At 70.3% G+C, this 57,671-nt stretch carries 48 protein-coding genes and 1 tRNA gene (2 of these 49 only partly in view); 17 read left to right on the top strand and 32 right to left on the bottom strand.

Translation table 11 applies throughout. The features are described 5' to 3' along the window. From hflX to miaA, 6 genes are all read right to left on the bottom strand, one after another. Positions 1–225: the 5' portion of a GTPase HflX gene (hflX, locus tag ACFVXA_RS10565; protein ID WP_383906531.1), read on the bottom strand. Its footprint begins 1,278 nt before the window's first position; the window shows 225 of its 1,503 coding nt (coding positions 1–225); it begins with the start codon at positions 223–225; its stop codon lies off the left edge, out of view. Between the two features lie 225 nt (positions 226–450). Further along, complete coding sequence (locus ACFVXA_RS10570) at positions 451–1,947, bottom strand: M1 family metallopeptidase (RefSeq protein ID WP_362017021.1); 1,497 nt, start codon at positions 1,945–1,947, stop codon at positions 451–453. Between the two features lie 272 nt (positions 1,948–2,219). After that, complete coding sequence (locus ACFVXA_RS10575) at positions 2,220–4,424, bottom strand: RelA/SpoT family protein (protein WP_384024527.1); 2,205 nt, start codon at positions 4,422–4,424, stop codon at positions 2,220–2,222. A 689-nt stretch (positions 4,425–5,113) separates the two neighbouring features. Then, positions 5,114–5,983 carry a diaminopimelate epimerase gene (gene dapF / locus ACFVXA_RS10580; protein WP_390024624.1) on the bottom strand — a complete coding sequence of 290 codons (870 nt, stop codon included), beginning with the start codon at positions 5,981–5,983 and terminating at the stop codon, positions 5,114–5,116. Between the two features lie 232 nt (positions 5,984–6,215). Beyond that, a complete protein-coding gene (locus tag ACFVXA_RS10585) occupies positions 6,216–6,779 on the bottom strand; it encodes a hypothetical protein (protein ID WP_362017603.1) in 564 nt (187 codons plus the stop codon). Positions 6,780–6,887: 108 nt separating this feature from the next. Continuing rightward, the gene (gene miaA / locus ACFVXA_RS10590; protein WP_390024626.1) at positions 6,888–7,826 is read right to left on the bottom strand and encodes a tRNA (adenosine(37)-N6)-dimethylallyltransferase MiaA; all 939 of its coding nucleotides are present in this window, start codon (positions 7,824–7,826) and stop codon (positions 6,888–6,890) included. Between the two features lie 183 nt (positions 7,827–8,009). On the opposite strand from miaA, the gene ACFVXA_RS10595 reads away from it, so the two are divergent. Together ACFVXA_RS10595 and ACFVXA_RS10600 are read left to right on the top strand one after the other, a co-directional pair. After that, the gene (locus ACFVXA_RS10595; RefSeq protein WP_362017013.1) at positions 8,010–8,267 is read left to right on the top strand and encodes a hypothetical protein; all 258 of its coding nucleotides are present in this window, start codon (positions 8,010–8,012) and stop codon (positions 8,265–8,267) included. Positions 8,268–8,291: 24 nt separating this feature from the next. Further along, positions 8,292–8,552, top strand: a complete 261-nt coding sequence (locus ACFVXA_RS10600; protein WP_362017011.1) for an antitoxin — start codon at positions 8,292–8,294, stop codon at positions 8,550–8,552. Between the two features lie 276 nt (positions 8,553–8,828). Here ACFVXA_RS10600 and ACFVXA_RS10605 read toward each other — a convergent pair whose 3' ends face one another. The 4 genes from ACFVXA_RS10605 to ACFVXA_RS10620 are packed head-to-tail and all read right to left on the bottom strand — an operon-like array spanning position 8,829 to position 11,902. Continuing rightward, a complete protein-coding gene (locus ACFVXA_RS10605; protein ID WP_384401317.1) occupies positions 8,829–9,554 on the bottom strand; it encodes a class III extradiol dioxygenase subunit B-like domain-containing protein in 726 nt (241 codons plus the stop codon). Positions 9,555–9,573: 19 nt separating this feature from the next. Continuing rightward, complete coding sequence (locus tag ACFVXA_RS10610) at positions 9,574–9,861, bottom strand: hypothetical protein (protein ID WP_362017007.1); 288 nt, start codon at positions 9,859–9,861, stop codon at positions 9,574–9,576. 30 nt (positions 9,862–9,891) lie between these two features. After that, a complete protein-coding gene (gene miaB / locus ACFVXA_RS10615; protein ID WP_384024535.1) occupies positions 9,892–11,418 on the bottom strand; it encodes a tRNA (N6-isopentenyl adenosine(37)-C2)-methylthiotransferase MiaB in 1,527 nt (508 codons plus the stop codon). A gap of 40 nt (positions 11,419–11,458) precedes the next feature. Beyond that, on the bottom strand, positions 11,459–11,902 hold the full coding sequence (locus ACFVXA_RS10620; protein ID WP_390024628.1) for a MazG nucleotide pyrophosphohydrolase domain-containing protein: 444 nt from the start codon (positions 11,900–11,902) through the stop codon (positions 11,459–11,461). 262 nt (positions 11,903–12,164) lie between these two features. Between ACFVXA_RS10620 and ACFVXA_RS10625 the strand changes: the two genes are divergently transcribed. Further along, on the top strand, positions 12,165–13,163 hold the full coding sequence (locus ACFVXA_RS10625; protein WP_390024630.1) for a TAXI family TRAP transporter solute-binding subunit: 999 nt from the start codon (positions 12,165–12,167) through the stop codon (positions 13,161–13,163). Positions 13,164–13,501: 338 nt separating this feature from the next. On the opposite strand, the gene ACFVXA_RS10630 is transcribed toward ACFVXA_RS10625, so the two are convergent. Both ACFVXA_RS10630 and ACFVXA_RS10635 read right to left on the bottom strand, forming a co-directional pair. After that, positions 13,502–14,902 (bottom strand): sensor histidine kinase, encoded by a 1,401-nt coding sequence (locus ACFVXA_RS10630; protein WP_383740414.1) that lies wholly within the window; start codon positions 14,900–14,902, stop codon positions 13,502–13,504. Between the two features lie 9 nt (positions 14,903–14,911). Continuing rightward, a complete protein-coding gene (locus ACFVXA_RS10635; protein WP_362016999.1) occupies positions 14,912–15,598 on the bottom strand; it encodes a response regulator transcription factor in 687 nt (228 codons plus the stop codon). A 285-nt stretch (positions 15,599–15,883) separates the two neighbouring features. Here ACFVXA_RS10635 and ACFVXA_RS10640 point away from each other — a divergent pair, with 285 nt between their 5' ends. From ACFVXA_RS10640 to ACFVXA_RS10675, 8 genes are all read left to right on the top strand, one after another. After that, positions 15,884–16,660, top strand: a complete 777-nt coding sequence (locus tag ACFVXA_RS10640) for an amino acid ABC transporter ATP-binding protein (protein ID WP_383740417.1) — start codon at positions 15,884–15,886, stop codon at positions 16,658–16,660. An 82-nt stretch (positions 16,661–16,742) separates the two neighbouring features. After that, positions 16,743–17,579, top strand: a complete 837-nt coding sequence (locus ACFVXA_RS10645; RefSeq protein WP_362016995.1) for a glutamate ABC transporter substrate-binding protein — start codon at positions 16,743–16,745, stop codon at positions 17,577–17,579. 96 nt (positions 17,580–17,675) lie between these two features. Continuing rightward, positions 17,676–18,344: an amino acid ABC transporter permease gene (locus ACFVXA_RS10650; protein ID WP_362016993.1), complete on the top strand. Its 669-nt coding sequence runs from the start codon at positions 17,676–17,678 to the stop codon at positions 18,342–18,344. Continuing rightward, positions 18,341–19,249 (top strand): amino acid ABC transporter permease, encoded by a 909-nt coding sequence (locus tag ACFVXA_RS10655; RefSeq protein ID WP_362016991.1) that lies wholly within the window; start codon positions 18,341–18,343, stop codon positions 19,247–19,249. Before ACFVXA_RS10650 ends, ACFVXA_RS10655 begins: the two co-directional genes overlap by 4 nt. A gap of 175 nt (positions 19,250–19,424) precedes the next feature. Beyond that, on the top strand, positions 19,425–21,050 hold the full coding sequence (locus ACFVXA_RS10660) for an FAD-dependent monooxygenase (protein WP_390024632.1): 1,626 nt from the start codon (positions 19,425–19,427) through the stop codon (positions 21,048–21,050). 264 nt (positions 21,051–21,314) lie between these two features. After that, complete coding sequence (locus tag ACFVXA_RS10665) at positions 21,315–21,362, top strand: hypothetical protein (protein WP_309506048.1); 48 nt, start codon at positions 21,315–21,317, stop codon at positions 21,360–21,362. Between the two features lie 74 nt (positions 21,363–21,436). After that, a complete protein-coding gene (locus tag ACFVXA_RS10670) occupies positions 21,437–21,985 on the top strand; it encodes a cysteine dioxygenase (RefSeq protein WP_362016985.1) in 549 nt (182 codons plus the stop codon). Continuing rightward, the gene (locus tag ACFVXA_RS10675) at positions 21,982–22,380 is read left to right on the top strand and encodes a rhodanese-like domain-containing protein (RefSeq protein WP_383906500.1); all 399 of its coding nucleotides are present in this window, start codon (positions 21,982–21,984) and stop codon (positions 22,378–22,380) included. Before ACFVXA_RS10670 ends, ACFVXA_RS10675 begins: the two co-directional genes overlap by 4 nt. Before the next feature lie 463 nt (positions 22,381–22,843). On the opposite strand, the gene recX is transcribed toward ACFVXA_RS10675, so the two are convergent. Next, complete coding sequence (gene recX, locus ACFVXA_RS10680) at positions 22,844–23,797, bottom strand: recombination regulator RecX (RefSeq protein WP_383906499.1); 954 nt, start codon at positions 23,795–23,797, stop codon at positions 22,844–22,846. A 3-nt stretch (positions 23,798–23,800) separates the two neighbouring features. Further along, on the bottom strand, positions 23,801–24,925 hold the full coding sequence (gene recA / locus ACFVXA_RS10685) for a recombinase RecA (protein WP_362016979.1): 1,125 nt from the start codon (positions 24,923–24,925) through the stop codon (positions 23,801–23,803). Positions 24,926–25,282: 357 nt separating this feature from the next. On the opposite strand from recA, the gene ACFVXA_RS10690 reads away from it, so the two are divergent. After that, positions 25,283–26,083 carry a hypothetical protein gene (locus ACFVXA_RS10690; RefSeq protein ID WP_390024635.1) on the top strand — a complete coding sequence of 267 codons (801 nt, stop codon included), beginning with the start codon at positions 25,283–25,285 and terminating at the stop codon, positions 26,081–26,083. 73 nt (positions 26,084–26,156) lie between these two features. Here ACFVXA_RS10690 and ACFVXA_RS10695 read toward each other — a convergent pair whose 3' ends face one another. Together ACFVXA_RS10695 and ACFVXA_RS10700 are read right to left on the bottom strand one after the other, a co-directional pair. After that, positions 26,157–27,371 carry an AI-2E family transporter gene (locus ACFVXA_RS10695; protein WP_362016977.1) on the bottom strand — a complete coding sequence of 405 codons (1,215 nt, stop codon included), beginning with the start codon at positions 27,369–27,371 and terminating at the stop codon, positions 26,157–26,159. 60 nt (positions 27,372–27,431) lie between these two features. Further along, positions 27,432–27,626 (bottom strand): DUF3046 domain-containing protein, encoded by a 195-nt coding sequence (locus ACFVXA_RS10700; protein ID WP_189188176.1) that lies wholly within the window; start codon positions 27,624–27,626, stop codon positions 27,432–27,434. Positions 27,627–27,706: 80 nt separating this feature from the next. On the opposite strand from ACFVXA_RS10700, the gene ACFVXA_RS10705 reads away from it, so the two are divergent. After that, on the top strand, positions 27,707–28,651 hold the full coding sequence (locus ACFVXA_RS10705; protein ID WP_390024637.1) for a hypothetical protein: 945 nt from the start codon (positions 27,707–27,709) through the stop codon (positions 28,649–28,651). Between the two features lie 17 nt (positions 28,652–28,668). On the opposite strand, the gene ACFVXA_RS10710 is transcribed toward ACFVXA_RS10705, so the two are convergent. The 4 genes from ACFVXA_RS10710 to ACFVXA_RS10725 all read right to left on the bottom strand — a co-directional run bounded on the left by ACFVXA_RS10710 (position 28,669) and on the right by ACFVXA_RS10725 (position 31,276). Then, positions 28,669–29,232 carry a helix-turn-helix domain-containing protein gene (locus ACFVXA_RS10710; protein ID WP_390024639.1) on the bottom strand — a complete coding sequence of 188 codons (564 nt, stop codon included), beginning with the start codon at positions 29,230–29,232 and terminating at the stop codon, positions 28,669–28,671. An 81-nt stretch (positions 29,233–29,313) separates the two neighbouring features. Continuing rightward, positions 29,314–29,622, bottom strand: a complete 309-nt coding sequence (locus tag ACFVXA_RS10715; RefSeq protein ID WP_362016968.1) for an AzlD domain-containing protein — start codon at positions 29,620–29,622, stop codon at positions 29,314–29,316. After that, on the bottom strand, positions 29,619–30,287 hold the full coding sequence (locus tag ACFVXA_RS10720; protein WP_384025306.1) for an AzlC family ABC transporter permease: 669 nt from the start codon (positions 30,285–30,287) through the stop codon (positions 29,619–29,621). The genes ACFVXA_RS10715 and ACFVXA_RS10720 overlap by 4 nt, the downstream gene beginning before the upstream one ends. After that, positions 30,239–31,276: an AraC family transcriptional regulator gene (locus ACFVXA_RS10725; RefSeq protein ID WP_383740444.1), complete on the bottom strand. Its 1,038-nt coding sequence runs from the start codon at positions 31,274–31,276 to the stop codon at positions 30,239–30,241. Before ACFVXA_RS10725 ends, ACFVXA_RS10720 begins: the two co-directional genes overlap by 49 nt. A 336-nt stretch (positions 31,277–31,612) precedes the next feature. Between ACFVXA_RS10725 and ACFVXA_RS10730 the strand changes: the two genes are divergently transcribed. From ACFVXA_RS10730 to ACFVXA_RS10740, 3 genes are all read left to right on the top strand, one after another. Next, on the top strand, positions 31,613–36,715 hold the full coding sequence (locus ACFVXA_RS10730; protein ID WP_390024641.1) for an ATP-dependent helicase: 5,103 nt from the start codon (positions 31,613–31,615) through the stop codon (positions 36,713–36,715). A 177-nt stretch (positions 36,716–36,892) separates the two neighbouring features. Next, positions 36,893–37,735, top strand: a complete 843-nt coding sequence (locus ACFVXA_RS10735) for an Fpg/Nei family DNA glycosylase (protein WP_383740450.1) — start codon at positions 36,893–36,895, stop codon at positions 37,733–37,735. 32 nt (positions 37,736–37,767) lie between these two features. Beyond that, positions 37,768–38,529, top strand: coding sequence for an SDR family NAD(P)-dependent oxidoreductase (locus ACFVXA_RS10740; protein ID WP_362016960.1), 762 nt, complete (start codon positions 37,768–37,770; stop codon positions 38,527–38,529). Positions 38,530–38,983: 454 nt separating this feature from the next. Here the strand turns inward: ACFVXA_RS10740 and ACFVXA_RS10745 are convergent, their stop codons facing one another. The 10 genes from ACFVXA_RS10745 to ACFVXA_RS10790 all read right to left on the bottom strand — a co-directional run bounded on the left by ACFVXA_RS10745 (position 38,984) and on the right by ACFVXA_RS10790 (position 54,136). Further along, complete coding sequence (locus ACFVXA_RS10745) at positions 38,984–39,253, bottom strand: hypothetical protein (protein ID WP_362016958.1); 270 nt, start codon at positions 39,251–39,253, stop codon at positions 38,984–38,986. A gap of 97 nt (positions 39,254–39,350) precedes the next feature. Next, positions 39,351–39,821, bottom strand: a complete 471-nt coding sequence (locus ACFVXA_RS10750) for a DNA starvation/stationary phase protection protein (protein ID WP_362017600.1) — start codon at positions 39,819–39,821, stop codon at positions 39,351–39,353. A 349-nt stretch (positions 39,822–40,170) separates the two neighbouring features. Beyond that, positions 40,171–40,548 carry a helix-turn-helix domain-containing protein gene (locus ACFVXA_RS10755; RefSeq protein WP_037620346.1) on the bottom strand — a complete coding sequence of 126 codons (378 nt, stop codon included), beginning with the start codon at positions 40,546–40,548 and terminating at the stop codon, positions 40,171–40,173. Positions 40,549–40,657: 109 nt separating this feature from the next. After that, positions 40,658–41,203 (bottom strand): CinA family protein, encoded by a 546-nt coding sequence (locus ACFVXA_RS10760; RefSeq protein ID WP_362016955.1) that lies wholly within the window; start codon positions 41,201–41,203, stop codon positions 40,658–40,660. Then, a complete protein-coding gene (gene pgsA / locus ACFVXA_RS10765) occupies positions 41,200–41,922 on the bottom strand; it encodes a CDP-diacylglycerol--glycerol-3-phosphate 3-phosphatidyltransferase (RefSeq protein ID WP_383906485.1) in 723 nt (240 codons plus the stop codon). The genes ACFVXA_RS10760 and pgsA overlap by 4 nt, the downstream gene beginning before the upstream one ends. Continuing rightward, positions 41,919–43,394 carry a 30S ribosomal protein S12 methylthiotransferase RimO gene (rimO, locus tag ACFVXA_RS10770; RefSeq protein WP_383740457.1) on the bottom strand — a complete coding sequence of 492 codons (1,476 nt, stop codon included), beginning with the start codon at positions 43,392–43,394 and terminating at the stop codon, positions 41,919–41,921. Before rimO ends, pgsA begins: the two co-directional genes overlap by 4 nt. Before the next feature lie 92 nt (positions 43,395–43,486). After that, on the bottom strand, positions 43,487–44,338 hold the full coding sequence (locus ACFVXA_RS10775) for a RodZ domain-containing protein (RefSeq protein ID WP_362016949.1): 852 nt from the start codon (positions 44,336–44,338) through the stop codon (positions 43,487–43,489). Positions 44,339–44,603: 265 nt separating this feature from the next. Then, positions 44,604–47,342, bottom strand: coding sequence for a DNA translocase FtsK (locus ACFVXA_RS10780; RefSeq protein WP_383740459.1), 2,739 nt, complete (start codon positions 47,340–47,342; stop codon positions 44,604–44,606). 295 nt (positions 47,343–47,637) lie between these two features. Next, on the bottom strand, positions 47,638–48,321 hold the full coding sequence (locus ACFVXA_RS10785; RefSeq protein WP_362016945.1) for a response regulator: 684 nt from the start codon (positions 48,319–48,321) through the stop codon (positions 47,638–47,640). A gap of 313 nt (positions 48,322–48,634) precedes the next feature. Next, the gene (locus ACFVXA_RS10790) at positions 48,635–54,136 is read right to left on the bottom strand and encodes a HAMP domain-containing protein (RefSeq protein ID WP_383906483.1); all 5,502 of its coding nucleotides are present in this window, start codon (positions 54,134–54,136) and stop codon (positions 48,635–48,637) included. 350 nt (positions 54,137–54,486) lie between these two features. On the opposite strand from ACFVXA_RS10790, the gene ACFVXA_RS10795 reads away from it, so the two are divergent. Beyond that, positions 54,487–57,234, top strand: coding sequence for a SpoIIE family protein phosphatase (locus ACFVXA_RS10795; protein WP_362016941.1), 2,748 nt, complete (start codon positions 54,487–54,489; stop codon positions 57,232–57,234). 82 nt (positions 57,235–57,316) lie between these two features. On the opposite strand, the gene ACFVXA_RS10800 is transcribed toward ACFVXA_RS10795, so the two are convergent. Then, positions 57,317–57,389: transfer RNA gene (locus ACFVXA_RS10800), tRNA-Thr, on the bottom strand. Between the two features lie 85 nt (positions 57,390–57,474). Then, a protein-coding gene (locus tag ACFVXA_RS10805; protein WP_383906620.1) for a DegT/DnrJ/EryC1/StrS family aminotransferase crosses the window boundary here: on the bottom strand, positions 57,475–57,671 show its end. Its footprint extends 466 nt past the window's final position; 197 of the gene's 663 nt are visible here — the last part of the coding sequence; its start codon lies beyond the right edge, outside the window; the stop codon is at positions 57,475–57,477.

The following is a 57,671-nucleotide window of genomic DNA, read 5'->3' on the forward strand; positions in this document are numbered from 1 at the left end:
CTGTCGGTACTCGACCTCGGTGACGTCCTCGAGCTCGGTGGAGAGGCCGACCACACGGCGCAGGGCCGCGCGCTCGGAGCGGTCGAACTGATCGCCGTCCCGCTCTCCGTCGATCCCGTGGCTCCAGGCGACGTCCTCTTCCATCAGGGCATCGGCCCGAAGACCTTCGGGGTAGTTCTGCGCGAAGCTCTGCGCGTCCTGGGAAGGGGAAGAAGAGGAGGTCATTGGATCCTTACGTCGATGGGGAACAGCTGTGCGGCGACGGATGTCGCCTGTCACACGGAACAACGTCCGAGGCTTCCGGGAGATTCCCGGTTTCCGCCGGGCCAACCCCCAGAGGGGCCGTGCCGCCGACTCGAAGATGGTCGCACGGCACGGCCCGTCTCGTCACGTGACTTATGGAGCGCCTCTACGCGCTGGTCAGACGTCGATGAACGAGGCGGCGCGTCCTCAGACGCCCTTGCGCGCCTTCGGGGGATCGCTCTTCCAGTCCGAGTGTCCGGGCATGGGCGGTGTCTTCTCGCCGTACAGCCACGCCTTGAAGAACCCGCTCAGATCGCGACCCGCGACGGCGGACGCGAGTTCCTCGAAGTCGGCCGTCGAGGCGACGCCGTCGCGGTGGGCGCTCACCCAGGTCCGCTCCAGGCGCTCGAAAGCGGGGCGCCCGATCTCCTCGCGCAGCGCGTACAGGACGAGCGCCGCGCCGTCGTAGACGTTCGGCCGGAAGATGCTGATCTTCTGGCCGGCCTTGGGTGCCTTGGGCGCCGCGGGCGGCCCTCCGGCGGCCCGCCAGGAGTCGGACGCCCGATAGGCCGCTTTCATGCGCGCCTCCATGGGCTTGTTCGCCTTCTCCTCGGCGTACAGGGCCTCGTACCAGGTGGCGTGCCCCTCGTTGAGCCACAGGTCGGACCAGGTGCGCGGGGTGACGCTGTCGCCGAACCACTGGTGCGACAGCTCGTGCACCATGATCGACTCGACGTACCACTTCGGGTACGCGGGCTCGAGGAAGAGCTCTCTCTCGAAGAGAGAGAGCGTCTGGGTCTCCAGCTCGAAGCCCGTCTGCGCCTCGGCCATGAGCAGCCCGTAGGTCTCGAAGGGGTACGGGCCGACCTTCCCCTCCATCCAGGCGATCTGGTCGGGCGTCTTCTTGAGCCACGGTTCCAGCGTCTTGCGGTCCTTGGTGGGCACGACATCCCGTACGGGCAGCCCGTGCGGCCCGCTCCTGTGCAGCACGCTGGAGCGTCCGATGGACACCTGGGCCAGCTCGGTGGCCATGGGGTGCCTGGTGCGGTACGTCCAGGTGGTGGACCGACGGGCACGGTCCGCGCCGGCCGGCAGACCGTTGGCCACGGCCGTGTACCCGTTGGGCGCGGTGACATGGATGGTGAACATGGCCTTGTCGGAAGGGTGGTCGTTGCACGGGAAGACCAGGTGCCCGGCGTCGGCCTGGTTGGCCATCGCGAGGCCGTCCTTGGTCTGCACCCAGCCGCCTTCCTGGTCCTTGGCTGCGATCGGGTCGCTGGTGTGGTGCACGGTGATGCGCATCCAGCTGCCCGCCGGCAGCGGCGCCGCCGGCGTCACGACCAGGTCCTCCCCGGCGGTCGAGAACGTCGCGGGCGCCCCGTTGACCTCGACCGATCCCACTTTCCCGTGCGCGTAGTCGAGATTGACGCGGTCGAGCCGGGCGGACGTCACGGCGTTGATCGTGGTGACGGCCGCGAGCGGTTTGCTGTTGGTGCCGGGATAGGTGAAGGCGAGGTCGTACGACTGGACGTCGTATCCGGGGTTGCCCAGGTGCGGGAAGAGGCGGTCGCCGACCCCGAGGGGCGCGGCCGGGTTGGGGGCGCTCGCGGCGATCAGACAGACGGAGACGGCCGAGGCGAGCAGGGCGGCCCTGACGCTGCGGGTTCGGGGGCGGGGGGTCCTGGAGCGGGGGATGAGCGGCATGGACCACCGCTACCAGCGCGCACCCGTCCCGCGGCGACGACTCGCGCCCGGCCCACCCGAACGGGTCGGTGGGAAGACCATCGGGTCGACAAGGGGCTGGGGGCCTGCTCAGGGGCTTGGGGGCTTGCTCAGGGCCTGGCGACTGCTCAGGGGCTGGGGGGCCTGCTCAGAGGCTGGGGGCCTGCTCAGAGGCTGGGGGCCTGCTCAGAGGCTGGGGGCTTGTTCAGGGGCTGGGGGGCCTGCGGCGCGGTCGCCGGTGTTCCGGGGTCCGCCTAGGGAGCCGCGGTCGCCTGGTGCTGCGCCCGGGTCACGTCGTAGACCCCCGGCACGTTGCGCATCGCGCGCATCAGTCCGGGAAGGTGCGCCGCGTCCGGGAGTTGGAGCGTGTAGGTGTGGCGCACCCGCTGCTGGCTGGGGGGCTCGACGGTCGCCGAGACGATGGCGACGCCCTCCATGGCGATGGCTTCGGTGAGGTCGGCGAGCAGGTGCGGGCGCCCGAAGGACTCGGCGATCAGCGTGACCCGGCACTCGGTGGAGTCGCCCCAGCGCACGCCGACCTCCGCGCGCCCCCCGTTCTTCATGCGCGCCACTCCGGCGCACTCCACGCGGTGCACGGTCACCACTCCCCCGCGCACGACGAAGCCGGTCACTTCGTCGGGCGGTACGGGCGTACAGCAGCCCGCGAGCCGTACGGACGCGCCGGGCTGGTCGACGACGGCGTTCGCGGCGGGCCGTGCGGCGCGCGCGTCGACAGGCGGCCGGCGGGTCGCGGCGGGCTCCTCGGGGGGCTCCGAGGGCTCGGTGCCACCGGGTGAGGGGTGGGCGGCGATCCAGCGTTGGATGGCGATCCGCGCGGCGGCTGTGTGCGCATGCTCCAGCCACTCTCTGGAGGGCTCGGAGGCGGGGTCCTGCCCCATGAGGAGCTGGACGGTGTCGCCGTCCCGCAGAACCGTGCTCAGCGTCGCCAGGCGGCCGTTCACCCGTGCGCCGATGCAGGCGTGCGCGTCTTCGCCGTACTGCGCGTACGCCGCGTCCACGCAGCTGGCGCCCTCGGGGAGGCCCAACGAGCCGCCGTCGGCGCGGAAGACGGTGATCTCGCGGTCCTGGGCGAGGTCCTCGCGCAGCGTGGACCAGAACGTGTCCGGATCCGGCGCGCCCTCCTGCCAGTCGAGAAGCCGGGAGAGCCAGCCGGGGCGGGTGGGGTCGGCGCGCTCGCCATCGAAGGGGCGCGCACCGTCGAGAGCGCGCCCCCCGTCGCCGTCCGTCTGCTCCTCCGAGGGAGCAGCGTAGGGATTGCCGAGTGCGATGACCCCGGCCTCGGCGACCTTGTGCATCTGGTGGGTGCGGATGAGGACTTCGGCGACCTCACCGTCGCCGCGTGCGACGGCCGTGTGCAGCGACTGGTACAGGTTGAACTTGGGGACGGCGATGAAGTCCTTGAACTCCGAGACCACCGGTGTGAGACAGGTGTGCAGTTCGCCGAGGACTCCGTAGCAGTCGGCGTCCTCGTTCACCAGCACCAGGAGCCGTCCGAAGTCGGCGCCGCGCAGGGGGCCACGCTTGCGTGACACGCGGTGCACGGAGACGAAGTGCCGTGGCCTTATGAGGACTTCGGCCTGGATCCCGGAGTCGCGCAGGACCGTGCGCACGTCCTCGGCGATCTCCGCGAGCGGGTCGTCGGCGCGCGCCGCGTTGTCGGCGATCAGCTCCCTGGTGTGCTCGTACTCCTCCGGGTGCAGGATCGCGAAGACGAGGTCTTCCAGTTCGGTCTTGAGTGCCTGGACGCCGAGCCGCTCGGCGAGCGGGATCAGTACGTCCCGGGTCACCTTGGCGATACGCGCCTGTTTCTCGGGGCGCATGACGCCGAGGGTCCGCATATTGTGCAGCCGGTCCGCGAGTTTGATCGACATCACGCGGACGTCGTTGCCGGTCGCCACCAGCATCTTGCGGAACGTTTCGGGCTCGGCGGCGGCCCCGTAGTCGACCTTCTCCAGCTTGGTGACGCCGTCGACCAGGTAGCAGACCTCGTCGCCGAACTCCTTTCGCACCTGATCGAGCGTCACTTCCGTGTCCTCGACGGTGTCGTGAAGCAAGGAGGCGGTCAATGTCGTGGTCTCCGCACCGAGTTCGGCGAGGATCAGCGTCACCGCGAGCGGGTGCGTGATGTACGGCTCGCCGCTCTTGCGCATCTGGCCGCGGTGCGAGGACTCGGCCAGGACGTACGCCCGGCGCAGTGGCTCGAGGTCCGCGTCGGGGTGGTGGGCGCGGTGGGCCTCGGCCACGTGGCCGATCGCGTCGGGCAGCCGGTCGCGTGCCGCGGGGCCGAGCAGCGCGGCCCGGCCCAGCCGGCGCAGATCGATCCGGGGGCGGCTCTTCCTGCGGTGCGATGGGGGTACCCCCTGCTCGAGCGAAGCCGAGAGCTTGGGGGAGGGCGTTGCGGGGCCTGGCGTCGCGGGATTCGTCGCCTCCGCACTCATGGGCACCTCCGGCTGCGTAGACCGGCGGACGGGTGCCCCATGGCGTACACGGCTCAGGGGATGGCGTCGATCCCCCGTCCGGACCGGTGCTTGATGCTACCGAGCCCACCACGCCCGGTTGACCGCCTCTCGCCGAGCGTGAAACGGATCACCCATTCGAGCGAAGGTTCAGGGGTTTACGGTTTCGAACTTTTGGAAGAGGCGGGAGGCGTGGTGCCGGTCCGCATGGGCTGGGCGATGCAGGGCATCGGCCTCCCGCGGCGCCACGTCGGCCACTTGGGGGCCTGTTCGCGGCGTCGCGCCCGTGAAGGTGGGCGCGCCGGACCTGACGGAGTCTCAGCGGTGTACGACTGTCGGGCCTCGGGGGCCTCAGTGGCGTACGACTGTCTGCTGTTGAGCGTGCGTCAGTTCTTGCTGCGGTGTGGCTGAGCCCTTCCCCAGGCTGCCGACAGGCGTGACCCCCGAAGGCTCAGCACCGAACGACGGCCGAAACCCGCACGGGCTCAGCACCAGACGACAGCCGAAACCCGCACAGGCTCAGCACCGAACGTCAGCCGAAACCCGCACAGGCTCCGCACCACGCGACAGTCGAGCCCAACGAGCACCAGCGGCCAACGAGCACCAGCGGCCAACGGCGGTTCAACTCCACGGATGCTTCAGCAGTCCCCGGCTGTCGAGCCCGCCGGGGTTCAGCGCTGTGCCGCTTCGAGCCAGTCCGCGTCGATCTCGCCCTCGGCGACGATCACCGCGGGGCCCGTCATCTCGATCTCGCCGTCCGGGTGCTCGGTGATCAGCAGGCGTCCGCCGGGTACGTCGACGGTGTACGTCACCGGGGTCCCGGTGACGGCCGGGTCGGCGCCGTCGCGGCGGGCCGCGGCGACGGCCACGGCGCACGCGCCCGTGCCGCACGAGCGGGTCTCCCCGGCGCCGCGCTCGTGGACGCGCAGGGCGACGTGGCGCGGGCCGCGGTCGACCACGAACTCGACGTTGACCCCGTCCGGGTAGGCCGACGCCGGGGTGAACGGGGGCGGCGCGAGCAGGTCGCCCGCCTGCGCGAGGTCGTCGACGAAGGCGACGGCGTGCGGGTTGCCCATGTTCACGTTGCGTGCGGGCCAGCTGTGCTCGCCGACGCTCACCGTGACGTCCCCTTCGGGGAAGAGCGCCTTGCCCATGGCGCCGGTGACGTCTCCGTCCTTGGCAATGTGCATGGACTTCACGCCCCCGCGCGTGGCGACCGCGATGTCCCCTTCGGCCACATAACCGGCACGCTGGAGGTAGCGCGCGAACACACGCACTCCGTTGCCGCACATCTCCGCGATCGAGCCGTCGCCGTTGCGGTAGTCCATGAACCACTCCGCCTCGGCCGCCATCTCCTGGGCCTCGGGGTGCGCGGCGGACCGTACGACATGCAGCAGTCCGTCACCGCCGATGCCCGCGCGGCGGTCGCACAGGGCGGCGACGGCGGCCGGGGGCAGGTCGACGGCGTTCTCCGGGTCGGGGATGATCACGAAGTCGTTCTCGGTCCCGTGGCCCTTGAGGAAGGCGATTCGCGTGCTCATTCCTCGATCGTACGGGGTCGGTACGACACTCCCGCCGACGCGGCGGCGTCAGAGAGCACGGGACGCAGAGGGCACACAGCGACGTCAGAACACCGGGCCGTCCATGCCCTGAGTCACCGCCTCCGGGCCACTTCGTGGGGCTGACCCACGGAGAGGGACCGTCGCGCCGGCTTACGGCGAGGCTCTGGCGCTGCCCCCACAGCAAGGAGGGCAGCCGCCCGGCGCCGCGTCGTCAGCGCAGCCGCGCCACGCGCCACACCGCGAGCACCGTCACCGCCGCGACGACCACGACGTACGCGATCACCACCCGCCAGTCAGGGCGACGGCCCGAGCCACGCTGCGGGAAGCCCGGCCAGGTGTAGCCGACCCGGCGGGCGGCCATCATGCCCCAGCCCGCGGCGCACGAGCAGATCAGCAGGCCGAGCATGGCGACGACCGCGCCGCCGTCGCCGAACTCGAAGGCCAGCGGGAAGGCGAACATCAGGGAGCCGATCGCGGCCAGCGTCACGATGGGCGCGAGCTGCCAGATGCGCAGCCGACGCTGCGGGCGCAGCTCGACCTCGACCTCGGGCCCCGGGGACATCTCTCCGGGCTCGGGACCGTCGGCGGTCACCCCGCCCGGGGTGTCCTCGGGCCCGTCGGAGCTCAGCCGGGCGCCGTCCGGGTCCATGCCCAGGGGCTCGCCGTCCGGGTCGACGCCCAGGCGGTCGCCATCCGGGGCGATGCCCGGACGATCTCCGTCCGGATCGGCATCGTGCTCGGTGTCTCGTGCGGTGTCGCGAGGGCCGGCCTCCATCGCCACGCGCCCTCCCAACTCGGACTTCATCTGGTCGATCGAAGCTCGATGATGGCACGGCGTCAGAGGCCCGGATGACGGCCGGAGCGTCCCGATGCCATGACGTGATCAGGCTGTGACCGGTCGTTCGACCAACGCCAGTGCGAGCTCGGGGAGTTCTGTGAGATCCGCCGCAGCCCCACTGAGCCAATGCACCCGCGGGTCGCGCCGGAACCACGAATCCTGACGGCGCGCGAAGCGCTTGGTGGCGCGCACGGTCTCCGCGCGCGCCTCTTCCTCGGTGGACTCCCCCGCGAGCGCCGCGAGCACCTGCTGGTACCCGAGCGCGCGCGACGCCGTGCGCCCCTCCCGCAAGCCCCGCGCCTCCAGCGCGCGCACTTCGTCGACGAGTCCCACCTCCCACATCCGGTCGACCCTGCGTGCGATGCGCTCGTCGAGCTCGGGCCGCGCCACGTCGACACCGATCTGCAGGGTGTCGTAGACCGAGTCGTGGCCCGGGAGGTTGGCGGTGAAGGGCTGGCCGGTGATCTCGATGACCTCGAGGGCGCGGACGATGCGGCGGCCGTTGCTGGGCAGGATCGCGAGGGCGGCCTCGGGGTCCGCCGCGGCCAGACGGGCGTGCAGCGCGCCGGGGCCGCGCAGGGTGAGTTCCTCCTCCAGGCGGGCCCGTACCTCGGGGTCGGTGCCGGGGAACTCCAGGTGGTCGACGGCCCCGCGGATGTACAGCCCGGAGCCGCCCACCAGGATCGGCCAGCGGCCCTCGGCGAGCAGCGCGTCGATACGGGCGCGGGCGAGCCGCTGGTACTCGGCGACGCTGGCCGCGACCGTGACGTCCCAGATGTCCAGGAGGTGGTGCGGGATCCCGCCCCGCTCCTCGGGCGTCAGCTTGGCGGTACCGATGTCCATCCCTCGGTACAACTGCATCGAGTCGGCGTTGACGACCTCGCCTCCGAGACGTTGGGCGAGGAAAACGCCCAGATCGGACTTTCCTGCCGCGGTCGGTCCGACGACGGCGATGACCCGGGGGGCGGGGGGTGCGCTACTCACCGTCCCAGTCTCGCAAACGTCACGACCTCTCCTCGAACGAGCTACGTGACGCCACGGATCCGGGGTCGTTGCCTGTTGCGAGGTTCCAGCCGCCGGTTTTCGAGGACCGGTGACCCGGGCGACGCAATGGGACGCACCGGGCGACGCGGGATTTCGCCCTCACGAGTAACGTATGGAGTGGATATGGGCGTTTTTGCACGACTTCTCCGGAGGTCGAAGGCTACGGAGGAGGCGTCAACCGCCGAGGCACAGGCCGAGACACTGACGGCCGAGCCCGAGGCGGAGGTGGCGGAAGAGGCGAAGGGCGCGTCCGAGACCGGGGGCGAGGCGACGGCGGAGGAGACCGCCGAGGCCACCCCCGCGGAGGACGTCGAGATCCCCCAGCAGCAGACCGCCGAGCAGGCCGCCGACAGCGACGCCGGCGAGGGCGCCCGCAAGTAACTGTCCCGTGAGGGAGGGCGAACCATGCGTCTCATGGACAATTTGAAAGCCAAGCTGGCGCCTGCCAAGGACAAGGTCTCGGACCTCGCGCAGCAGCACGGGGACAAGGTGAGTCACGGTCTCGACAAGGCCGCGAAGGTGGTCGACGAGAAGACCAAGCACAAGTACAGCGACAAGATCCAGACGGGCACGGGCAAGGCGAAGGACGCCATGGACCGCCTCGCGCACAAGGATGACGGCGCCTCCCCTCCGCCGGACATGCCCACCCCGCCTCCGGCATCCTGAGCACAGCGCACGGCGGACGGCCGCGGAGCACCCAGGGCTCCCGGCCGTCCGCCGTGTTCCGGCCCGGCCGTCGCGACCTCAGGGGCCCGGTCCGCGCTCGTGGAGCGCGTTCACGACCGTGCAACCCCGGCGCGCAACCTCTGAAAGGGCAAGGGCCACCACTGCCGCTGAGTACGGCAAGCCGCCACGGCCCCTGAAAGGGCGAGGTCCGCCCAGCAGGGGCCGCGGTCACACGGTCGTACGGCCCGCAGCGCGGCAGGCCTCTCAGGAGAGCGCCTAGGACCAGGCCGCCACCAGATACCCCACCCCGTACGGCGCATCGTCGTAGAGCAGCGCGCCGCCCAGCCCCGCGTCCTCGGCCGCGCCCGCGAGAACCTGCCAGGGAGCTCGCCCGGAGACCTTCAGCTCATACGCCAACTCGGCGTCCAGCGCCTTGAGGGCCGGCACGTCCGCCGCGCCCAGCGCACGCGCGACCTCCGCGTCGAAATCCACCGCGCGCTCGTCGAGATACCCGGGCGCCTTGAGCGTCCGGCACGCGCTGGCGTCGCCCATCACCAGCAGTGCCACCCTCGCGGCCCGCCCGCCGATGTCCCTTCCGACTTGGATACACCGCTCGGCCTCAAGAGGTTCCCCCACGCCGAGCCCCTCGACAGGGGCGTCGGACCAGCCCGTACGTTCCAGGAGCCATGCCGCGACGGCGAGCGAGGGCGGAAGCTCACGATCCGCAACCCCGTGGCCCGGGACGCCCGCCCCGAGACCGAGGGCTACGGCGAGATCGACCCCGAACCCGCGGAACGAGCCCCGCGTGCCCTCCGGGTGAGGCCCGCGCCCGGACTGCTCCGCGGGGCCCACGACCACCAGCAGGTCGGGGCGGGAGGCCGCGAGCACACCCAGCGCGTCCGTGCACGCCGCCCGCGCGGCATCCAGTTCGGGCGCCGCGCCGGCGGCGACGTCCGGCACGAGCAGCGGCGGACAGGGGCAGACTGCGGCGGCTACAAGCATGATCGGCAGCGTAACGCGCTCAGTAGGTGATCTGCCCCGAATCCCACTCCAGCTCGGTGAGCATGAAGTGGTACGTGAACACGCCGCCGGACGAGCCGTCGCCGACAAGCATCCAGCCGTCGCCGGTGCGGTAGCGCCGCATCCGTACCGGATACATCGGGTGCTTCGGCCGGTACAGCCGCACGAACTCCCCGAACCGTGCCATGGCCTCCTCGTGCGTGCCGTCGACCGTCGCCATCAGTTCGTACTGTCTGCGGTACGGCCCCTCACCAGGTGGCTTGTCCAGCAGCAGTGCCCATCGAGCCATCCGCCCCTCCCCCGTCGTCACCGCTCGCGGTCAGTCGAGGCCGCAGCCGCTCCCCGTGGCGACCGGCAGCGGCTCCGGAACCCCGATCTTCGGCAGTCCCAGCAGGACGCCCGCCGGCTTCGCCGCCTCGGCGGCGTTGCGCTTCTCCCAGGCGTCTCCCGCGCGCGTGCGGCGCACGTTCAGGACGGCGCCCTCGGCGAGCAGGTGGTGCGGGGCGGCGTACGTGATCTCGACGGTGACCACGTCACCGGGGCGGACCTCTTCGTCGGGCTTGGTGAAGTGGACCAGGCGGTTGTCGGGGGCGCGGCCGGAGAGGCGGTGCGTGGCGCCGTCCTTGCGGCCCTCGCCCTCGGCGACCATCAGCTCCAGGGTGCGGCCGACCTGCTTCTTGTTCTCGTCCCAGGAGATCTCCTCCTGGAGGGCGACGAGACGCTCGTAGCGTGCCTGGACGACCTCCTTGGGGATCTGCCCCTCCATGGTGGCCGCCGGGGTCCCGGGGCGCTTGGAGTACTGGAACGTGAACGCTTGTGCGAAGCGCGCCTCGCGGACCGCGTGCAGGGTCTGCTCGAAGTCCTCCTCGGTCTCGCCGGGGAAGCCCACGATGATGTCGGTGGTGATCGCCGCGTGCGGGATGGCGGCCCGCACCTTCTCGATGATCCCCAGGTAGCGGTCCTGGCGGTACGAGCGGCGCATCGCCTTCAGGACCGTGTCCGAGCCGGACTGCATCGGCATGTGCAGCTGCGGCATCACGTTCGGCGTCTCGGCCATGGCGGCGATCACGTCGTCGGTGAAGTCGCGCGGGTGCGGCGAGGTGAAGCGCACGCGCTCCAGGCCCTCGATCTGCCCGCAGGCCCGCAGCAGCTTGCTGAAGGCCTCGCGGTCGCCGATGTCGCTCCCGTAGGCGTTGACGTTCTGCCCGAGCAGCGTGATCTCGGAGACGCCCTCGCCGACCAGGGCCTCGATCTCGGCCAGGATGTCGCCGGTCCTGCGGTCCTTCTCCTTGCCGCGCAACGCCGGGACGATGCAGAAGGTGCAGGTGTTGTTGCAGCCGACCGAGATGGAGACCCAGGCGGCGTACGCGCTCTCGCGGCGGGTCGGCAGCGTGGAGGGGAACGCCTCGAGCGACTCGGCGATCTCGACCTGCGCCTCTTCCTGGACGCGGGCGCGCTCCAGGAGGACAGGCAGCTTGCCGATGTTGTGCGTCCCGAAGACGACGTCCACCCAGGGCGCCTTCTTCACGATCGTGTCGCGGTCCTTCTGCGCGAGACAGCCGCCGACGGCGATCTGCATCCCGGGGCGCTTCGTCTTCATCGGGGCGAGGCGGCCGAGGTTGCCGTACAGCCGGTTGTCGGCGTTCTCCCTTACGGCGCAGGTGTTGAAGACGACGACGTCCGCGTCGCCGTCCGAGCCTTCGGGCGCGCGCACATAGCCGGCGTCCTCCAGGAGGCCGGAGAGCCGTTCGGAGTCATGGACGTTCATCTGGCACCCGTAAGTGCGTACTTCGTAGGTCTTGGGTTCCTGAACGTCCACTGCCTGGCTCCGGTCGCTGCTGCTCATGTGACAAGGGTAGGCGGTGCCCGGAGTACCTCCGGTCGCCCTATGCCTCAGTCGCCGTCCAGCCCTGGCGGCGGAGGATCTCCGCTACGTCCGGTGCCCGGTAGTGCTCTCCCTTCAGGACCTTGCCGTCGGCCCTGCGAGCGACCCGCCCGTCGGGGCCCAGTTTCGTCATGTTGGACCGGTGGACCTCGGCGATCACCGCGTCGAGGTCGATCCCGTGGACCAAGGCCGTGCCGTACGCCACGTACACGACGTCGGCCAGCTCGTGCGCCAGCCGGTCGAGCGGGCCGGTGACCGAGACCTCGGCGACTTCGGCTGCCTCCTCGGCGAGCAGTTCGCCGCGGTGGGCGGCGAGCTTCGGGGAGACCTCCGTCGGGGTGCTGCGGGCGTCGAGGCCGAAGGCGAGGTGGAACTCGCGGACGAGGGAGGCGGGAGAAGGGACCGGCTGGGCGGAAGCAGGGACAGGCCGGGCCGGAGAGGGCACAGGCTGGGCAGGAGCAGGGACCTGAGAAGCCGAAGAGGGGACAGGCTGGGCGGAAGCAGGAACCTGAGAAGCGGGAGAGGGCTGCATCCGGCGAGCCTATCGACCGGATTCCGGTGACCCCGTCGACCGAGTTCCGCCGGGTCTGCGGACCGGTTTGTGGCAACCCCGTCGACCGGGTGCCTTCGACGCTCCCAGCCCCGATGGCGTCCCCTGGCGAGCCCGGCCCTGGTCAGGACTGCGCCCGGCTGGCAGGATCGCGCGCATGTTCCTGGCACTCCCCCGTATCGGCCGGCGTCGCGCGCTGCTCGGCTCGGCGGCCGCCTTCGCGGTCTTCGGGCTGCTGCTGTGGTGGCTGCTGCCGCTGGGCGAGGAGTCCCCGAGCGGAACGATCACGTTCAGCACGGGCACGCCGACCGGGGTCTATCAGAAGTACGGCATGCTCCTTAAGGGCGTGGTCGCCAAGGACATCCCGCGCCTGGACGTACGGCTGCTCAACAGTGACGGATCGCAGGAGAACGTCCGGCGCGTGGCCACGGGGAAGGCCGACTACACCATCGCCGCGGCCGACGCGGTGGAGACGTACATCCTGGAGAACAAGCCGGGAGCGGGCCGGCTGCGCGGCTGTTCCCGGCTCTACGACGACTATGTGCACCTGGTCGTCCCGCGCTCGTCGTCCGTGCGGTCCGTCGCGGATCTGAAGGGCAAGAAGGTCGCGGTGGGACCGAGCGGTTCCGGGGTGCGGTTGATAGCGAACCATGTCCTCCAGGCGGCCGGACTGGACCCCGCCGACGACATCGAGCCGCGGGCCGACGGCATCGCGACCATGCCCGAGCTGCTCGAACAGCACAAGATCGACGCGTTCTTCTGGTCGGGCGGCCTGCCGACGAGCGCGGTGCTGGAGCTTTCGAAGAGCTACGACATCAGGCTGGTGCCGATCGGCAGCGACCTCATCAAGAAGCTGCACGAGCAGGGTGGCGCCTCCCGCTACTACCGGGCCGCGGTGATGCCCGCCGACGCCTATCCCAGGGCACAGCGCGGCTCGTCCGTGCAGACCCTGGCTGTGGCCAACTACCTGATCACGCGCGAGGACGCGGACGCGAAGCTCACCGAGCAGCTCACCCGCACGGTGATCGCCAGCCGCGACCACATCGGCGCCCAGGTGCACGCCGCACAGCTGGTGGACCTGCGCACGGCCATCTACACGGATCCGCTGCCGCTGCACGAGGGCGCGCGACGCTACTACCGGTCGATCAAGCCGTAACGGCACACGGGTCCCGGGAGGCACGCACCCGCTGCCCAGCCAGAGCGGCGCACCCGTCCCGGACCGCCCCTCGTCATCAAGCTCAAGGGGCACGCCCTGTCCAGCCAAAACGGCATACCCGTCCCGGACGGCCCCTCGTCATCAAGCTCAAGGGGCACCCCGCTGCCCGGACAGCGGCATCCCTGTCCCCCGCAAGGGCCCTCGTCAGCAAGCCCTGCAGCAGCGCTCCCACCCAAAGGGTCCCTCGTCAGCAAGCCCCGCAGCGGCGCTCCCGCCCCAAGAGGTCCCTCATCGGCAAGCGAGCCATGGCGACGCCCCTCCCCGAGAGACCTCTCGCCTCACGAGCCCGTCCTCGGCACCGTCACCGTCACCCTCAAGCCGTGCGGCTCGTGGTGGTCGTACGAGATCGAGCCGCCGCCCGCCGCGAGGAGTGCCCGTGAGATGGAGAGGCCGAGACCCGAGCCCTTGATGTTCTGGTGTCCCGCGCTGCGCCAGAAGCGGTCGCCGATGCGGGCCAGGTCCTCGTCGCTGAGGCCGGGGCCGCCGTCGGTAACGACGACGGTCGAGACCTCGCCGTTCGAGGCGACCACAACCTCGACGCTCTCTCCCTCGGGCGTGAACTTCAGCGCGTTGTCGATGACCGCGTCCAGGGCGCTGGACAGCGTGATCGGATCGGCCCAGGCGGTGGTGGCCGGCCAGGTCCCCGCCAGCCGTACGCCCTTGTTCTCGGCGACGGGCTGCCAGGACGACACGCGCTCGGCCGTCAGCGCACCGATGTCGGTGAGGCCCAGATCCGCCTCGGCGTGCTCGGCGAGCGCCAGGTCGAGCAGGTCGTCGAGGACTTGGGCGAGGCGCTTGCCCTCGGTGCGGACTGAGGCGATCTCCTCATTGCCCTCCGGCAGTTCGAGGGCGAGCAGCTCGATGCGCAGCAGCAGCGCCGAGAGCGGGTTGCGCAGCTGGTGCGAGGCGTCGGCGACGAAGGCGCGCTGCTGCTCCAGCACGTCCTCGACGTTGTCCGCCATCTCGTTGAACGACCGGGCCAGGCGTCTCAGTTCCGGCGGCCCGCCGGCAGCCGCGACCCGGGACTTCAGGCGCCCGGTCGCGATGTCGTGGGTGGTGGCGTCGAGGACGCGTACAGGCCTGAGCACCCAGCCGGTGAGGCGCAGCGCGGCGCCGAGGGCGATGAGCATCGCCGCGACCTCGCCCGCGGCGATGAGCAGCCAGCCGTGCAGGGTCTTCGAACGCATCTGCCCTGTGGGCGAGTCGGTGACGATGACGGCGATGACATCGCCGTCCCTGATGACCGGGGAGGCGACGACGAGGCGGTGGCGCTGCCATGGCCAGACCTGCTCGGGGTCGTGGCTGCGGCGGCTGAAGAGCGCCTCGTTGAACGCGTCGCGCCCCTCGCCCGTCTTGGGCAGGAACCAGTCGGTCGGCGCGTTGGCCATGGGTTTGTCGTTGCGGTAGAAGACGCCCGCGCGGATGCCGTACACGCTGTGGTAGCGGGCGAGTTCCTTGCTCAGGGTCTCGCCTCGTTCGTCCGGGATGCCCTGCCCGGCGCCGGTCGGCGAGTCGGTGACGAACTGGGCGAGGGCCGCGAAGCGCGCCGTGTCGTCGATGCGGTCGACGACCACCCGTTGCTGCTGAGCCGCCGCGACGCTCACGGCGAGCGGAATCCCGAGTGCGAGCAGCACGGCGGCCATCAGGACGATGAGCAACGGGAGAAGACGTGTGCGCACCCGTGCTCGCTACGCCGACGGGGCGACGAGTCGGTATCCGACGCCGCGCACGGTCTCGATCAGTGCCGGCATGCGCAGTTTGGAGCGCAGGGACGCGACGTGCACCTCCAGGGTGCGTCCGGTCCCCTCCCAACTGGTCCGCCACACCTCGCTGATGATCTGTTCCCGACGGAACACGACTCCGGGACGCTGGGCCAACAACGCGAGAAGGTCGAACTCCTTGCGGGTCAGTTGGATGACCAAACCGTCCACGGTGACCTGACGGTTGGGGAGTTCGATGTGCACGGAGCCGAGCCGCAGCGCGGCGTCGCCGGAGGCTGAGTCGTCGTCGGGAACGCTGCGCCGGCTGACGGCGTGGATCCGGGCGAGCAGTTCCCCCGTGTCGTACGGCTTCACTACGTAGTCGTCGGCGCCGAGGTTGAGCCCGTGGATCCGGGAGCGTACGTCCGCGCGCGCGGTGACCATGATCACCGGAGTGCTGGTCCGCTTGCGGATCTTGCCGCAGACCTCGTAGCCGTCCTGGTCGGGCAGGCCCAGGTCGAGCAGGACGACCCCGAAACCGGCTCCCTCGGGAACCAGCGCCTGGAGTGCCTCCTCGCCGCTGCGGGCGTGGGTGACCTCGAAGCCGTGGCGGGCCAGGACCGCGGACAGGGCGGCCGCGACATGGTTGTCGTCCTCGACGAGGAGCAGTCTCATGCCGGCCCCCTCCGGTTCATCGTTCATACGGTCTCGGCTTGTAAGCGTGTGCACGCGCGCGTGCACCATGGAAGTCACGCCGATCGATAAGGACGGCGTCAAGAGCCTTCGGGTTGCGAACCGCTTCCGTTACCCAGCCGGTACGCGGCCCCCCGCCCCAACTGCTACGACACGTGTCCGATTGCTACCGGATCGTGATGCTCAAGTTCCCCTCAGATGTAATGACGCTGGTAGTACGGGGTTACTACTGTCCTCCGAAACCGAGGAGGACGGAGCCCAAAAGCGATGACCGAAGTATCGGTGGCCAAGGACGCCATGGCCGCGACCGACGAACTGGTCGTCCTGAAGAGCGTCAACAAGCACTTCGGCGCGTTGCACGTGCTCCAGGACATCGACCTGACGATCGCCCGTGGCGAGGTCGTCGTGGTCATCGGGCCCTCCGGGTCCGGGAAGTCCACCCTGTGCCGCACCATCAACCGCCTGGAGACGATCGATTCGGGCGACATCTCGATCGACGGCAAGCCGCTGCCCGCGGAGGGCAAGGCACTCGCCCGGCTGCGGGCCGACGTGGGCATGGTCTTCCAGTCCTTCAACCTCTTCGCGCACAAGACGGTGCTCGAGAACGTGATGCTGGGCCAGATCAAGGTCCGCAAGGCCGACAAGAAGGCCGCCGAGGAGAAGGCCCGCGCGCTGCTCGACCGCGTCGGCCTCGCCACACAGGCGGAGAAGTACCCCGCGCAGTTGTCGGGCGGCCAGCAGCAGCGCGTCGCGATCGCGCGGGCGCTGGCGATGGACCCCAAGGTCATGCTCTTCGACGAGCCGACCTCGGCCCTCGACCCGGAGATGATCAACGAGGTCCTGGAAGTCATGCAACAGCTCGCCCGCGACGGCATGACCATGATCGTCGTCACCCATGAAATGGGCTTCGCTCGTTCGGCTGCCAACCGGGTGGTCTTCATGGCCGACGGTCGGATCGTCGAAGAGGCTGTGCCGGACCAGTTCTTCAGCAATCCCCGCAGCGACCGGGCCAAGGACTTCCTGTCGAAGATCCTCCACCACTGACGGCCCCCGTCGCGTCTCTGACGACCTGCGACACCCGCCCTCGACGGGCCTGCATCTCTTCACCACTCAAAGGATGTTCACCATGAAGCTCCGCAAGGTCACCGCCGCCGCGTCCGTCGCGCTCGCGCTCGCCGTCACCGCCACGGCGTGCGGCTCCGACAACAAGAACGACAGCGGCTCCTCGGGCGGCAACAAGATCAAGGTCGGCATCAAGTTCGACCAGCCCGGCCTCGGCCTGAAGGAGCCGAGCGGTTCCTTCTCCGGCTTCGACGTGGACGTGGCGACCTACGTGGCCAAGCAACTCGGCTACAAGCCGGACCAGATCGAGTTCGTCGAGACCAAGAGCGCCGACCGCGAGAACGCGCTCGCCCGTGGCGACGTCAAGTTCATCGCGGCCACCTACTCGATCACCGACGAGCGCAAGCAGAAGGTCGACTTCGCCGGTCCCTACCTGCTGGCCCATCAGGACCTGCTGGTCAAGTCCAACTCGGACATCTCCAAGGCCACGGACCTCAACGGCAAGAAGCTCTGTTCCGTGACCGGCTCCACCTCGGCGCAGAACATCCACGACACGATCGCCCCGAAGGCCAACCTGCGTGAGTACAGCGGCTATTCGGAGTGCATCGCCGGCCTGCAGAGCGGCGCCGTGGACGCGGTGACCACCGACGACTCGATCCTCGCGGGCTTCGCCGCCCAGGACAAGTACAAGAACCAGTTCAAGCTCGCCGGGCTCAAGCTCAGCAACGAGAACTACGGCATCGGTGTCAAGAAGGGCGACGCCACGACCGTCAAGAAGATCAACGACGCCCTCGCGAAGATGGTCAGCGACGGCTCCTGGCAGAAGGCCGTCGACAAGAACTTCGGACCGGCCAACTACAAGAACGAGCCTGCCCCGAAGACCGGCGTCATCGTCAAGTAGCCCAGGGTTTCACAGGCGCGCCGCCGCCCGCCGCGATCAGGGCGGCGGCGCGCCGCGCCCTCCACGTACGCCACACACCCGGAAGCGCGGGAGATCGTGTTCGACTTTCTTCAAGGTTATGACGTCCTAGGGGCGTTCTGGATGACGGTGAAACTCGCCGCCCTCTCCGCTGTCGGCTCCCTTGTCTGGGGCACCGTGCTCGCCGCGATGCGGGTCAGCCCGGTCCCGCTCATGCGCGGGTTCGGCACCGCCTATGTGAACATCGTCCGGAACATCCCCCTGACGGTCATCATCGTCTTCTCCTCGCTCGGCCTCGCCGACATCTTCGGTGTGACGATGGGCGCGTCCGACGACTTCAAACTCCAGGGCTTCCGGCTGGCGGTGCTCGGTCTCGCGGCCTACCACGCGGCCTTCGTCTGCGAGGCCGTTCGCTCGGGCATCAACACCGTGCCCGTCGGGCAGGCCGAGGCGGCACGCGCCATCGGGCTGAACTTCAGCCAGGTGCTGAGGCTCGTCGTCCTCCCGCAGGCCTTCCGTTCGGTGATCGGGCCACTGGCCAACGTACTGATCGCGCTGACCAAGAACACGACCGTGGCGGCCGCCATCGGCGTGGCCGAGGCGGCCAGCCTGATGAAGAAGATGATCGAGAACGAGGCCCAGACAGTGGCCATCGGCGCGGTGTTCGCCTTCGGCTTCGTGGTACTGACCCTGCCCACCGGCCTCGCCCTCGGCTGGCTGGGCAAGCGACTGGCGGTGAAGCGATGACCTCCGTTCTCTACGACGCCCCCGGCCCCCGCGCCAAGCGGCGCAATGTGCTTGTCTCGGTGGTCTTCTTCGTCCTGCTCGCCCTGTTCCTGTGGTGGGTCTGGCGGACCATGGACGACAAGGGACAGTTGAAGTGGTCCCTGTGGGAGCCGTTCACCACTTCGGAGGCCTGGACGACGTATCTGCTGCCGGGCCTCCGCGACACGCTGAAGGCCGCGGCGCTCGCCATGGTCATCGCCCTCCCGCTGGGCGCGTTCTTCGGGATCGCGCGCATGTCCGACCACCGGTGGGTCCGGGTCCCGGCGGGTGTGGTGGTCGAGTTCTTCCGGTCGATCCCCGTACTGCTGCTGATGCTGTTCGCCAACGAGTTCTACGTCCGCTCCACGAACGTCGGCAGCGAGGAACGGCCCCTGTACGCCGTCGTCACCGGCCTGGTGCTCTACAACGCCTCGGTCCTCGCCGAGATCGTCCGGGCCGGCATCCTCGCCCTGCCCAAGGGGCAGACGGAGGCCGCGTACGCGATCGGTCTGCGCAAGGGCCAGACGATGACCAGCATCCTGCTCCCGCAGGCGGTCACCGCCATGCTGCCGGCCATCGTCAGCCAGCTCGTCGTCATCGTGAAGGACACCGCACTGGGCGGCGTGATGCTGGCGTTCCCCGAGCTGCTCAACGCACGCAGCACGCTGGCGGCCAACTACGCCAATGTCATCCCCAGCTTCATCGTGGTGGCGGTCATCTACATCGCGCTGAACTTCCTGCTGACCACCTTCGCGAGCTGGTTGGAGGGCAGGCTGCGGCGCAGCAAGAAGAGCACGGGCGCGGTCCTCGGCGCCGACGACGCGGTGGAGCTCAATCCCGCCGAGGTGCGCGGTGCCTTCGGGACCGCTGAGGGCGGCACCATCTGATGAGCAGTCACGTGGCATGAGTGGTACGGAGGCAGTGGCGTGATCGCCGCTGCCTCCGTCACTTGACGCAAGCACCGGCAATAGGTTGCATACGTTCTGTGATCGTGCACCCCGCTCCAACTGCCTGTTCCCGTACGTCCCCGATGACACCGCTCCGGGCAGGGGGCACCGCGCCGTGGACCCGGTGATCATCGTAGGAGCGGGGCCCGTCGGACTTACGCTCGCCCTTGCGCTGGCCCGCCAGGAGGTCCCCTCCGTGGTCCTCGACGAGGGACCCGGCAAGGACGAGCAGCGGCTCGCGCGGACGGTGGTGCTGCGCGAGGACACGGCCGCGCTCGTCGAGCGGCTGACGGGATTCCCTCTCGCCGAGGCCGGTTTCCGTTGGGCCGGATGGCGGTCGATGCGGCGCAAGCAGGTGACACGCGAGATCACGTTCGGCAAGGACGTCACCGGTGCCCCGGACAACGCCGAAGAGCTCGCCGCCCCGCTGCACATCGCCCAGCACACGTTGACCGCCGCCCTGCGCGAGTCCATCGCCCATGAACGGTTGATCAAGGTCGCCGTGGACAGCCGCCTCGACTCCATCGAGCAGGAGATGTCGGGCGTCACCGCGCACACCCGCGGGCCCAAGGGCACCTGGTGGCGGGGCAGTTATCTGGTCGGCTGCGACGGACCGCGTTCGACGGTGCGCAAGCTCCAGGACATCCGCTTCCCCGGACGTACGGCCGTCGAGCGACACGCCGTAGCGGCGCTGCGTACGGAACTTCCCTGGCCCGGCGAGGCGTTGTTGCATCGGACGCCGCCGTGGCGGACGTCGGGCCCTTCGGCCGGGGAGGTGACCGCGCGCCCCCTCGCCGACGACACATGGCGCCTCGACTGGCTGCTGCCCCCAGGCAAGGACCTGGTCACGCCCGACCTGCTGGTGGCGCGCATCCGGGAGACCCTCGCGGGCTGGTGCGGCGGCTCCACACCCCCGTACGAACTGCTCGACACCGGAGTCCACACCGTCCACCATCGCCTCGCCCGCCGGTGGCGGGTCGGCCGTGTCTTCCTCGCGGGGGACGCCGCGCATCTGCTGGGCGCGCTCGGCACCCAGGGCCTCGACGAGAGCCTGCGGGACGCCGACAACCTCGCCTGGAAGCTGGCGCTGGCCTGGCACCACGGACCCCACGAGGCGCTGCTGGACAGCTACCAGGTGGAGCGGCGCGCCATCGTCGCTGGTCGGCTGCGCGCCGCCGACCAGGCGCTGCCGCTGCTGCGCGGCGGCGGAGGTCTGCGCGCGTACGTCCCGGGGTCGGCCCGCGGCCACGACGCGCTGCTCACGGACGGCCACCTGGGGCGCGGCCCGCTGGGCGCGCCGGGGGCGTACGCCGATTCCCCGCTCGCACCACCACACGCCGAGTCGGAGTCTCCCGTGGCCACCGCCCCAGGCACCCCGATCGTCGATGTACGGGTGACAGCGGAGGACGGCTCCTTCGTACAGCTGCGGGAGCGGCTCGGGCGCGGGGTCCTGCTCGTGGTGCTCATCGCTCCGGGTACGGGTGTCTGGGAGCGCAAGCACTGGGTGACGGCGGGGATCATGCCCCGGCTCGCGGCGGCCGTCACCGCGCTGCCGCACGCCGCGGAACTGCTGGTCGCCGAGAGCTATCCGGGCGCCGCCGCGCACACCGTGCTCCTCGTCCGCCCCGACGGGCACCTGGTCACCGCGCTCAGCGGGGTCCGCCCCGCCGATTTGTACGCGGCGGCCGAGGCGACGCTCGGCGGACCGACGAAGACCGAGGCCACGGCGGGGAGGGGCTGAGTCGGCGGGGGCGGGGGTACGGGGTACGGCTTGAGCCGACCGTGACGGGTACGAGCCGGGGTACGGCCTGAGCCGACCGTGACGCGAGCCCCCTTGCCGACCGTGACCCGGCGCGCGCGGCCGGCCCGCCCCGAGGCCCTCGGCCGCCGCCCCGCCACGGTCACCCTGCGTCCATATAGTGACAATGAGTTGACCGGCCCACACCCTCATGGTGTACTCCGGATCGTGACCGACACCTGTGTGCGCCTGTGGCGGAGGGTCCATATGGACCTCGTCCGCTATGCGGGCTGCGTGTGTCGCCCGTCCTGCTGAATTCGCATCCTTCTTCCTTTCGCGCGCCGCCCTGTGCCGTCGCGCGCTCCACGCGAACCCTCAGGACGGTCCGAGTGTCTGTGTCTCCTTCCGCACCCTCTGTATCCCCTTCTGCCTCCGCACCCCCACAAACTCCCACCCAGGCCGACCTGCTCGACTTCGTACGCCGTACGGCCGCCGACGCCGAGCTGATCGCCTCGCTCCCACTCGACCCCGAGGGCCGTACCTGGGTGCGCCTCGAAGGCCCGGGGGGCAGTGAGGCCTGGCTCATCGGCTGGCCCCCCGGGACGGGAACCGGCTGGCACGACCACGCCGAGTCGGTCGGTGCCTTCCTCACCGCGTCGGGCGAGCTCAAGGAGAACTCCCTCGCCGCCCGGCTGCCCGCCGACGGCTGGAAGACCCTGGAACTCGCCGAGGAGATCGACCGGCAGCGCGCGCTACCGGCGGGCAAGGGCCGTTCCTTCGGCCGGCACCACGTGCACGAGGTGCTCAACGAGTCCACCGAAGTGCACGCGGTCTCGGTCCACGCCTACTACCCGCCCCTCCCGCAGATCCGCCGCTACAGCCGTACGGGCCAGGTACTGCGTCTGGAGCACGTCGAGCGCCCGGAGGACTGGCAGTGAGCACCCCACACCGCGTCGGCATCGACGAGTTGCTGGAGCAGGTCCGCGAGAACCTGGAACGCGTGGCGGCCGAGGAAGCCCACGAAGCCGCGCAGGCGGGCGAGGCCCTCCTGGTCGACACCCGCTACGCCGCCCTGCGCGAGCGCGACGGCCTCATCCCCGGCGCCCTCGTCGTCGAGCGCAACGAACTGGAGTGGCGGCTCGACCCCCAGGGCAGCCACCGCGCCCCGGAGGCCACGAGCCATGATCTGCGGGTCGTGGTGTTCTGCAACGAGGGGTACGCGTCGAGCCTCGCCGCCGCGTCCCTGCGCCAGCTGGGACTGCACCGGGCCACCGATCTGGTCGGCGGATTCCAGGCCTGGAAGGCTGCCGGGCTCCCGGTGACCGCCGCCTAGGCCTCCACCCAGAGAATTCCTCACGTCGTACGTAGCAGTGGGCGCCCCTGAGGTAAGGGGCGCCCACCCTTGGGTGCAGCCCCTTACTCCGCGTACTGCCCTTGACCATCACGTACACCAGCGGTGGGACCGCCGGGGCCGCGCTGCCGGTCATGCCGACGCTGAAGGCGGTCAGCACGACGAGCGCGATCGGCGCCCCCGCGCATCCACCGTGTTCAGGGCCCGCGATCGGGCGGTGCCCCGGCCGGGCCCGGAGTCCGGGTCCGGTCCGGGTCCGCGGGTCGACTCAGCGGCTCCCGGCCTACGCTCTGCGGGCCTTCATGGAGGCAATGTCCGGTGTCCCCGCGGGAGTCCGGTGTCCTCGCGGGAGTCCAGTGTCCCCGCGGGGAGTCCGGGCCCTCCCAGGAAGTCGGACTCCCCAGTCACCTGCGGAGTCAGAACCCCTCGTCGGTCACCAGCAGGGTCAGAACCCTTCATCCCCCAACCCGTCCGTGTCCTCGCCCTCTTCCTCCAGCGCCTGACGGACCACGCGCAGGGCCATGCCCTCCGAGTAGCCCTTGCGGGCGAGCATGCCCGCGAGGCGTCGCAGCCGCTTGTCGCGGTCGAGGCCTCGCGTGGAGCGCAGCTTGCGGGCGACCAGTTCGCGCGCGGTCGCCTCCTCCTGCTCGGAGTCGAGCTGTCCGACGGCCTCGTCGATCAGCGTCGAGTCCACGCCCTTGGTCCGCAGCTCCCGCGCGAGCGCCCGCCTGGCCAGACCCCGGCCGTGGTGCCGGGACTCCACCCAGGCGTCCGCGAAGGCACCGTCGTTGATCAGCCCGACCTCCTCGAACCGTGACAGCACCTCGTCCGCCACGTCGTCAGGGATCTCGCGCTTGCGCAGGGCGTCCGCGAGTTGCTTTCGCGTGCGCGGGGTCCCGGTGAGCAGGCGCAGACAGATCGCCCGTGCCCGCTCAGCCGGGTCCCCTGGGGGCTCCCCCTTCTCGGCCCTCGACGAGGCAGGGGCGCCTCCGTCCTGTGGGTCGCCGGACGGCTCACCGAAACCGCCACGTCTCCGACGACCTCGTCCACCACGCGGCCCACCGTCACCGCGAGACCCGCTGTCGCCACGCCGACCACCGCCACGGCGTGCGGCCTCGCCAGGAGAACCGTGACCGCCGGTCAGGCCGCCACCGCGCCGCGAGCCACCGTCCGGCGAACCCTCGCCGTCCGAAGCGACGTCCGGATCGCCGCCGTAGAACCCCTCGGCGCCATAGAGCCCGTCATCGGCGCCGTGCGTCCCCCCGTCGTCCACCCCCGTGCCGACGTACGTCCTGGCGCTCTCTCCGGCCGAGCCGCCGTCGCCCCCGTCGGACCCCTGAGCCGGCCCCTTCGGGGCGACGGGGTAGGCGTACTCGGCCCAGTCGGTTCGTCGCGTCATGGACTAGCTCTTGGCCGCCGTGGCCTTGGACTTGGCGGCCTTGGCCGCCGGAGCGGGCACCGTCTTCGCGGCATCGCCCGGGGCGGCCGAGACCGCCGCGTCCGCACCCGGCTCCGCGGTGGGCTCCTCGGGCTTCACACCGACGCCCAGCTTCTCCTTGATCTTCTTCTCGATCTCGTTGGCCAGGTCGGGGTTGTCCTTCAGGAAGTTGCGCGCGTTCTCCTTGCCCTGGCCGAGCTGGTCACCCTCGTACGTGTACCAAGCGCCGGCCTTGCGGACGAAGCCGTTCTCCACGCCCATGTCGATCAGGCCGCCCTCACGGCTGATGCCCTGCCCGTAGAGGATGTCGAACTCGGCCTGCTTGAAGGGCGGCGCGACCTTGTTCTTGACGACCTTGACGCGGGTGCGGTTGCCGACGGCGTCGGTGCCGTCCTTCAGCGTCTCGATCCGACGGATGTCGAGCCGCACCGAGGCGTAGAACTTCAGCGCCCGGCCACCGGTCGTGGTCTCCGGGGAGCCGAACATCACGCCGATCTTCTCGCGCAGCTGGTTGATGAAGATCGCGGTGGTCTTCGACTGGTTGAGCGCGCTGGTGATCTTCCGCAGGGCCTGGCTCATCAGACGGGCCTGCAGACCCACGTGCGAGTCGCCCATCTCGCCCTCGATCTCCGCGCGCGGCACCAGGGCGGCGACGGAGTCGATGACGATGAGGTCGAGCGCGCCGGAGCGGACCAGCATGTCCACGATTTCCAGCGCCTGCTCGCCGTTGTCCGGCTGCGACAGGATCAGGTTGTCGATGTCGACGCCGAGCTTCTTCGCGTACTCGGGGTCGAGGGCGTGCTCGGCGTCCACGAAGGCCACCTGGCCGCCGGCCTTCTGCGCGTTCGCCACCGCGTGCAGCGTCAGCGTTGTCTTACCGGAGGACTCCGGGCCGTACACCTCCACCACTCGGCCGCGCGGCAGGCCGCCGACACCGAGCGCCACGTCGAGCGCGGTCGAGCCGGTGGGGATGACCTCGATGGGCTCATTCGGCCGCTCGCCCAGGCGCATCACAGCGCCCTTGCCGAATTGCCGTTCAATCTGTGCGAGCGCGGCGTCGAGCGCCTTCTCGCGGTCGGTTCCTGCCATGGGTTCCACCCGGTTTGCTTGAGTCGATCGCTTCACGTCAAAGACGCTAACGCCTGCCACTGACAATGCGCCCCGACGCCCTTCCGGCCTGTGGATAACTCGGGCACATCTCCATGAAAACCCTGTCGAAATCCCCGTCGAGAGCTCCGCCGGAACTTCCATAAGAATGGATGTTCGATTTTCGTGTCAAGCGCACCACGCGGCACCTCCGAGAGTACGTTCGCGGTCTGACAACGCCCCCGTTTTCGTCCGTTTTCCCCTCGGCACGGGCCCGGTACCGGGCTACTCCCCCGGGCGTACGGCGGGTGCCTTCGGCCGTACGACGACGCGGTGGGTCCGGCTCGCGAGGCTTGGGCCATGGAAACCACGAGGTCCCGGTCCCTGACCCCGTTCACGCACGCGCCGGCACTCGCGAAGCTCGTGCTCCGGCCGGTCGAGCGACTCTGCTACGCGACGGGCGCCCTGCTCGTCCTCTCGGGACTCGCGCATCTGGTGGTCTTCGCCGTCGACGGCGGTCCCTGGGACGGCCCGGTCTCCTGGCGCAAGCCGATCACCTTCGGGCTCTCCTTCGGACTGACGCTGATCGCGATCACGTGGGTGACGTCGTATCTGCGCGTCGGGCCCCGGCTGCGTACGACGCTGCTCGTCGTGTTCGCCGCCGACTGTGTGGTGGAGGTGGGCGGGATCACCCTGCAGGCGTGGCGCCGGGTGCCCTCGCATCTCAACATGGAGACCGGCTTCGACACGGCGGTGTCCATGACGCTGGCGGTGGGCGGCGGGGTGCTCGTGGCACTGCTCTCGGTCTTCGCGGTCGCCTCCTTCCGGAACCGGCCCGCCGGCCCCCTGGGCATGGCGCTCGCGCTGCGCTCCGGGTTCGCGATCCTCCTCGTCGCCCTGCTGTCGGGCGCCGCGATGATCGCGCGCGGCGTCGTCCTCACCCGGACCGGCCACCAGGAAGCGGCGTATCACTCGACGGCCCCGCTCAAGCCGCTGCACGGAGTGAGCCTGCACGCCGTACTGATGCTGCCGGTGCTGGCCTGGCTGCTGTCGCGTACGTCCTGGAGCGACCGCGCCAAGCAGCGAATCATGTACGGGGCGGTCGGCTGTTACGCGGCGGCCGTCGCCGGCGCGGGAGTGTGGGCGGCCCTCTCCTGGTGACCATCGCGTGGTTCCCGGCAAGTGGTGAGGGCCTGGTGACCATCGTCTGGACCCCGGCAAGTGGTGGGTGCCGTCACCTGGTGAACACCCGTCGCACGCGCGTGAGGAACGTGCCCGAGCCTCGCGTCCGGTGGCCGTGCACGCGTGGGTCGTCCGTGACGTCGTACCGCTTCACATACGCTCCCAGGAAGGCCTGCAGTGTGGCGACTGCGGGGATGGCGATCAGCGCGCCGACGGCTCCGAGGAGCGCGGTGCCCGCGATGACCGACCCGAAGGCGACGGCGGGGTGGATGTCGACGGTCTTGGAGGTCAGCTTGGGTTGCAGCACATAGTTCTCGAACTGCTGGTAGATCACGACGAAGATGAGCACCCACAGCGCGTACCAGGGGTCGATCGTGAAGGCGATCAGCATCGGCAGGGCGCCCGCCAGGTAGGTGCCGATGGTGGGGATGAACTGCGAGACCAGGCCCACCCACACGCCGAGCACAGGCGCGTAGGGCACGCCCAGGGCCTGCAACAGGATGTAGTGCGCGATGCCGGAGATCAGCGCCATCAGACCGCGTGAGTACAGGTAACCGCCGGTCTTGTCGACCGCGATCTCCCATGCGCGCAGCACCTCGGCCTGCCGCGCCGGCGGCAGCACCGAGCACAGCGCGCGCCGCAGCCGCGGTCCGTCGGCGGCGAAGTAGAACGAGAACAACGCGATCGTCAGCAGTTGGAAGAGGCCGCCCAGCACTTGCGCGGACACGTCCAGGACACCGGTGGCGCTGTTCTGCACGTACTTCCGCAGCCAGTCGGAGTGGACCAGGCTGTCCTGGATGTCCACCCGTCTCAGGTCGGTGTGGAAGTGCGTGTTGATCCAGTTGATGACCGAGTCGAGGTAGTCCGGGAAGCCCTCGACCATCTTGATGATCTGGCCCGCGAGCATCGAGCCGAGCAGCGTGATGAATCCGGCGATCGCGATCATCGCGCCGAGGAAGACGAGGAAGGTGGCCAGCCCTCTGCGCATGCCGTGCGAGGCCATCCAGCTCACCGCGGGCTCGACGGCGAGCGCCAGGAAGAACGCGATGAGGATGTTGATCAACAGTCCGGTGAGCTGGTGGAACGCCCAACTGCCCAACTGGAAGACGGCGATCAGCGCGAGGGCGAGCACCATGGCACGCGGCAGCCAGCGCGGCATGCGCCCGCCGGGCGCGGCGGCGTCCCCGCCCGGGGGCGGGGTGGGCGGCGTCGTGCCGAACGGTGAAGCCTGCGGGGCGACCTGCGCGGTCTCGTCTGTCGGGGACACGGAGCAAGTCTCGCCCACTCCACTGACAATCGGACCCCGGCCCCGGAGCTTCGTGGTCCGTCAGCGGTTTTCGTACGGAACGTTCATGGCCGTGCACACCACGCGCCACACGTCCTTGGCCTCCCAGCCCGCGTTCAGCGCCTCGTGCACGGTGCGCCCGCCGAGCTCCGTCATCACGTGATCGCGGGCGAAGGTGTCGGCGTACCCCGCGCCGAAGTGATCCGCCATTCGCTGCCAGAAGACCGTCAACCGCATGACTCCAGTATCCCGCCCCTGAGAGTGGGCCCGAGCCGGGACCACTTGTCGAGACCGCTTTCCGTCCTACGGTCTGACGCATGGCCGAATCTGGAGCATCCCCACTCCCCCCGACGCCCCCGGCGCACTCCCCGCTCTCCCGCGCCGAGCGCTTCATCTGGCTCACCGCGCGCGTGCTGGAACAGCGCCGCTTCGAACATCACTTCCTCGGTGGCGACGCCGACGCGGTGGAGACCGCGCTGGCCGCCTACCGCAATGAGGACGAAGGGTACGGTCACGCGCTCGAACCCGATCTGCGCGGCCCGGTCAGCCAGCCGCTGCACACCGGGCTCGCGCTGCGCGTGCTGGACTCGATCGGGCGCTGCGGCGGACAGCGGGTGGAGCGCGTGTGCCGCTATCTGACCTCCGTGTCGACGGCGGACGGCGCGCTGCCGGCGATCCATCCCAGCCAACGGGGCTATCCGGCGGCTCCCTTCGTGCCGATCATCGACGATCCGCCGAGCGAACTGCTCGCCACCGGGCCGGTGGTGGGCTTGTTGCACCGCAACGAGGTGTGGCATGCCTGGCTGTTCCGGGCCACCGATTTCTGCTGGCAGGCCGTCGAGTCCCTGGAGAAGTCCCACCCGTACGAGATCGAGGCCGCCGTCGCCTTCCTGGACTCCGCGCCCGACCGCCCGCGCGCGGAGGCGGCGGCCGACCGTCTGGGCCGCCTGGTGCGCGAGCACCGGCTCGCGGCGCTGGACCCCCAGCACCTCGCGGGATTTCCGGTCGCGCCCGGTTACGCGCCGGGCGAGCACCACTTCCCGCACGACTACGCGAAGACTCCGGGTTCACTCGCGCGCGCGTGGTTCACCGAGGAGGAGATGACGCGCTCACTCGACCACCTCGCGGACGAGCAGCAGGAGGACGGTGGCTGGCCGGTCCGGTGGCGTCAGTGGGCGCCGGGCACCGCCCTGGAGTGCCGTCCCATGGTGACGATCGAGGCGCTGCGCACGCTACGGGCGTACGGACGGGCCATCGGCTGAGATCAGGGGCGCGTGGGTCAGGGGCGCGTGGACGGACCGCCGGCCCTCGTCTCCTGGGTGTCCCTGAGGAGCAGTGCCGCGATCGCCAGGGCCGCTCCTCGGGGTGACGCGAGGTCGATGCCGGTCTGATCCCCGATCTTGGCGAGACGGTTGTCGACGGTGTTCTGGTGCAGTCCCAGCGCGGTGGCGGTGGCCCTGCGGTCCTGCTGGTGCGCGAGATGGGTACGCAGGGTCTCCAGGTGCTGTGCCGTCTCGCGCAGCGCCCGCCAGAGCACATACGCGCCCACGGAGTGCGTGCGCAGCAGCAGGTGCAGCGGCATGCCCTCCTCGGCGCGCTGAGCGGCCCGCTCGCGGAACAGGCGCAGGTTGGCGGGCCCGGGATTCGGGTCGCCGGTCCGGCTCAGGAACAGGCGGATGCCGTGCCGGGCCGTTCCGGCGATCTCCAGATCCTTCACGTCGTCCGGGAGCTCCGCGTAGCCGGGGAGCGCCTCGAAGGACTCGCGGGCCATCCGCCGGGTCAGTTCGTTGACCCGGGGCTCACAGCGCCGCCCGAGCGCCCTGGCGGCTGCGGAGCGGGGCACGGCGGGCTCCTGCGGGCGGTGCGGGCGGCTCGTGACCCGTCACAGTACCCAGGTGACCTGTGTCGCTTCGAGGGTCCCTCGTCAGCCCGTCATCGCCCTCACCCCCGCCGTGACCACCACGGCCGCGGCGATCACGAGCAGGAACGGGGCCCGCAGGATCAGTGCGACGGCGGCCGCCGCCAGACCCGCGGCCTTCGCGTCAACGACCAGGACGCGCCCGTCGGCGAAGGTCTGCTGGGCCGTAAGGGCGGCGAGGAGGGCGACGGGGAGCAGGGCGGCGAGGCGCTGCACGAGCGGACGCTCCAGCACACCCGCGGGGATCAGCAGCCCGATGAGTTTGACGGCGTAGCAGCCTACGGCGGTGGCGCCGATGGCGATCCAGATGCTCAACGGTCCTCCCTCGGCGCGTCGTTGCCGCTCTTCGCAGCGCGGCGACCTTCTACGTAGAGAACGGCGGGGGCGGCCAGCGCGGCGACCAGTACGGGAACTCCGGCGGGCAGCACGGGCAGCAGTCCGAGTCCCAGAAGGACCGCGATACCGGCGACCGTGCGCTCCACGGTGGTCTTCAGCATCGGCGCGAGCAACGCCAGGAACACAGCGGGCCCGGCGGCGTCCAGCCCCCACGCGTCGGTGTCGCCGATGGCCTCGGCCCCGACGGCGCCGAGCAGGGTGGTGAGGTTCCACAGCACATAGAGGGAGAGCCCGGTGACGGTGAAGCCGATGCGGGCACTGCGGCGGGTGGGCTGGGCGAGCGCGACCGCAGTGGTCTCGTCGATGACCCACTGCGCGGCGATCGGACGCACCGCGCGCGGGAGGGCCAGCAGTTGCGACAGGCGCAGTCCGTAGAAGGCGTTGCGCACCCCTAGGAAGAAGGCACCGGCGGCCGCCGTGAGCGGGTTGCCCCCGGCCGCGAGCGCGCCCACGAGCGCGAACTGCGAGGCACCGGTGAACACCAGGAGGCTGAGCGCGCAGGTCTGCAACAGGGAGAGCCCGCTGCCGGCGGAGGTCACCCCGAAGGCGAAGCCGGACAGTCCGACGGCGACCCCGACTCCCAGGGCGTCTCGGACGACGACGGCGTCGGGTTTTCCGCCTTCTTCAGTGCGGTCGGGTTTTCCGCCTTCTTCAGTGCGTATGCCTGCGGGTGCTGTCTGTTCTGCCACGCCCTGGACGGTAGGAGCGGTCGACCGTCACCGTCTTGTACGTTCTTGCGCTCGCGCTCCACGTCCTTGCGTTCGCGCTGGTAGGCGCCCGGGGGCACGCCCACGATCCGGGTGAAGTGCCGATTCAGGTGCGGCTGGTCGGTGAAGCCCACGGCGACGGCCGCCGCCGCGGGCGCGAAGCCGTCGTCCAGGAGGTGGCGTGCCCGGCGTACGCGGGCGTCGGTCAGCCAGGTGTGGGGCGGCATGCCGTAGGCGTCCCGGAACGCGCGCAGCAGCGCGAACGGGCTGACGCCGAGGTCTGCGGCAAGCCGCTCCAGAGTCGGAGGCTCGGCCATCCGCTCCTCCAGCACGGCACGCGCGCGTGCGGCGACCCGAGCGCCGGCGGTATGCACGGCCCGCTGCGGCAGCGGGCCTCCGTTCAGACGCAGCAGCCGCGTCACGGCGACGCGCAACAGGGTGTCGGCGGCGAGCGCGTTGCCCTCCTCCGCGGCCCGCAGTACCTGGTGCACCAGGCCCGCCGCGTACGGGTCGTCGAGCACCGGACTGATGAATCCGGGGGTGCCGCGGAGGGTGGTGGTCTCGGCGGCGATTTCGGCCACCAGCTCAGGCGACGGGTACACGGCCCCGTACCGCCAGCCTTCGGGAACGCCTGCGCGCCCCGTGTGGGGAGTGTCCGGGTTGACGAGCGCGAGGGTGCCCGCACCCGCGTACTGGTCGGCGCCGCCGTGATGGAAGACCTCGACGCCGTCGGCGATGGCGGCGATGACGAAGTTCTCGTGCGTGTGCCGCACGAAGATCTTTTCGACGTAGCTGGCGCGCAGCAGATCGACCCCGGGCAGTTCCGCGTACTGCCAGTGCCGTGCTCGCTCCACCGAACCCGCCATGCTCCCCATTCTGCGCCGATGGCATCCCGGGCCAGGGATCGAGGAGCCCTCGCCGGCGCTGGTCGGCGGCCGATACCGCATCCCGGTCACCGGTCCCGGTCACGGGCTTCTCCGACCTCCGGCCTCCGGGCACCAGGCACCAGGCACCAGGCACCAGCCACGGATCACAGGCGGCCAGCCACCCGCCCCGGAGCACAGGCCACCGGCCCCCATCCCCACCGTTCTCCTCCCCCGGCCGAAGCCGCCCACTCCCCGTCGATTCGGGGGCATGCCCCACCCTCCCTGACATATGTGCAGGTCAGAGCCGTTGTCAGTGGGCGGGTGCAGGATGGACGCATGGTCAGCTCCGCACACCGAGCCCTGGACGGCTTCTCCCCCGCGACCCGCGGCTGGTTCACGGGGGCCTTCTCCGCGCCCACCGCGGCCCAGGCCGGGGCGTGGGCGGCGATCGGCGAGGGCTCGGACGTGCTGGTGGTCGCCCCTACCGGCTCAGGCAAGACGCTGGCCGCGTTCCTCGCCGCGCTCGACCAGCTGGCCTCGACTCCACCGCCGGCGGACCCCAAGAAGCGCTGCCGGGTGCTGTACGTCTCGCCGCTCAAGGCCCTCGCGGTGGACGTGGAGCGCAATCTGCGCAGCCCGCTGACCGGCATCCGGCAGGAAGCGGTGCGGCTCGGGCAGCCCGAGCCCGAGGTGAAGGTGGGCATCCGCTCCGGCGACACCCCGCCCGCCGAGCGCCGCGCGCTGGCCACGCGCCCGCCGGACATCCTGATCACGACCCCCGAGTCACTGTTCCTGATGCTGACGTCGGCCACGCGCGACGCGTTGACGGGCATCGAGACCGTGATCCTGGACGAGGTGCACGCGGTGGCGGGCACCAAGCGCGGCGCCCATCTCGCGCTCACCCTGGAGCGCCTCGACGAGTTGCTGCCGAGGCCCGCGCGCCGCATCGGCCTCTCCGCGACGGTGCGTCCGGTGGACGAGGTGGCCCGCTATCTCTCGCCCCGCCGCAAGGTGGAGATCGTCCAGCCGCGGTCCGGCAAGGAATTCGACCTCTCCGTGGTCGTCCCGGTGGAGGACTTGGGCGAGTTGGGCGGCTCCCCGGCCGCCGACGGCAAGGAGGGAGCGGAAAAGCCCTCCATCTGGCCGCACGTCGAGGAGCGGATCACCGACCTCGTCCAGTCCCACCGCTCGACCATCGTGTTCGCCAACTCCCGCCGTCTGGCCGAACGCCTGTGCAACCGGCTCAACGAGATCGCGTACGAGAGGGCGACAGGCGAGCCCTTGGAGGAGGCCCACGCGCCGGCCCAGCTGATGGGCGGCTCGGGGGCGGCCCAGGGGGCTCCGCCGGTCATCGCCCGCGCCCACCACGGCTCCGTCTCCAAGGAGCAGCGCGCCCTGGTCGAGGAGGACCTGAAGGCCGGCCGCCTGCCCGCAGTGGTCGCCACCTCCAGCCTCGAACTGGGCATCGACATGGGCGCGGTGGACCTCGTCATCCAGGTGGAATCCCCGCCGTCCGTGGCTTCCGGACTCCAGCGCGTGGGGCGCGCCGGTCACCAGGTGGGCGCGGTCTCCACCGGCGTCGTCTTCCCCAAGTACCGCGGCGATCTGGTCCAGGCGGCGGTGGTCACCGAGCGGATGCGCACCGGCTCCATCGAATCCCTCCGGGTCCCCGCCAACCCCTTGGACGTGCTGGCCCAGCAGCTCGTCGCCATGACCGCGCTGGACACCTGGCAGGTCGACGACCTGCTCACCACAGTCCGTCGGGCGGCCCCCTTCGCCTCGCTCCCGGAGTCGGCGTTCACCGCCGTGCTCGACATGCTCGCGGGCCGCTATCCGTCCGACGCCTTCGCGGAGCTCAGGCCCCGCGTGGTGTGGGACCGGGTCGCGGGCACGGTCACCGGCCGCCCGGGCGCACAACGCCTCGCCGTCACCTCCGGGGGCACCATCCCGGACCGTGGGCTCTTCGGAGTTTTCCTCGCGGGGGCCGACCCCAAGAAGGGCGGCGGCCGGGTAGGCGAGCTCGACGAGGAGATGGTCTACGAATCCCGTGTGGGCGACGTGTTCACGCTGGGCACCAGCTCCTGGCGGATCGAGGACATCACCCGCGACCGCGTCCTGGTCTCCCCCGCACCCGGCGTCCCGGGCAGGCTCCCCTTCTGGAAAGGCGACCAGCTCGGCCGCCCGCTCGAACTGGGGCGCGCGGTCGGCGCGTTCCTCCGCGAGGTCGGCTCCCTTCCGAAGGAGGACGCCCGGCTCCGGATGCTCGCCGCGGGCCTGGACGCCTGGGCTGCCGACAATGTGCTCTCCTACCTCGCCGAACAGCGCGAGGCGTGCGGGCACATCCCGGACGACCGCACCATCGTCGTCGAACGCTTCCGCGACGAGCTGGGCGACTGGCGAGTCGTCGTGCACTCCCCCTTCGGCGCCCAGGTCCACGCCCCCTGGGCCCTCGCGCTGGGCGCCAAGCTCTCCGAGCGCTACGGCATGGACGCCCAGGTCATGCACGCCGACGACGGCATCGTGCTGCGGCTGCCCGACGCCGACCTGATGGGCCTGGACCTGCTCGACCAGGCCCCCATGAAGGCGGGTACGGAGTACGACGCGGATCAGGCGCCCGTCGGCGCGGCGGACGTCGCCTTCGACAAGGGCGACATCAACCAGATCGTCACCGAGCAGGTGGGCAGCTCGGCCCTCTTCGCGTCCCGCTTCCGCGAGTGCGCCGCCCGCGCGCTGCTGCTGCCGCGCCGCAACCCCGGCAAGCGCACCCCGCTGTGGCAGCAGCGGCAGCGCGCAGCCCAACTGCTCGAGGTGGCCAGCGAGTTCGGCTCGTTCCCCATCGTCCTGGAGGCGGTCCGCGAATGCCTCCAGGATGTCTTCGACGTCCCGGGCCTCACCGAGCTGATGGGCGACATCGAGTCCCGCAAGGTGCGTCTGGTCGAGGTCACCACGCCCGAGCCGTCACCGTTCGCCCGCTCCCTGCTCTTCGGATACGTCGCCCAGTTCCTGTACGAGGGCGACTCACCGCTCGCCGAGCGGCGCGCCGCCGCCCTGTCGCTGGACTCGCGGCTACTGGCCGAGCTCCTCGGCCAGGCCGAGCTCCGCGAGCTCCTCGACGCCGACGTGCTTGCCGAGTTGGAGCGGGAACTCCAGTGGCTCACGGAGGACCGTCGCGTCAAGGACCTCGAAGGTGTCGCTGACCTGCTGCGCATGCTGGGCCCACTCACCGACGCCGAGCTGGCCGAGCGGGGCGCCGACCCGCAGTGGGCTCAGGAGCTTGCCTCGGCCCGCCGCGCCATCCGCGTCCGCATCGCCGGTGCCGCCCACTGGGCGGCGATCGAGGACGCCGGCCGACTGCGCGACGCACTCGGTACGGCGCTGCCCGTCGGCGTCCCGGAAGCCTTCACCGAGCCGGTCAAGGATCCGCTGGGCGACCTCCTCGCCCGGTATGCGCGCACCCACGGCCCGTTCACCTCGACAACGGCCGCCGCCCGCTTCGGTCTCGGTACGGCCGTCACGGACGGAGCGCTGCACCGGCTCGCCGCGAGCGGCCGCGTCGTACAAGGCGAGTTCCATCCGGCGGGCATCGGCCAGGAGTGGTGCGACGCGGCGGTACTGCGCAGACTGCGCCGCCGTTCGCTCGCCGCGCTGCGCCACGAGCTGGAGCCGGTGCCGCCCGCCGCGCTCGCGCAGTTCCTGCCGCAGTGGCAGCACGTGGGCAGCGGGCACGGGCTGCGCGGCGTCGACGGACTGGTGCGCGCCATCGAGCAGTTGCAAGGTGCGTCCGTGCCCGCGTCCGCGCTGGAGAGGCTCGTCCTGCCCTCCCGGGTCGGCGGGTACGCCCCCGCCATGCTCGACGAGCTCACGGCCGCCGGGGAGGTGGTCTGGGCCGGGGCGGGATCGCTGCCGGGCAAGGACGGCTGGGTCTCGCTGTATCTGGCGGACGCGGCTCCGCTGCTCCTGCCGGCCCCGCATCCCCTGGAGCTGACCGCGCTCCACCAGTCGATCCTGGACACTCTGTCCGGGGGCTACGGCCTCTTCTTCCGCCAGATCGCCGACCAGGTGCGCGCCACCACGCATCCCGAAGCCACCGATCCCCAACTGGCCGACGCCGTCTGGGACCTGGCCTGGTCCGGACGGCTGACGAACGACACGCTCGCCCCGATGCGCTCGCTCCTGGGCTCGGGTCGCACCGCCGGTTCGACGGCCCACCGCGCCAAGCGCACCGTCCCCCGCGGGCGTTACGGCTCCCTGACCGGCGCCGCGCGTCCCCAGTCCCGTACCGGCCCGCCGACCGTCGCCGGCCGCTGGTCACTGCTGCCCGGGCGCGAGGCCGATCCCACCGTGCGCGCCCACGCCTTGGCCCGCACCCTCCTCGACCGGCACGGCGTGGTGACCCGGGGCGCGGTCGCAGCGGAGGGCGTCGAGGGCGGCTTCTCGGCGGTGTACCGCATCCTGGCCGCCTTCGAGGACAGTGGCCAGGCGCGCCGCGGCTATGTGGTCGAAGGGCTCGGCGCCGCCCAGTTCGCGATGGACGGGGCGGTGGACCGCCTGCGCGCGGCGGCGAATGCCCGGGACCGGGGCGAAGCCCTGCCCGATCCGAGCCTCTCGGACGGCTTCCCGGGCTCGCAGGGATTCCCCGCCAACAGCAGCCGCACGTACGGCGACCAGGGCGACCAGGGCGACCAGGGCGACCAGGGCGACCAGGGCGACCAGGGCGACCAGCTCACGAACGACCACGGCTTCCCGGACAGTTCCGGATTCGGCAACGCCCACGGCTTCCCCAAGGGCTCCGGCGTTCCTGGAGGTTCCGGCATCTCCGGGACTTCCGGATCTCCCCATGGTTCCGACGTCCACGAAAGCCCCGGCTTCACCGACGACGGCTTCGCGAGCGGCACCGGTTTCGACGGCGACCACGCCTTCGCCGCCGACTCCGCCTTCTCGGCCGAACCCGCCTTCTCGGCCGACTCCGCCTTCTCGGCCTCGCCCGCTGGGCCGGCGTTCCCCGGCAGGCACGGCTTCTCGAACAACCGCTCCCGCACCCGCGCGACCACCCAAGCCGTAGTCCTCGCCGCGGCCGACCCCGCCAACGCCTACGGCGCGGCCCTGCCCTGGCCCGAGCCCCCCACCGGCGCGGGTCACAAGCCGGGCCGCAAGGCGGGCTCCCTGGTCGTGCTGGTCGACGGTGAACTCACCCTGTACATGGAGCGTGGCGGCAAGACGCTGCTGGCCTGGCCCACCGACCCCGAGGGCACGGTCACGGAGGACGCACGCCTGCGCACCGCGGCGGAGGCCCTGGCGGCAGCGGCCCGCGCCGGCTCGCTCGGTACGGTGACGGTGGAGCGCGTCAACGGCGCCTCAGCGCTCACCTCCCCCATCGGCACTCTGCTGGAAGGAGCAGGCTTCATCGCGACCCCCCGAGGACTGCGCCTCCGCGCCTGAGCCCCGCGCAGATACGCCCACCACCCCCGGACCGAAGCCCTGCTCCCGCCCCGCCAGTGCTCCGCTCCCGCACTGCCAGTGTTCCGGTCCCGCGCTGCCGGCGCGTTCCGGTTCCGCCCCATCCACGCCCCGCCAGTGCCCCGGCCCACCACCCCCGACCCGTGCCACCCTGGACCCATGCCCGAAGGAGACACTGTCTGGCAGGTCGCGAGGCGGCTGCACCTCGCCCTCGCGGGCAAGGTGCTGACCCGTTCCGATCTGAGGGTGCCCAAGTACGCCACCGCCGACCTCACCGGTCGCACCGTCCTGGACGTCACCCCCCGCGGCAAGCATCTCCTCACCCGTATCGAGGGCGGGCTGACCCTGCACTCGCATCTACGGATGGACGGCGCGTGGAAGGTGTACGGGAACGGCCAGCGCTGGAGCGGCGGCCCCACGCACCAGATCCGGGCCATCCTCGGCACCGCGGACGGCGCGGCCGTCGGCTACCGCCTCCCCGTACTGGAGCTGCTCCGCACCACCGACGAGAACCGCGCGATCGGCCATCTCGGGCCCGACCTGCTGGGCCCGGACTGGGATCCGGACAAGGCCCTGGAGAACCTTCTGCGCGACCCGGGCCGTCCGCTCGGCGAGGCCCTGCTCGACCAGCGCAATCTCGCCGGCATCGGCAACGTGTACAAGAGCGAGCTGTGCTTCCTCCTGGGCGTCACGCCCTGGCTCCCGGTCGGTGATCTGCCCGCCGACCGCGCCGCCCAGCTGTCGGCGCTCGCCAAGAAGCTCCTCGAGATCAACCGCGACCGCCCGGCCCGCGTCACCACGGGCCGCCGCGACCAGAAGCTCTTCGTGTACGGCCGCACCCCCCGGCCCTGCCTGCGCTGTCGCACGCCGATCCGCGTGGCGAACCAGGGCGACGGGTCCCGCGAGCGCCCCACCTACTGGTGTCCGACGTGCCAGTCGGGGCCCACACCGTCTCGGGGCGCCATCCCGTTCCGTACGAGTCCCCGACGCACAACTAATTGACGATCCGTCAGAAACCCTCGTACCGTCCTTTCATGGCCCTCAAGGCGTACGACCTCACCGGACGCACCGCATTCGTCACCGGCGCCGCGAGCGGTATCGGCCGCGCCTCCGCCGTCCTGCTCGCGGAGGCGGGGGCCACCGTTCACTGCGCGGACCGTGACGCGCAGGGCCTGCACGAGACAGCCACCCTGATCAAGGGCCAGGGCGGCACCGCCCATACCCACCCGCTCGATGTCAGCGACCGCGCGCAGGTCCAGCAGGCCGTCGCGTCCTGCGAACGCCTCGACATCATGGCGGCGGTCGCCGGGATCATGCACAGCAGCCCGGTACTGGAGACCCGCGACGAGGACCTCGACCGGGTACTGAGCGTCAACTTCAAGGGCGTTCTGTACGCCTGCCAGGAAGCCGCCCACCTCATGATCGCGAGGGGTGTTCGGGGCAGCATCGTCACGATGGCGTCGGGTGCCATAGACACCGGTGGACCTGGCCTGTTCTGCTACAGCGTGGCGAAGGCGGCCGTCGTGCAGTTGACGAAGACCCTGGCGACCGAGGTCGGCCCACACGGCATCCGCGTCAACGCGGTGGCACCCGGCTGGATCCGTACGCCGATGACCGCCCGTCACGGGGAGGCGCAGGCGCACACGGAAGCGTTCATGGCTCGGCTGTCCCCGCTGGGCCGGGTCGGCGACCCTGAGGACATCGCCCACGCCGTCCTGCACCTGGCCTCCGACGCCTCGACGTTCACAACGGGCCAGATCCTCCGCCCCAACGGAGGCGTAGCCATGCCTTGGTAATGCCATGCCGTGGTAGCCCTCCCCCACGCGCCACCGCCGTTTCCCCCTGCCACCGCCCTCTCCCTGCCGTCGCCCCGGCCCCTGCCAGCACCCCAGCGCCTGCCAGCACCCCAGCGCCCTGGTATCCGGCGCGCGGCGCCCGCCCCCGCCACACGCCCGAGCGCCCTCACACTCCCCACGCCGCTGCCGTACACCCCGGGCGCCCCCACACCCCTCGCACGCCCCTCGCGCGCCGACGCACCCCTGCCCGCAAGCGCCCGCGCGAACCCACACACCGACACCCGCCCGCACCACCCCGGCTCGCACGCCGGCACCCACCCACGCCACGCCCCCGGCTCGCGCACACTCCCCGCGCGCCACCGCTCCCCTTCCACACGCCCCAGGCGCCCCCCACTCCCGTACGCCCAACCGGCACTCCCCCGAGCGCTCCCCCTCGCCCCTCACCCCTCTCCCGCTACCCCACACCCCCCACACGCCCCCGACGCGCCCCCCTCCGCCGCCAAGCCTCCTGCCAGGACTGGAGCCAGGTGTCCGACCCCACGGCCCCCGGCGCTCGCGCCTTCGGGGCGCAGTGGACCGGCAGTAGGCTCAACCCCCATCCCCCGGCCGCGATCGCCCCCTCCAGCACGCCGGCGCCGGGCATCAGTGCGAGCCGGAGCACGCTCCACCACCACAGCGCACCGAGCCCCAGCGCGACCCCCCAGCGCACTATCCGCCCTGCCATGGTGCCCACCTCCAGCCCGACGCTAGACAGCCGCTTCACGCCCCGACAGGGCGCACCAGCGGCACACAGGCGCATCCCGGGCGACACCCGCGGGCGGTCACCCGTTCTCCGCCTGGAACATCCAGTGATGCTTTTCCAGGTCGGCCGTGATCCCGATGAAGATGTCCTGACTCACCGGATCCGGCTCCGCGGTCGCCGCGACGCGCTCACGCATGCGCGTGATCACCGCGCTCAGCGCCTCCACAAGCGTCTTCACGGCGTCGGTGTCCCTCACCCAGCCTTCGGGCGTCGCGCCGATTCCGCTGCTGGTGGCCACGGTCGCGGCCCGGCCGTCCGGCGGGACACCCAGCGTCGAGGCGCGCTCCGCCACGGTGTCGGAGTGCAGCCGCGCGCTGTCCACCACGTCGTCGAGCTGGAGGTGGATGGAGCGGAAGCGCGGACCCACCACGTTCCAGTGGACCTGTTTCGCCACGAGGGAGAGGTCCACGAGATCGACCAGCGCGCCTTGCAGTGCCCCGGCCACGGTCTTCAGGTCGGCGTCGGACAACGGGCTCTTCACGACATACATGCGGGATCCTCCGATTACGACGATGACGATGACGATCACAGTGATCGCGATGAACACGACGTCCATCCGGCGATCCGCCGACCGGTCCGCGTCGTGCCCCTCCACCATGGCCGCCTCACCAGATACCGGCAAATGGACCCATACAGGACACCCGTCGGGACGTCCGTCGGGACACCCGCCGGGACACCATCGGGACACCCATCAGGACGCCGATCCAGGACACCTATGCCACGGCCGTCAAACACCCGCCCCACGCGAAAGCCCCGGCCGTACCCCTCCAGGTGTCCCTGGAGAAGCCCGGCCGGGGCTTCACACGCTCGCTCAGCTCATGAGCGCCGGCTCATGAGCGTCAGGCGGCGACGACGTCGACCGCCTCGGCAGGCGCCTTGATCGTGACCCGTTCCGGTGGCACACCGGTCACCGATACGGAATTGAGCATCGGGCGACGCACCGGTGCGGGCACCGGTTCGGTGGCCGCAGCCGACTGTGCCAGCTCGGCGAGGGCGAGCTCGTCGCTCACTTCTCGCATGAGCTCGGACATCCGTACGTCCAGCGCGTCGCAGATCGCGGAGAGCAGCTCGGAGGATGCCTCCTTCTGCCCCCGCTCCACCTCGGAGAGATAGCCGAGTGAGACTCGGGCGGACGAGGAGACTTCGCGCAGAGTACGGCCCTGGCGCTGGCGCTGCCGACGCAGCACGTCACCCAGCAGGCGACGGAGCAGAATCATCGGTGGCTCCCTCCTCGGACCGCGTAGCCGCATCCTTCACGCCCCACCGTACCGCCTTGCGCCGCGGCCGTGCGGGGAGCGATGTCGTGTTCACTCAGGGCTGCAAACATCAAAACCCCCCGTTCTGTTCCGTATCCTGTGCCCGCTCATTCCCGGTCTGTTCGCCCGCCAGCTCCCTCAGGAGCAGTGCGAGTACGCTCCGTACACTCTCCATACGGATTTCCGCCCGGTCGCCGTTCAACCTCAGCGGTAGCACTTTCCCGCCACCAGCGGGATGGAAAGAGGGTTGAGAAGGGCCGTCGACGGCCACGAAAACCGTGCCGACCGGCTGTCCGTCCTGGGGCTCGGGGCCGGCGACGCCCGTCGTCGCGATCCCCCAGTCCGCGCCGAGCGCCTTGCGCGCTCCGGCCGCCATCTGGGCCGCGACCTGCGGATCCACCGCGCCGCGCTCGGCCAGCAGAGTGGCATCGACACCGAGGAGCTCATGCTTGAGTTCGGTGGCGTACGCGGTCACCGAACCCCGGAACGCCTTGGAGGCACCCGGAGCCGCGGTGATCTCCGCGGCCACCAGACCACCGGTGAGCGACTCGGCGACGGCGAGCGTCTCGCCCCTCACCATGAGTAGTCGCAGCACTTCAGTGGCCAGGGAATTCACCGCTCCGCCTCCTCGGCCGCCGCCCGCCGCTCGGCGATCCCGCGCCTGCGCAGCACAATGGCCTGTCTCACATAGTCGAGCCCGGTGACCACGGTCAGCACGACCGCCACGGCCATCACCCAGAACCTCAGGGTGGCCAGCGGTCCCGTCAGTGCCAGCACGTACATCCCGACCGCCGTGCCCTGGGCCAGCGTCTTCATCTTGCCGCCGCGGCTCGCCGGGATGACCCCGTACCGGATCACCAGGAAGCGCAGCAGCGTGACCCCGAGCTCGCGCCCGAGGATCACGCCCGTCACCCACCACGGCAGATCACCGAGCGAGGACAGACAGATCAGCGCCGCTCCCATGATCGCCTTGTCGGCGATCGGGTCGGCGATCTTTCCGAAGTCGGTGACGAGGTTGTACGTGCGCGCCAGATGCCCGTCGAAGATGTCGGTGATCATGGCGACGGCGAAGGCCGCCCAGGCCCACGCGCGCATGGCGGGGTCGTACCCGCCGTCGGCGAGCATCAGCGCCACGAAGCCCGGCACGAGGACGAGCCGGATCATGGTCAGGATGTTCGCGATGTTCCAGAGGCTGGCCTGGTTGACGGCGGCAGCGCCCAGCTTCCCGGTCCGCACCGGCTTGCCGCCCCCCGGAGCACCGGATGCGCCGGGGGCGCCCGCCGCACCTTTCGCGCTGGGGGAGCCGCCCGCCGCGGATGCCGGGGCTCCGGTCATCTGCCCGCCTCCTCAGTACACGGGAGCGAGCCCAGGAGCGGCTCGGCCACCAGGTCGACACCTTCCGTCCCGACCACCTTGGCCTCGACGATACGGCCGACGGTCAGACCTTCGCCGCTCGTGAACAGCACCTGGCCGTCCGTCTCGGGCGCCTGGTGCTCGGCGCGGCCGACCGCACCCTCCTCGTCGTCGATCGACTCGACCAGCACGTGCACGGTCTCGCCGACGCGCTCCTCGGCGCGCTGGGCGACCAGTTCTTCGGCGAGCCGGGACACGCGCGCGAGGCGCTCGGCGACGACGTCCTCGTCGAGCTTGTGCTCGTACGTGGCCGCCTCGGTGCCTTCCTCGTCGGAGTACCCGAAGACGCCGATCGCGTCGAGGCGCGCGCCCGTCAGGAAGCGCTCCAGCTCGGCGAGGTCGGCCTCGGTCTCGCCGGGGAAGCCCACGATGAAGTTGGACCGCACGCCGGCCTGCGGGGCCTTGGCGCGGATGGTGTCGAGCAGCTCCAGGAAGCGGTCGGTGTCGCCGAAGCGCCGCATGGCGCGCAACACGTCGGGCGCGGAGTGCTGGAAGGACAGGTCGAAATAGGGCGCGACGTTCGGTGTCGAGGTCAGGACGTCGATGAGGCCGGGGCGCATCTCGGCGGGCTGAAGGTAGCTGACCCGCACGCGCTCGACGCCGTCGATCTCGGCCAGCTCGGGCAGCAGGGTCTCCAGGAGGCGGATGTCGCCCAGGTCCTTGCCGTACGAGGTGTTGTTCTCGGAGACCAGCATGATCTCCTTGACGCCCTGCTCGGCGAGCCAGCGGGTCTCGTTCAGTACGTCGCTGGGGCGGCGCGAGATGAAGGAGCCGCGGAAGGACGGGATGGCGCAGAAGGAGCAGCGCCGGTCGCAGCCGGAGGCGAGCTTCACCGAAGCGACGGGCGAGCCGTCGAGACGGCGGCGCAGGGGGGCGCGCGGCCCGGACTCGGGCGCCACGCCCTCGGGCAGGTCCTCGGGGGCGCCATGGCCCGGCAGCGCCACCTCGGAGCCGGCGTCCTGGCGCTCCGCCGGGCTGATCGGCAGCAGCTTGCGCCGGTCGCGCGGGGTGTGGGAGGCGTGGATGCCGCCGTTCAGGATGGTCTGGAGGCGGTCGGAGATGTCGGCGTAGTCGTCGAATCCGAGGACGCCGTCGGCCTCGGGCAGCGCCTCGGCGAGCTCCTTGCCGTACCGCTCGGCCATGCAGCCCACCGCCACGACGGCCTGGGTTCTGCCATGTCCCTTGAGGTCATTGGCTTCGAGGAGGGCGTCGACGGAGTCCTTCTTGGCGGCCTCGACGAAGCCACAGGTGTTGACGACGGCGACGTCCGCTTCCTCGGCGTCCTCCACGAGTTGCCAGCCGTCCGCCTCCAAGCGGCCTGCGAGCTCCTCCGAGTCCACCTCGTTACGGGCGCAGCCAAGGGTGACGAGTGCGACGGTACGGCGTTCAGGCATGGGCTCAAGACTACTTTGTCTCTCTGACAGCCCACGTCGACGGGGTTGGCCGATCTTGGCCAACCCCGTACCTGCTTGCCCCTTCGGACCGTTTATCCGACCTGGGGGTCGCCCTTCGTGTACGTGAGGCGCTCGACCGCGCCGGGCTGGAAGGCGTCCTCGATCTTCTTGCCGTTGACGTACAGCTGGATGGCGCCGGCGTCGCCGAGGATGAGGTTGATCTTCGAGCTGTCCTGGAAGGTCTTGGACTCGCCCTGCTTCAGCAGCCCGTCGAAGAGCATGCGTCCGTTGTGGTCCTTGGCGGAGATCCAGCTGCGGCCGTTCGCGGCGCTGACCTGCACGGTGACCTTGTCCTGCGGGGCGGCCGCGATGGCGCTGTCGGACGGGGCCGGCTTCGGGTCGGCGGGCTTGCTCCCGGACGGCTTGGTCACGGGCTTGCTGGTGGTCGGCGTGGACCCCTCGGCGACCTGCGTCTTCGTGTCGCTCCCACTGCTGCCCTTGACCATGGTGAACCCGACGAAGGCGATCACCGCGACGATCGCGGCGACCATGGCGGCGGTCCAGTTCGGTCCGCGCCGCTCGGGGCGGATACGTTCCGCCTCGAAGAGCGGGGCGGCCGGCGTCGGTGCGGGGCGCCCGCCGTGTTCGGCGTCGTACCGGGCGAGCAGCGGGGCCGGATCGAGGTGGACGGCGCGGGCCAGGGTCCGGATGTGACCGCGCGCGTAGACGTCGCCGCCACAGGGGGCGAAGTCGTCCTGCTCGATCGCGTGGACGATGGCGATACGGACCCGGGTGGCGTTACTGACGTCGTCGACGGTCAGCCCGGCCTCGATGCGCGCCTGCCGCAGGGCGCGGCCGATGGAGACCTGCTCGGCCTCTCGGTCGTCTTCGAACGGACGCTCGTCTTCAGGGGAGTTGCCGTCAGGGGAGTTGCCGATGGACACGGGGGCGCCTTTCGAGCGTGTAGCCACCTGTGCTGGAGGTTCAGTCTAGGGGGGGTGCGAAAGGGTGGGGCAACCGGGCGGTAGGACTTTGTACGCCATCAGAATGGCCGGTCATCCTGATGATGGGACATGTGCGTGTCCCTTCGCTCAACTTGACGTACGACACAGGGAAACGGTTGCTCGACGATCCCTTACGGGTGAGTCACGTTCGACTACCCCGTTCCCGCGAACCCACCCGTAAGGGCGACCGACCTGTCCCGTTTCCTTACGCTTCAGCTTCCCCACGAATCACTGCGAGCACTCCATCCAACTCGTCGGCCTTCACGAGAACGTCACGTGCCTTGGAGCCTTCGCTGGGGCCGACGATGCCGCGGGACTCCATGAGGTCCATCAGGCGCCCGGCCTTGGCGAAGCCGACGCGCAGCTTGCGCTGGAGCATCGAGGTGGATCCGAACTGCGTGGAGACGACCAGTTCCGCGGCGGCGCACAGCAGGTCGAGGTCGTCGCCGATGTCCTCGTCGATCTCCTTCTTCTGCTTGGTGCCCACGGTGACGTCGTCCCGGAAGACCGGCGCCATCTGATCCTTGCAGTGCTGGACGATCGCCGCGACCTCGTCCTCGGTGACGAAGGCGCCCTGCATACGGGTGGGCTTGTTGGCGCCCATCGGCAGGAAGAGCCCGTCGCCCTTGCCGATCAGCTTCTCGGCACCTGGCTGGTCGAGGATGACGCGCGAGTCGGCGAGTGACGAGGTGGCGAACGCGAGCCTGGAGGGCACGTTCGCCTTGATCAGACCGGTGACGACATCGACGGACGGCCGCTGCGTGGCGAGCACCAGGTGGATGCCGGCCGCGCGCGCGAGCTGCGTGATGCGCACGATCGCGTCCTCCACGTCGCGCGGCGCGACCATCATGAGGTCGGCCAGCTCGTCGACGATCACCAGCAGGTACGGGTACGGCGAGAGCTCGCGCTCACTGCCCTCGGGCAGCTTCACCTTGCCGTTCCTGATGGCCTCGTTGAAGTCGTCGATGTGCCGGTAGCCGAACGCCGCGAGGTCGTCGTAGCGCAGATCCATCTCCCGTACGACCCACTGGAGCGCCTCCGCCGCACGCTTCGGGTTGGTGATGATCGGCGTGATCAGGTGCGGGATGCCCTCGTACGCGGTCAGCTCGACCCGCTTGGGGTCGACGAGGACCATGCGGACGTCCTCGGGGGTCGCCCGGACCATGACGGACGTGATCAGGCAGTTGATGCACGAGGATTTACCGGAACCAGTGGCTCCGGCGACGAGTACGTGCGGCATCTTCGCGAGGTTGGCCATCACATAGCCGCCCTCGACGTCCTTGCCGAGCGCGACCAGCATCGGGTGGTTGTCCTCGGCCGCGTCCGCGAGGCGCAGCACGTCGCCGAGGTTGACCATCTCGCGGTCGGTGTTCGGGATCTCGATGCCGACCGCCGACTTGCCGGGGATCGGGCTGATGATCCGCACATCGGGGCTGGCGACGGCGTACGCGATGTTCTTGGTGAGCGCGGTGATGCGCTCGACCTTCACGGCGGGGCCGAGCTCGACCTCGTAGCGCGTGACCGTCGGGCCGCGGGTGAAGCCGGTGACGGCGGCGTCGACCTTGAACTCCATGAAGACGTTCTGGAGTGAGGCGACCACCGCGTCGTTGGCGGCGCTGCGCGTCTTGCCGGGTCCGCCACGCTCCAGAAGGTCGAGCGACGGCAGGGAGTACGTGATGTCGCCGGAGAGCTGGAGCTGCTCGGCGCGCGGAGGCAGCTCGCGCGGCGCGTCGGGCGCGGACTTGGTGAGGTCGGGCACGACGGACTCGACCGGCAGGGCCTCCTGCTTGGGCGGCTTGCCACCCTTGGTGATCTTGGCCCGAGCGGCCGGTACCGGCGTCGTCTCCTCGTACCCGTCGCGCTCCACGGAGACGCCCTGGGTCAGGTCGGCGACCAGCGGCGAGGGCGGCATCCCGTGCAGGACGGCTCCGTCGAGCGCGGCAGCGGCGGCCGCCGCGACGTCCACCGCGTCCATCGGCCGGTGCATGTCGGGCTGCTGCACGGCGGGCCGCCGAGGGCGGCTCCGGCGCTTGGTGAGCGCCTCGTGCTCCGCGCTGTCGGGGTCGTACGCCTCAGGGGCGCGCGAGCGCCTCCGCGAGCCCGCGGGAAGCGCCTCGCGCCACTGCTCGTCGTAGCGCTCGTCATCCTCGCCGAGGTCGTCATCGTGGAGGTCGTCCTGGACGATACCGAGCTTCTGGCCGAGCAGCCGCAGCCGCTGCGGAATCGCGTTGACCGGGGTCGCCGTGACGACCAGCAGCCCGAAGATCGTGAGCAGCACGAGGAGCGGTACGGCGAGGACGTCACCCATCGTGTAGGTCAGCGGGGTGGAAGCGCCCCAGCCGATGAGTCCGCCGGCGTCCCTTATCGCCTGCATGCCGTCGCTGCGCGCGGGCGCCCCGCACGCGATGTGGACCTGGCCGAGCACGCCGATCACGAGCGCGGACAGACCGATCACGATGCGGCCGTTGGCCTCGGGCTGCTCGGGGTGCCGGATGAGCCGGGCCGCGATGACGCCGAGCAGTATCGGGACGAGCAGGTCGAGGCGGCCGAAGGCGCCGGTCACCAGCATCTCGACGAGGTCGCCGACGGGGCCGCGCAGGTTGGACCACGTACCCGCCGCGACGATCAGCGCGAGACCGAGCAGCAGGAGCGCGACCCCGTCCTTGCGATGCGCCGGGTCGAGCCCCTTCGCGCCCCGCCCTATGCCGCGGAACATCGCTCCGACGGCGTGCGCGAGGCCCAGCCACACGGCGCGTACGAGTCTGTACACGCCCGCGGTCGGATTGGGCGCCGGCGCGGGAGCGGGCTTCTTCGCCGCGGTCTTCTTGGCGGGCGCCTTCTTGGCGGCTGCCTTTTTCGCGGGGGCCTTCTTCGCCGGAGCCTTCGTCGGAGCGGCCGCCTTCTTCGCGGGCGGCTTCTTGGCTGCGGACTGACGTGAGGCCATGTGTGTGAGGTTACCGGTGGAGACGACAGCGGACACGTGTGCCTACTGCTTCACCCGTTCGTGTCGCCCTTGCCGTGGCACGAAACTGACGTCGTCTCACGCGAGATGAACCAACTGACGCCGACCCGCACACGAGGGACCGCCCGACACCGACCCGCGCATGAGAGACCGCCCGACATCGACTCGCGCATGAGAGACCAGCCGAGGACTCGCACATGAGAGACCAGCTGACGCCGACTCGCGCATGAGAGACCGCCTGACGTCGTCTCATGCGAGAGGGACAGCTCGGCGACCCTCAGTTCTGCGACGGCACCGAAGATGCCCCGCTCCCCGTGCCCGGCTCCAAGGCGTCCAGGGCTCTGCGCAAACCCGTGAGTTTGCGTTCGAGATGGGCCGCGGTCGCCACCGCCGCCGCGTCCGCCGAGTCGTCGTCGAGTTGCTTGGACAGCGCCTCGGCCTGCTCCTCAACGGCCGCGAGCCGCGCGGAGAGTTCGGCGAGAAGGCCGGCGGGCTCCTTGGCCTCGCCGAGCGCCGCCTTGCCGCCACCCTCCAGCTGGAGCCGCAGCAGGGCCGCCTGCTCCCGGAGTTGGCAGTTCTTCATGTAGAGCTCGACGAAGACGGAGACCTTCGCACGCAGCACCCATGGGTCGAACGGCTTGGAGATGTAGTCCACCGCACCGGCCGCGTACCCCCGGAAGGTGTGGTGCGGGCCGTGGTTGATGGCGGTGAGGAAGATGATCGGGATGTCCCGGGTCCGTTCTCGCCGCTTGATGTGCGCGGCGGTCTCGAAACCGTCCATACCCGGCATCTGGACGTCCAGCAGAATGACCGCGAAGTCGTCCGTGAGTAGTGCTTTGAGCGCTTCCTCCCCGGACGATGCCCGCACCAGTGTCTGATCGAGCGCGGAGAGGATCGCCTCCAGCGCCAGCAGATTCTCCGGCCGGTCATCGACCAGGAGGATCTTGGCCTTCTGCACCATGGCCCGCCCTCCTCGCCCCGGCAGTGCACCGGGCGCCGCCCCAGGGGACGACTCCCTTGCGCCGCCCGTCCTTGTGCCGGTCATGGTAGCCGCACCCCGCCTGTCGCCACACCCTGTCACCGCGATGTCACTGTGCACATAGCAGAAACGTAGCGGGAGACCAGAAGGTTCCCCGAATCCCGTACTTCTACACGGCTTCGGCCACCGTCAGTTATGCCATGTCCGACCTGCCGCGCAGCCGGTCGGCGTGTGCGGCACGGCGCGTCCGGCCGCCGACACCGCGTGACGACCGGACCCGCCGTACAAGAGTCTGTCACTCCGCACGCATCCACTGCTCCATCACAGAGAGCAGATGATCGGGATCGACCGGTTTCGTCACGTAGTCGGACGCTCCCGACTCGATGGCCTTCTCCCGGTCGCCTTTCATCGCCTTCGCGGTGAGAGCGATGATCGGCAGTCCGGCGAACTGCGGCATCCGTCGGATCGCCGTCGTCGTCGCGTACCCGTCCATCTCGGGCATCATGATGTCCATCAGGACGACCGTCACATCGTCGTGCTGCTCCAGGACCTCGATGCCCTCGCGGCCGTTCTCGGCGTACAGCACCGAAAGGCCGTGCTGCTCCAGGACACTGGTGAGGGCGAACACATTGCGGATGTCGTCGTCGACGATCAGCACCTTCTCGCCCTCGAACCGGATACCGCGCCGCGGCTGCGATTCCGCGTCCGGCCGGCCCGCGGCCGCCCACTGCTCCTGAGCCGCCCGCGCGGCGCCGTTCGGCTGCCCCGGCAGCGCGCCCCGCTCCTCGACCGCGGACACCGCCCTGCGACGCCTCCTGAAGAGCGCGGCGGGCCCGTTCTGCGTCTCCTGGTACGACTTCACCTCGGCCGGCGTCTCGATGTCGACCCCGGACAGCTCGGCCTCGGAGGCGAGCAGCTCCCCCGCCTCCAGCGCCGGTGCGAGCTGCCCGTAGCCCTGCGGCGGCAGTTCGCTCGGGTACAGCGGCAAATACAGCGTGAAGGTGGAGCCGCGGCCCGGCTCGCTCTGCGCGTGGATCTCGCCGCCCAGCAGCCGCGCGATCTCCCGCGAGATGGACAACCCGAGGCCCGTACCGCCGTACTTCCGGCTCGTCGTGCCGTCCGCCTGCTTGAAGGCCTCGAAGATGACCCGCATCTTGCTGGCCGCGATTCCGATGCCGGTGTCCGTCACGGAGAACGCGATCAGATCGGCGTCCGCGTCGCGCAGCGCACCCGACTCCAGAAGCTGCTCCCGGATGGCCACCGGGACATCGGCGCCGGCGGGCCGGATCACCAATTCGACCGCTCCGGAGTCGGTGAACTTCACCGCGTTGGAGAGCAGGTTGCGCAGCACCTGGAGGAGCCGCTGTTCGTCGGTGTGCAGCGTGGCGGGCAGTTCCGGAGAGACCCGTACGGAGAAGTCGAGGCCCTTCTCCGCGGTCAGCGGGCGGAAAGTGGCCTCTACGTAGTCGACGAGTTGGACGAGAGCGATGCGGGTCGGCGACACGTCCATCTTGCCCGCCTCGACCTTCGACAGATCGAGGATGTCGTTGATCAGCTGGAGCAGGTCGGAGCCCGCGCCGTGGATCGTCTCGGCGAACTCGACCTGCTTCGGAGTCAGGTTCGTGTCCGCGTTGTCGGCGAGCAGCTTGGCCAGGATCAGCAGGGAGTTGAGCGGCGTACGCAGCTCGTGCGACATGTTCGCCAGGAACTCGCTCTTGTAGCGCATCGAGACCGCGAGCTGCTCGGCGCGCTCCTCCAGGACCTGCCGCGCCTCTTCGATCTCGGTGTTCTTGACCTCGATGTCGCGGTTCTGCTGGGCCAGCAGCTCGGCCTTCTCCTCCAGTTCCGCGTTGGAGTCCTGCAGGGCCTTCTGCCGGTTCTCCAACTCCGCCGAACGCTCGCGGAGTTGCTCGGTGAGCTCCTGCGACTGCCGGAGCAGCACCTCCGTCTTGGTGTTGACGGAGATGGTGTTGACGCTCGTCGCGATCATCTCGGCGATCTGGTTGAGGAAGTCCTTCTGGATCTGCGTGAACGGCGTGAAGGACGCCAGCTCGATGACGCCGAGCACGGTCCCCTCGAAGAGCACCGGAAGCACGATCACCTGCGCGGGGGGCGCCTCGCCGAGCCCGGAGGAGATCTTCAGATAGCCGCTCGGCGCGTTCTCCACGAGGATCGTGCGCTTCTCCTGGGCGGCCGTCCCGATCAGCGCCTCACCCGGCCGGAACGACGTCGGCATGGAGCCCATCGAGTAGCCGTACGACCCCAGCATGCGCAGCTCGTACGCCTCCTCGTCCTCGGCGTTCGCGTCCTTGCCGTCGACGAGTGGCATGGACAGGAAGAACGCTCCATGCTGCGCGGAGACGACCGGCGTCAGCTCGCTCATGATCAGCGAGGCCACGTCGTCGAGGTCGCGACGTCCCTGCATGAGCGCCGAGATGCGGGCGAGGTTGCCCTTGAGCCAGTCCTGCTCCTTGTTGGCGATGGTGGTGTCGCGCAGGTTGGCGATCATCTTGTTGATGTAGTCCTGAAGCTCCTGGATCTCGCCGGAGGCGTCCACGTCGATCTTCAGGTTCAGGTCGCCGCGGGTCACCGCGGTCGCCACGCGCGCGATGGCGCGCACCTGCCGGGTCAGGTTCCCGGCCATCTCGTTCACCGACTCGGTGAGGTCGCGCCAGGTGCCGTCGACGTCGCGGACGCGTGCCTGGCCGCCCAGTTGCCCCTCGGTGCCCACCTCGCGGGCGACTCGGGTGACCTCCTCGGCGAAGGACGACAGCTGGTCGACCATCGTGTTGATGGTGGTCTTGAGTTCCAGGATCTCGCCGCGGGCGTCGATGTCGATCTTCTTGGTCAGGTCACCCTTGGCGATGGCCGTGGTGACCATCGCGATGTTGCGCACCTGGCCGGTCAGGTTGGACGCCATCCCGTTCACGGACTCGGTGAGGTCCTTCCACGTACCGGAGACGCCCGGTACGCGCGCCTGCCCGCCGAGGATGCCGTCCGTGCCCACCTCGCGGGCCACCCGCGTCACCTGGTCGGCGAACGAACTCAGCGTCTTCACCATCGTGTTGACGGTGTCCGCGAGCTGAGCGACCTCGCCGCTCGCCTCGACCGTGACCTTCTTGGTGAGGTCGCCGTTGGCCACCGCCGTCGCGACCTGTGAGATGTTCCGCACCTGGTTGGTCAGGTTGTTGGCCATCACGTTGACGTTGTCGCTCAGGTCCTTCCAGATGCCCGTGACACCCGGCACCCGCGCCTGACCACCCAGGTTGCCCTCGGTGCCCACCTCGCGGGCCACCCGGGTCACCTGCTCGGCGAAGTTGGACAGCTGGTCGACCATCGTGTTGACGGTGGTGACGAGTTCGAGGATCTCGCCCTTGGCGTCGACGGTGATCTTCTTGGACAGGTCGCCCTTGGCGACGGCGGTCGTGACCTCGGCGATGTTGCGCACCTGAATGGTCAGGTTGTTCGCCATGAAGTTCACGGACTGCGTGAGGTCCTTCCAGGTGCCGGAGACACCCTGCACCTCGGCCTGCCCGCCGAGCATGCCCTCGGTGCCCACCTCGCGGGCCACCCGGGTCACCTGCTCGGCGAAGTTCGAGAGCTGGTCCACCATCGTGTTGAGGGTGTTCTTCAGCTCCAGGATCTCGCCGCGCGCGTCCACGTCGATCTTCTGCGACAGGTCACCCCGCGCAACCGCCGTCGCGACCTGCGCGATGTTCCGCACCTGCGCGGTGAGGTTGCCGGCCATGCCGTTCACGGAGTCGGTCAGGTCGCGCCACACACCGGCGACGCCGGGTACCTGCGCCTGACCGCCGAGGCGGCCCTCCGTACCCACGTCGCGGGCCACCCGCGTCACCTGGTCCGCGAACGCGGAGAGCTGGTCGACCATCGTGTTGATGGTGTTCTTCAGCTCCAGGATCTCGCCGCGCGCGTCCACGTCGATCTTCTGCGACAGGTCACCCCGGGCCACCGCCGTTGTCACCTGGGCGATCTGCCGTACCTGCGAGGTCAGGTTTCCCGCCATGAAGTTGACGGAGTCGGTGAGTTCCTTCCACGTGCCGGACACGCCGTCCACGCGGGCCTGACCGCCGAGGCGGCCCTCCGTACCCACGTCCCGCGCCATCCGCGTCACCTGGTCGGCGAACGACGACAGCTGATCCACCATCGTGTTCACGGTGTTCTTCAGCTGAAGCATTTCACCGGACACGTCCACGGTGACCTTCTGCGACAGATCACCATTGGCGACCGCCGTCGTCACCTGCGCGATGTTGCGCACCTGACCCGTCAGGTTCTGGAACGCCGTGTTGACGGAGTCGGTGAGGTCCTTCCACGTGCCGGCCACGCCCGGCACCTGCGCCTGGCCGCCCAGCTCACCCTCGACACCGACCTCGCGCGCCACGCGCGTGACCTCGACACCGAACGACGACAGCTGGTCCACCATCGTGTTGACGGTGTTCTTCAGCTCCAGCATCTCGCCGGCGACCTCGACGCTGACCTTCTGGGAGAGATCACCGTTGGCCACGGCCGTCGTCACCGCGGCGATGTCACGCACCTGCGTCGTGAGGTTCCGGAAGACGGTGTTTACGGAATCCGTCAGGTCCTTCCACGTCCCCGCCGCGCCCGGCACGTTCGCCTGACCGCCGAGCCGCCCCTCGCCACCGACCTCGTTGGCCACGCGCGTGACCTCGTCCGCGAACGTCCGCAGCGTCTCGGTCATCTGGTTGATCGTCTCGGCGAGCTGCGCGACCTCACCGCGCGCCGACACGGTCACCTTCTGCGACAGATCACCGCTCGCGACCGCCGTCGTCACCTGCGCGATCCCGCGCACCTGGGCCGTGAGGTTGCCGGCCATCAGGTTCACCGAATCGGTGAGGTCCTTCCACACGCCGGCCACACCGGGTACCTGCGCCTGGCCGCCCAGCTCGCCCTCGGTGCCCACCTCACGCGCGACGCGCGTGACCTCGGAGGAGAACGAGGACAGCTGGTCGACCATCGTGTTGACGGTGTTCTTCAGCTCCAGCATCTCGCCGGCCACATGAACCGTGACCTTCCGTGACAAGTCACCCTTGGCGACCGCCGTGGTCACGAGAGCGATGTCACGTACCTGAGCCGTCAGCCGGTACGCCATGGTGTTGACCGAATCAGTGAGATCCTTCCACGAACCGGACATACCGCGCACCCGGGCCTGGCCGCCCAACTTGCCCTCGGTGCCCACCTCACTGGCCACCCGCGTGACCTCGTCGGTGAACGTCGACAGCTGGTCGACCAGGTTGTTGACCGTCCGCCCGACCTTCAGGAACTCCCCGCGCAGGGGATGCCCATTGCCGTCCGCCGCCTGGGCCCGCAACTCCATGCGGGGGGACAAGTCGCCCTCCGCGACCGCGGACAGCACCCGCCCGACCTCGGAAACAGGCCGTACGAGGTCGTCGACGAGCGCGTTCGACGCGTCGATCGCCGCCGCCCAGGAACCCTCGCAGGCGCCCGTCTCCAGCCGCTCCGTGAGTTTTCCCTCACGTCCGACCACCCGCCGTACCCGCGAAAGCTCGCCGGTCAGGTGCAGATTACGGTCGGCCACTTCATTGAAAACCGCCGCGATCTCGGACATCACGCCGTCACCGGAGACCGTGAGCCGCTTGCGGAAGTTGCCGTCCCGCATAGACACGAGGGCGGCCAGCAGCCGGTTCAGGGCCGCCGTGTCCACCGCTGTGGTGCCGTTGCGCGGTGCGCGCCCACTCTTCAGGGACTGTCCGCCTTTCGCGCGCGTGTTCGTGCCCCGCGTCGCTGCGCCAGACTCCACTGTGTCCCTCCCGCAAGGGTCGACCATTACTGCTCGGCGTACTCGGGTACTTCTGCTCGGCGTGCCGGCAGACACTCAGCCTGGCCGGACCTTCTCCTGGAGCTTGCCCAGTGTTTCACCCTGGCTGAACCAGGCCATAACAGTTCGGCAGCTTCGCACATCGTCCGCACACCCTCCGGACGGGAGCACAAGCCTCGTCCGGACCGGACCAACGGAAACACTGGCGACCGGCATCCGCATGGACGGCGAAGGTAAGTAACCTTGCATGCGGCTGTCCAGCCGTGCCGGTCCCGTCCGGCCTGGGCGGTGGCACGAACACGAGCGGGCAGGCATCGGAGGGGCGCCGCACCATGACCACCGGACTGCATCCAGGGGGACCGCCCCAGGATCCCCAGCCAACGGGAAACCACGCTCTGCCCCGGCAGGAGCAGGTCGGCCACGGAACCCCGCACGCCGACAACCGGACAAGGAGTTCTGTGATCACCGCGCGCGCGGCCGCCAGTTTCGATCCTTTGGGGCGATCGGTCGCGACCGCCCGCTCCTTCGTCCGTGACACCCTCCAGGGCTGGGGCTTCGCGGACATCGTCGACGACGCCGTGGTCCTCACCAGCGAGCTGGTCACCAACGCTGTCGTGCATGCGGGCACCTCCGCGGACGTCCTGTGTCTGCGCAGCGACGACGGCGTGCGCATCGAGGTGGCGGACCGCTACCCGGAACGTGAGATTCCACTCCAGGCGACGGCCGTGAACATGGGCAGCCCCGAGCGCGAGGGCGGCCGCGGCCTCCAGCTGTGCGCGGCCCTGGCCGGCCGCTGGGGTGTCGAGTACACGCCCACCCACAAGCAGGTCTGGTTCCAGCTCGACCTCCCCGACCGCCCGGTCGGCACCCGCACCGCGGGCCCCTCCCTCCCCGCCGACCTCCTCCCGCTCGCCGACGGCCGCGTCCGCGTCGCGGTCGTCCAGATCGACCGCGTCGGCGCCATCAACGCCTGGAACGAGGACGCCGAGGAGCTCTTCGGTTACGCCGCCGAACAGGTCACCGGCAAGCCGCTCACCGACCTCGCGGCCTGGCCGCACACCCCCGGCACCAGCACCGGCATCGTCGAGGCCCTCCAGCTCTCCCGCTGGGAGGGCAGTTACGGCATTCGCGGCGCCAACGGCCGCGTCACACCCGTCTACGCCTCCCACCTCCGGGTCCGTGACACGGGCGGCGAGCCCTCCACGGTCTGTCTCCTCGTGCGCGACCACGAACGCGCCGTCCTGCAGACCCCATTGCGCGTCAGCGCCAGCGACACGACCACCAGCTCCGAGGGCCAGGCCTCCGACCCCTTCGAGGTCTTCATCGGCTCTCCGGCCCCCGACGACCTGGACGGCCTCCTCCAGCGCACCGTGGAGCGCGCCCGCGACATGCTCGACGGCGACTCCGCCTTCCTGCTCCTCGCGACCGACGACGAAACGGAGTTGGAGGTACGGGCCTCCACCGGCCTCCCCTCCGCCCGCCAGCGCTTCGCCCGCGTCCCCGTGGAAGCCGGACCCGGACGGTACGGCTCGGCCCGCATGCCCGCCGTACACGAGGACCTGACGGTCGTCCCCGGCGCCGTCCCCCTGCTCAGCGGCACCGGCATGCGCTCGGTCGTCACGGTCCCGCTGAAGGTCGAGGGCCGCCTCACCGGCTCGCTCGGCGTCGCGGCGGAAGGGCCCGGCAGATACTCCAACGAGGAGGCCCTGCGCCTCCAGTTCGCCGCCGACCGCATCGCCCTCGCGGTGGAATCGGCCCGCCTGGGCGAGCTGGAACGCCTGCGCCGCGGCTCGCTGTCCTTCCTCGTGGAGGCCTCCGACCTGCTCGCCGGCACCCTGGACCGCGACCAGACCCTGGCCCTCATGGCCCAGATGACGGTCCCCACGCTGGCCACCTGGTGCGCCGTCTACACGATCGCCGACCAGGCCTCCGATCCGTATCTCTCGTACGTCCTGCACGAGGACGAGGAACGCATCGACGGCCTCAAGGCGTTGCTCTCCAAGATCGCCCCGCCGGACCCGGTCCCGACCCCGGGCGCCCGCGTCTGGTCGGCGCCCGCCGAGGCGGCCCACCAGGCCGCCCTGCGCACCTCCATGCGCAGCCTGGGCCTGGGCGAGTCCCCTCCGGTGAGCTCCGGCATCGGTACGACGCTGGCGACGGCCTCGGCGGTCGGCGGCGAGACGGTCGTACTCCCCCTGGTGGCCCGCAACCGCGTCATTGGCATGCTGACCCTCGGCAAGCCCTCCGACGAGCACTTCCGCCAGGAAATCCTGGAACTGGCCGAGGACTTGTCCCGCAGGGCCGCCCTGGCGCTGGACAACGCCCGCCTGTACTCGGAGCGCACGGCCATCAGCCAGTCCCTCCAGCGCAGCCTCCTGCCCCCGGAGCTCCCGCACATCGAGGGCGTCGAGGTCGAGGTCATCTACCGCGCGGCCGGCGAGGGCAACGAGGTCGGCGGCGACTTCTACGATCTCTTCCCCATCCGCGACGGCGCGTACGGCTTCGCCATCGGCGACGTCTGCGGTACGGGTCCGGAGGCAGCGGCGGTCACGGGCCTGGCCCGGCACGCGCTCAGGCTGCTGGCCCGCGAGGGCTACGGCGGCCCGGCCGTGCTGGAACGGCTGAACTCCGCGATCCTCGACGAGGGCGCCCGCAGCCGCTTCCTGACGCTCCTGTACGGCGAGTTGTGGCCCCAGGACGACGGCAGTGCCGTACTGAAGGTGGTGTGCGCCGGCCACCCGCTCCCGCTGCGCCTGCGCCAGGACGGCACGGTCGAACCGGCAGCCGAGCCCCAGCCACTCCTCGGCGTCATGGACGACCTGGAGCTGTACGAGCAGATGGTCACGCTGGATCCGGGCGACGTCCTCCTGTGCGTCACGGACGGCGTCACCGAACGCCGTGAGGGCACACGCATGTTGGGCGACGACGGCCTCGCCGACGTCCTCACCACCTGCACGGGCCTGACGGCGGGCGCGGTCGCCGCCCGCATCATGCGCGCGGTCGAGCGCTTCGCCTCGGACGCCCCGTCCGACGACATGGCGATTCTGGCGATGCGAGTACCGGGCCTGCAGAACGACTGAGGCTCGGCTTCGACCCCGGGGTAGGCGAATCCGGAGCATACGAAAGGCCCCCGCCCGTAAGGGCGGAGGCCTTTTCTGTTTGAGCCCCCCAACGGAATCGAACCGTTGACCTTCTCCTTACCATGGAGACGCTCTGCCGACTGAGCTAGGGGGGCAGGTCACCTTTTCGAGGTTTCCCTCGCGGCAACGGAATAGATCATACCCCGAACAGAACCGTGCTCCCAACCCACGCCCATGGGGTCAGAAGGCAGGCTGGAGCAGACCGCCGAGCGCATTGCACGCGGAGACGATCCGCTGCATCTCCCGCTTGGTCAACGAGGCGTCCACAGGCAGCGCGAGAGTCTCGTCAGCGGCCCGCTCGGTCTCCGGAAGATGTACGTCCCGCCGGAAGCCCGGCATGCGGTGCACAGGCGTCTTGACCGGCACCTCGCACTCAA

The sequence above is a fragment of the Streptomyces sp. NPDC058246 genome, assembly GCF_042881985.1.
GTDB lineage: Bacteria > Actinomycetota > Actinomycetes > Streptomycetales > Streptomycetaceae > Streptomyces.

What these genes read in the sequence shown, in the direction of transcription:
- recX (WP_383906499.1), bottom strand. Translation starts at nt 23,797, where the DNA reads ATGACGCGACGAACCGACTGGGCCGAGTACGCCTACCCCGTCGCCCCG.
- dapF (WP_390024624.1), bottom strand. Translation starts at nt 5,983, where the DNA reads ATGAGCACGCGAATCGCCTTCCTCAAGGGCCACGGGACCGAGAACGAC.
- ACFVXA_RS10605 (WP_384401317.1), bottom strand. Translation starts at nt 9,554, where the DNA reads ATGCTTGTAGCCGCCGCAGTCTGCCCCTGTCCGCCGCTGCTCGTGCCG.
- ACFVXA_RS10625 (WP_390024630.1), top strand. Translation starts at nt 12,165, where the DNA reads ATGTTCCTGGCACTCCCCCGTATCGGCCGGCGTCGCGCGCTGCTCGGC.
- ACFVXA_RS10600 (WP_362017011.1), top strand. Translation starts at nt 8,292, where the DNA reads ATGCGTCTCATGGACAATTTGAAAGCCAAGCTGGCGCCTGCCAAGGAC.
- ACFVXA_RS10745 (WP_362016958.1), bottom strand. Translation starts at nt 39,253, where the DNA reads ATGGCAGGGCGGATAGTGCGCTGGGGGGTCGCGCTGGGGCTCGGTGCG.
- ACFVXA_RS10690 (WP_390024635.1), top strand. Translation starts at nt 25,283, where the DNA reads ATGGAAACCACGAGGTCCCGGTCCCTGACCCCGTTCACGCACGCGCCG.
- ACFVXA_RS10740 (WP_362016960.1), top strand. Translation starts at nt 37,768, where the DNA reads ATGGCCCTCAAGGCGTACGACCTCACCGGACGCACCGCATTCGTCACC.
- ACFVXA_RS10755 (WP_037620346.1), bottom strand. Translation starts at nt 40,548, where the DNA reads ATGATTCTGCTCCGTCGCCTGCTGGGTGACGTGCTGCGTCGGCAGCGC.
- ACFVXA_RS10735 (WP_383740450.1), top strand. Translation starts at nt 36,893, where the DNA reads ATGCCCGAAGGAGACACTGTCTGGCAGGTCGCGAGGCGGCTGCACCTC.
- ACFVXA_RS10595 (WP_362017013.1), top strand. Translation starts at nt 8,010, where the DNA reads ATGGGCGTTTTTGCACGACTTCTCCGGAGGTCGAAGGCTACGGAGGAG.
- ACFVXA_RS10700 (WP_189188176.1), bottom strand. Translation starts at nt 27,626, where the DNA reads ATGCGGTTGACGGTCTTCTGGCAGCGAATGGCGGATCACTTCGGCGCG.
- ACFVXA_RS10585 (WP_362017603.1), bottom strand. Translation starts at nt 6,779, where the DNA reads ATGGAGGCCGGCCCTCGCGACACCGCACGAGACACCGAGCACGATGCC.
- ACFVXA_RS10785 (WP_362016945.1), bottom strand. Translation starts at nt 48,321, where the DNA reads ATGGTGCAGAAGGCCAAGATCCTCCTGGTCGATGACCGGCCGGAGAAT.
- rimO (WP_383740457.1), bottom strand. Translation starts at nt 43,394, where the DNA reads ATGCCTGAACGCCGTACCGTCGCACTCGTCACCCTTGGCTGCGCCCGT.
- ACFVXA_RS10750 (WP_362017600.1), bottom strand. Translation starts at nt 39,821, where the DNA reads ATGTATGTCGTGAAGAGCCCGTTGTCCGACGCCGACCTGAAGACCGTG.
- ACFVXA_RS10725 (WP_383740444.1), bottom strand. Translation starts at nt 31,276, where the DNA reads ATGGCGGGTTCGGTGGAGCGAGCACGGCACTGGCAGTACGCGGAACTG.
- ACFVXA_RS10640 (WP_383740417.1), top strand. Translation starts at nt 15,884, where the DNA reads ATGACCGAAGTATCGGTGGCCAAGGACGCCATGGCCGCGACCGACGAA.
- ACFVXA_RS10635 (WP_362016999.1), bottom strand. Translation starts at nt 15,598, where the DNA reads ATGAGACTGCTCCTCGTCGAGGACGACAACCATGTCGCGGCCGCCCTG.
- ACFVXA_RS10655 (WP_362016991.1), top strand. Translation starts at nt 18,341, where the DNA reads ATGACCTCCGTTCTCTACGACGCCCCCGGCCCCCGCGCCAAGCGGCGC.
- pgsA (WP_383906485.1), bottom strand. Translation starts at nt 41,922, where the DNA reads ATGACCGGAGCCCCGGCATCCGCGGCGGGCGGCTCCCCCAGCGCGAAA.
- ACFVXA_RS10795 (WP_362016941.1), top strand. Translation starts at nt 54,487, where the DNA reads ATGACCACCGGACTGCATCCAGGGGGACCGCCCCAGGATCCCCAGCCA.
- ACFVXA_RS10780 (WP_383740459.1), bottom strand. Translation starts at nt 47,342, where the DNA reads ATGGCCTCACGTCAGTCCGCAGCCAAGAAGCCGCCCGCGAAGAAGGCG.
- ACFVXA_RS10705 (WP_390024637.1), top strand. Translation starts at nt 27,707, where the DNA reads ATGGCCGAATCTGGAGCATCCCCACTCCCCCCGACGCCCCCGGCGCAC.
- miaB (WP_384024535.1), bottom strand. Translation starts at nt 11,418, where the DNA reads ATGAGCAGCAGCGACCGGAGCCAGGCAGTGGACGTTCAGGAACCCAAG.
- recA (WP_362016979.1), bottom strand. Translation starts at nt 24,925, where the DNA reads ATGGCAGGAACCGACCGCGAGAAGGCGCTCGACGCCGCGCTCGCACAG.
- ACFVXA_RS10645 (WP_362016995.1), top strand. Translation starts at nt 16,743, where the DNA reads ATGAAGCTCCGCAAGGTCACCGCCGCCGCGTCCGTCGCGCTCGCGCTC.
- ACFVXA_RS10730 (WP_390024641.1), top strand. Translation starts at nt 31,613, where the DNA reads ATGGTCAGCTCCGCACACCGAGCCCTGGACGGCTTCTCCCCCGCGACC.
- ACFVXA_RS10610 (WP_362017007.1), bottom strand. Translation starts at nt 9,861, where the DNA reads ATGGCTCGATGGGCACTGCTGCTGGACAAGCCACCTGGTGAGGGGCCG.
- ACFVXA_RS10575 (WP_384024527.1), bottom strand. Translation starts at nt 4,424, where the DNA reads ATGAGTGCGGAGGCGACGAATCCCGCGACGCCAGGCCCCGCAACGCCC.
- ACFVXA_RS10570 (WP_362017021.1), bottom strand. Translation starts at nt 1,947, where the DNA reads ATGCCGCTCATCCCCCGCTCCAGGACCCCCCGCCCCCGAACCCGCAGC.